Annotated in this window: 54 protein-coding genes and 6 tRNA genes (2 of these 60 cut by a window edge); 31 read left to right on the forward strand and 29 right to left on the reverse strand. The window is 71.4% G+C overall.

Annotated features, from left to right (window positions below; genetic code table 11):
• Positions 1-949: the 5' portion of an aldo/keto reductase gene (locus tag JKJ07_RS00270; protein WP_202989098.1), read on the reverse strand. Its footprint begins 137 nt before the window's first position; 949 of the gene's 1086 nt are visible here — the first part of the coding sequence; it begins with the start codon at positions 947-949; the stop codon falls past the left edge of the window.
• Between the two features lie 130 nt (positions 950-1079).
• Positions 1080-2573, reverse strand: a complete 1494-nt coding sequence (locus JKJ07_RS00275; RefSeq protein ID WP_202989919.1) for a sensor histidine kinase — start codon at positions 2571-2573, stop codon at positions 1080-1082.
• A 219-nt stretch (positions 2574-2792) separates the two neighbouring features.
• On the opposite strand from JKJ07_RS00275, the gene JKJ07_RS00280 reads away from it, so the two are divergent.
• Positions 2793-3365 carry a TetR/AcrR family transcriptional regulator gene (locus JKJ07_RS00280; protein ID WP_202989099.1) on the forward strand — a complete coding sequence of 191 codons (573 nt, stop codon included), beginning with the start codon at positions 2793-2795 and terminating at the stop codon, positions 3363-3365.
• Between the two features lie 5 nt (positions 3366-3370).
• Complete coding sequence (locus JKJ07_RS00285; RefSeq protein ID WP_236028138.1) at positions 3371-4507, forward strand: GDSL-type esterase/lipase family protein; 1137 nt, start codon at positions 3371-3373, stop codon at positions 4505-4507.
• Here JKJ07_RS00285 and JKJ07_RS00290 read toward each other — a convergent pair.
• Genes JKJ07_RS00290 through JKJ07_RS00300 form a run of 3 tightly spaced genes read right to left on the reverse strand, consistent with a single transcriptional unit; the run spans position 4504 to position 7026 of the window.
• A complete protein-coding gene (locus tag JKJ07_RS00290; protein WP_202989101.1) occupies positions 4504-5028 on the reverse strand; it encodes a PepSY domain-containing protein in 525 nt (174 codons plus the stop codon). The two genes, JKJ07_RS00285 and JKJ07_RS00290, sit on opposite strands and share 4 nt — an antisense overlap.
• Positions 5029-5057: 29 nt before the next feature.
• Complete coding sequence (locus JKJ07_RS00295) at positions 5058-6374, reverse strand: sensor histidine kinase (RefSeq protein WP_202989102.1); 1317 nt, start codon at positions 6372-6374, stop codon at positions 5058-5060.
• Positions 6361-7026, reverse strand: a complete 666-nt coding sequence (locus JKJ07_RS00300; protein WP_202989103.1) for a response regulator transcription factor — start codon at positions 7024-7026, stop codon at positions 6361-6363. Before JKJ07_RS00300 ends, JKJ07_RS00295 begins: the two co-directional genes overlap by 14 nt.
• An 83-nt stretch (positions 7027-7109) precedes the next feature.
• Between JKJ07_RS00300 and JKJ07_RS00305 the strand changes: the two genes are divergently transcribed.
• Complete coding sequence (locus JKJ07_RS00305) at positions 7110-7862, forward strand: arginase family protein (RefSeq protein ID WP_202989104.1); 753 nt, start codon at positions 7110-7112, stop codon at positions 7860-7862.
• A 33-nt stretch (positions 7863-7895) separates the two neighbouring features.
• Here the strand turns inward: JKJ07_RS00305 and JKJ07_RS00310 are convergent, their stop codons facing one another.
• Positions 7896-8603 carry a TetR/AcrR family transcriptional regulator gene (locus JKJ07_RS00310; protein ID WP_202989105.1) on the reverse strand — a complete coding sequence of 236 codons (708 nt, stop codon included), beginning with the start codon at positions 8601-8603 and terminating at the stop codon, positions 7896-7898.
• A 198-nt stretch (positions 8604-8801) separates the two neighbouring features.
• Here JKJ07_RS00310 and JKJ07_RS00315 point away from each other — a divergent pair, with 198 nt between their 5' ends.
• On the forward strand, positions 8802-10238 hold the full coding sequence (locus JKJ07_RS00315) for an MFS transporter (protein ID WP_202989106.1): 1437 nt from the start codon (positions 8802-8804) through the stop codon (positions 10236-10238).
• Between the two features lie 148 nt (positions 10239-10386).
• Here JKJ07_RS00315 and JKJ07_RS00320 read toward each other — a convergent pair whose 3' ends face one another.
• From JKJ07_RS00320 to JKJ07_RS00330, 3 genes are read right to left on the reverse strand one after another with little or no spacing between them, the layout of a single operon-like run.
• Positions 10387-11223, reverse strand: coding sequence for an ankyrin repeat domain-containing protein (locus tag JKJ07_RS00320; RefSeq protein ID WP_202989107.1), 837 nt, complete (start codon positions 11221-11223; stop codon positions 10387-10389).
• 1 nt (position 11224) lies between these two features.
• Entirely contained in the window at positions 11225-12061 is an 837-nt protein-coding gene (locus JKJ07_RS00325) for a GNAT family N-acetyltransferase (protein ID WP_202989108.1), read from the reverse strand.
• Positions 12058-12513 (reverse strand): GNAT family N-acetyltransferase, encoded by a 456-nt coding sequence (locus tag JKJ07_RS00330; protein ID WP_202989109.1) that lies wholly within the window; start codon positions 12511-12513, stop codon positions 12058-12060. The genes JKJ07_RS00325 and JKJ07_RS00330 overlap by 4 nt, the downstream gene beginning before the upstream one ends.
• Before the next feature lie 66 nt (positions 12514-12579).
• On the opposite strand from JKJ07_RS00330, the gene JKJ07_RS00335 reads away from it, so the two are divergent.
• The 4 genes from JKJ07_RS00335 (at position 12580) to JKJ07_RS51515 (ending at position 22005) form a co-directional block, all read left to right on the forward strand.
• Positions 12580-14106: an FAD-dependent oxidoreductase gene (locus tag JKJ07_RS00335; RefSeq protein ID WP_202989110.1), complete on the forward strand. Its 1527-nt coding sequence runs from the start codon at positions 12580-12582 to the stop codon at positions 14104-14106.
• A 79-nt stretch (positions 14107-14185) separates the two neighbouring features.
• Positions 14186-17272, forward strand: a complete 3087-nt coding sequence (locus JKJ07_RS00340; protein WP_307834071.1) for an ATP-binding protein — start codon at positions 14186-14188, stop codon at positions 17270-17272.
• Positions 17273-17351: 79 nt separating this feature from the next.
• Positions 17352-19874 carry a 2Fe-2S iron-sulfur cluster-binding protein gene (locus JKJ07_RS00345; protein WP_202989112.1) on the forward strand — a complete coding sequence of 841 codons (2523 nt, stop codon included), beginning with the start codon at positions 17352-17354 and terminating at the stop codon, positions 19872-19874.
• Between the two features lie 43 nt (positions 19875-19917).
• Positions 19918-22005 carry a glycoside hydrolase family 76 protein gene (locus JKJ07_RS51515; protein ID WP_202989113.1) on the forward strand — a complete coding sequence of 696 codons (2088 nt, stop codon included), beginning with the start codon at positions 19918-19920 and terminating at the stop codon, positions 22003-22005.
• On the opposite strand, the gene JKJ07_RS00355 is transcribed toward JKJ07_RS51515, so the two are convergent.
• Positions 21995-22921, reverse strand: coding sequence for an eIF2B alpha/beta/delta subunit family protein (locus JKJ07_RS00355; protein WP_202989114.1), 927 nt, complete (start codon positions 22919-22921; stop codon positions 21995-21997). The genes JKJ07_RS51515 and JKJ07_RS00355 overlap by 11 nt on opposite strands.
• A gap of 161 nt (positions 22922-23082) precedes the next feature.
• On the opposite strand from JKJ07_RS00355, the gene JKJ07_RS00360 reads away from it, so the two are divergent.
• The 4 genes from JKJ07_RS00360 to JKJ07_RS00375 are packed head-to-tail and all read left to right on the forward strand — an operon-like array spanning position 23083 to position 25277.
• Positions 23083-23379 carry a putative quinol monooxygenase gene (locus JKJ07_RS00360; protein ID WP_202989115.1) on the forward strand — a complete coding sequence of 99 codons (297 nt, stop codon included), beginning with the start codon at positions 23083-23085 and terminating at the stop codon, positions 23377-23379.
• Entirely contained in the window at positions 23379-24323 is a 945-nt protein-coding gene (locus JKJ07_RS00365; protein WP_202989116.1) for an alpha/beta hydrolase fold domain-containing protein, read from the forward strand. Before JKJ07_RS00360 ends, JKJ07_RS00365 begins: the two co-directional genes overlap by 1 nt.
• 34 nt (positions 24324-24357) lie before the next feature.
• Entirely contained in the window at positions 24358-24843 is a 486-nt protein-coding gene (locus tag JKJ07_RS00370; RefSeq protein WP_202989117.1) for a BON domain-containing protein, read from the forward strand.
• Complete coding sequence (locus JKJ07_RS00375; protein WP_202989118.1) at positions 24840-25277, forward strand: hypothetical protein; 438 nt, start codon at positions 24840-24842, stop codon at positions 25275-25277. The genes JKJ07_RS00370 and JKJ07_RS00375 overlap by 4 nt, the downstream gene beginning before the upstream one ends.
• A gap of 54 nt (positions 25278-25331) precedes the next feature.
• Here the strand turns inward: JKJ07_RS00375 and JKJ07_RS00380 are convergent, their stop codons facing one another.
• A complete protein-coding gene (locus JKJ07_RS00380) occupies positions 25332-25646 on the reverse strand; it encodes a hypothetical protein (RefSeq protein WP_202989119.1) in 315 nt (104 codons plus the stop codon).
• Positions 25647-26000: 354 nt separating this feature from the next.
• On the opposite strand from JKJ07_RS00380, the gene JKJ07_RS00385 reads away from it, so the two are divergent.
• Both JKJ07_RS00385 and JKJ07_RS00390 read left to right on the forward strand, forming a co-directional pair.
• Positions 26001-26477, forward strand: a complete 477-nt coding sequence (locus JKJ07_RS00385) for a hypothetical protein (RefSeq protein WP_202989120.1) — start codon at positions 26001-26003, stop codon at positions 26475-26477.
• A 101-nt stretch (positions 26478-26578) separates the two neighbouring features.
• On the forward strand, positions 26579-27427 hold the full coding sequence (locus JKJ07_RS00390) for a carbon-nitrogen hydrolase family protein (RefSeq protein WP_202989121.1): 849 nt from the start codon (positions 26579-26581) through the stop codon (positions 27425-27427).
• 6 nt (positions 27428-27433) lie between these two features.
• Here JKJ07_RS00390 and JKJ07_RS00395 read toward each other — a convergent pair whose 3' ends face one another.
• The 3 genes from JKJ07_RS00395 to JKJ07_RS00405 are packed head-to-tail and all read right to left on the reverse strand — an operon-like array spanning position 27434 to position 31942.
• Entirely contained in the window at positions 27434-29704 is a 2271-nt protein-coding gene (locus JKJ07_RS00395; RefSeq protein WP_236028142.1) for a putative bifunctional diguanylate cyclase/phosphodiesterase, read from the reverse strand.
• Positions 29704-31230 (reverse strand): hypothetical protein, encoded by a 1527-nt coding sequence (locus JKJ07_RS00400; protein ID WP_202989123.1) that lies wholly within the window; start codon positions 31228-31230, stop codon positions 29704-29706. Before JKJ07_RS00400 ends, JKJ07_RS00395 begins: the two co-directional genes overlap by 1 nt.
• Positions 31231-31282: 52 nt before the next feature.
• Positions 31283-31942 (reverse strand): hypothetical protein, encoded by a 660-nt coding sequence (locus JKJ07_RS00405; protein ID WP_202989124.1) that lies wholly within the window; start codon positions 31940-31942, stop codon positions 31283-31285.
• 78 nt (positions 31943-32020) lie between these two features.
• Between JKJ07_RS00405 and JKJ07_RS00410 the strand changes: the two genes are divergently transcribed.
• Genes JKJ07_RS00410 through JKJ07_RS00430 form a run of 5 tightly spaced genes read left to right on the forward strand, consistent with a single transcriptional unit; the run spans position 32021 to position 36823 of the window.
• Positions 32021-32974 carry a hypothetical protein gene (locus JKJ07_RS00410; protein WP_202989125.1) on the forward strand — a complete coding sequence of 318 codons (954 nt, stop codon included), beginning with the start codon at positions 32021-32023 and terminating at the stop codon, positions 32972-32974.
• Between the two features lie 3 nt (positions 32975-32977).
• The gene (locus JKJ07_RS00415) at positions 32978-33982 is read left to right on the forward strand and encodes a proline racemase family protein (protein WP_202989126.1); all 1005 of its coding nucleotides are present in this window, start codon (positions 32978-32980) and stop codon (positions 33980-33982) included.
• Positions 33983-34027: 45 nt separating this feature from the next.
• Positions 34028-35167 (forward strand): aromatic ring-hydroxylating oxygenase subunit alpha, encoded by a 1140-nt coding sequence (locus JKJ07_RS00420; protein WP_202989127.1) that lies wholly within the window; start codon positions 34028-34030, stop codon positions 35165-35167.
• A 43-nt stretch (positions 35168-35210) separates the two neighbouring features.
• Positions 35211-36143: an RNA polymerase subunit sigma-70 gene (locus tag JKJ07_RS00425; protein ID WP_236028144.1), complete on the forward strand. Its 933-nt coding sequence runs from the start codon at positions 35211-35213 to the stop codon at positions 36141-36143.
• A gap of 26 nt (positions 36144-36169) precedes the next feature.
• The gene (locus JKJ07_RS00430; protein ID WP_202989128.1) at positions 36170-36823 is read left to right on the forward strand and encodes an SDR family NAD(P)-dependent oxidoreductase; all 654 of its coding nucleotides are present in this window, start codon (positions 36170-36172) and stop codon (positions 36821-36823) included.
• On the opposite strand, the gene JKJ07_RS00435 is transcribed toward JKJ07_RS00430, so the two are convergent.
• A complete protein-coding gene (locus tag JKJ07_RS00435) occupies positions 36803-37330 on the reverse strand; it encodes a dihydrofolate reductase family protein (RefSeq protein ID WP_202989129.1) in 528 nt (175 codons plus the stop codon). The two genes, JKJ07_RS00430 and JKJ07_RS00435, sit on opposite strands and share 21 nt — an antisense overlap.
• Before the next feature lie 77 nt (positions 37331-37407).
• On the opposite strand from JKJ07_RS00435, the gene JKJ07_RS00440 reads away from it, so the two are divergent.
• The 5 genes from JKJ07_RS00440 to JKJ07_RS00460 all read left to right on the forward strand — a co-directional run bounded on the left by JKJ07_RS00440 (position 37408) and on the right by JKJ07_RS00460 (position 40555).
• Entirely contained in the window at positions 37408-38322 is a 915-nt protein-coding gene (locus JKJ07_RS00440; RefSeq protein WP_202989130.1) for an RNA polymerase subunit sigma-70, read from the forward strand.
• A 269-nt stretch (positions 38323-38591) separates the two neighbouring features.
• On the forward strand, positions 38592-39005 hold the full coding sequence (locus JKJ07_RS50910; protein WP_307834072.1) for a DUF6334 family protein: 414 nt from the start codon (positions 38592-38594) through the stop codon (positions 39003-39005).
• Positions 39006-39016: 11 nt separating this feature from the next.
• A complete protein-coding gene (locus JKJ07_RS00450; RefSeq protein ID WP_202989132.1) occupies positions 39017-39487 on the forward strand; it encodes an HAD domain-containing protein in 471 nt (156 codons plus the stop codon).
• Between the two features lie 4 nt (positions 39488-39491).
• Positions 39492-40142 (forward strand): hypothetical protein, encoded by a 651-nt coding sequence (locus tag JKJ07_RS00455; protein WP_202989133.1) that lies wholly within the window; start codon positions 39492-39494, stop codon positions 40140-40142.
• 29 nt (positions 40143-40171) lie between these two features.
• Complete coding sequence (locus JKJ07_RS00460) at positions 40172-40555, forward strand: DUF1801 domain-containing protein (protein WP_202989134.1); 384 nt, start codon at positions 40172-40174, stop codon at positions 40553-40555.
• A gap of 8 nt (positions 40556-40563) precedes the next feature.
• Here JKJ07_RS00460 and JKJ07_RS00465 read toward each other — a convergent pair whose 3' ends face one another.
• From JKJ07_RS00465 to JKJ07_RS00475, 3 genes are read right to left on the reverse strand one after another with little or no spacing between them, the layout of a single operon-like run.
• On the reverse strand, positions 40564-40929 hold the full coding sequence (locus JKJ07_RS00465) for a hypothetical protein (RefSeq protein ID WP_202989135.1): 366 nt from the start codon (positions 40927-40929) through the stop codon (positions 40564-40566).
• A gap of 24 nt (positions 40930-40953) precedes the next feature.
• Positions 40954-41526, reverse strand: a complete 573-nt coding sequence (locus JKJ07_RS00470; RefSeq protein WP_202989136.1) for a hypothetical protein — start codon at positions 41524-41526, stop codon at positions 40954-40956.
• A gap of 10 nt (positions 41527-41536) precedes the next feature.
• Complete coding sequence (locus JKJ07_RS00475; protein ID WP_202989137.1) at positions 41537-41914, reverse strand: hypothetical protein; 378 nt, start codon at positions 41912-41914, stop codon at positions 41537-41539.
• A 158-nt stretch (positions 41915-42072) separates the two neighbouring features.
• Here JKJ07_RS00475 and JKJ07_RS00480 point away from each other — a divergent pair, with 158 nt between their 5' ends.
• Positions 42073-42657, forward strand: a complete 585-nt coding sequence (locus JKJ07_RS00480; RefSeq protein WP_202989138.1) for a dihydrofolate reductase family protein — start codon at positions 42073-42075, stop codon at positions 42655-42657.
• 11 nt (positions 42658-42668) lie between these two features.
• Here JKJ07_RS00480 and JKJ07_RS00485 read toward each other — a convergent pair.
• The 6 genes from JKJ07_RS00485 to JKJ07_RS00510 all read right to left on the reverse strand — a co-directional run bounded on the left by JKJ07_RS00485 (position 42669) and on the right by JKJ07_RS00510 (position 43269).
• Positions 42669-42742, reverse strand: a tRNA-Ile gene (locus JKJ07_RS00485).
• A gap of 1 nt (position 42743) precedes the next feature.
• A tRNA-Ser gene (locus tag JKJ07_RS00490) sits at positions 42744-42835 on the reverse strand.
• 5 nt (positions 42836-42840) lie between these two features.
• Positions 42841-42912 (reverse strand) — tRNA-Asp (locus tag JKJ07_RS00495).
• 4 nt (positions 42913-42916) lie between these two features.
• Positions 42917-42990: transfer RNA gene (locus JKJ07_RS00500), tRNA-Gln, on the reverse strand.
• 123 nt (positions 42991-43113) lie between these two features.
• Positions 43114-43186: transfer RNA gene (locus JKJ07_RS00505), tRNA-Leu, on the reverse strand.
• A gap of 10 nt (positions 43187-43196) precedes the next feature.
• Positions 43197-43269: transfer RNA gene (locus JKJ07_RS00510), tRNA-Arg, on the reverse strand.
• A 277-nt stretch (positions 43270-43546) separates the two neighbouring features.
• Here JKJ07_RS00510 and JKJ07_RS00515 point away from each other — a divergent pair.
• Both JKJ07_RS00515 and JKJ07_RS00520 read left to right on the forward strand, forming a co-directional pair.
• The gene (locus JKJ07_RS00515; protein ID WP_202989139.1) at positions 43547-43873 is read left to right on the forward strand and encodes an ArsR/SmtB family transcription factor; all 327 of its coding nucleotides are present in this window, start codon (positions 43547-43549) and stop codon (positions 43871-43873) included.
• Complete coding sequence (locus JKJ07_RS00520) at positions 43870-44355, forward strand: SRPBCC domain-containing protein (protein ID WP_202989140.1); 486 nt, start codon at positions 43870-43872, stop codon at positions 44353-44355. The genes JKJ07_RS00515 and JKJ07_RS00520 overlap by 4 nt, the downstream gene beginning before the upstream one ends.
• Here JKJ07_RS00520 and JKJ07_RS00525 read toward each other — a convergent pair.
• On the reverse strand, positions 44300-45619 hold the full coding sequence (locus tag JKJ07_RS00525) for a M1 family metallopeptidase (RefSeq protein WP_202989141.1): 1320 nt from the start codon (positions 45617-45619) through the stop codon (positions 44300-44302). The genes JKJ07_RS00520 and JKJ07_RS00525 overlap by 56 nt on opposite strands.
• On the reverse strand, positions 45616-49479 hold the full coding sequence (locus JKJ07_RS00530; protein WP_202989142.1) for a Pls/PosA family non-ribosomal peptide synthetase: 3864 nt from the start codon (positions 49477-49479) through the stop codon (positions 45616-45618). The genes JKJ07_RS00525 and JKJ07_RS00530 overlap by 4 nt, the downstream gene beginning before the upstream one ends.
• 180 nt (positions 49480-49659) lie before the next feature.
• Here JKJ07_RS00530 and JKJ07_RS00535 point away from each other — a divergent pair, with 180 nt between their 5' ends.
• Both JKJ07_RS00535 and JKJ07_RS00540 read left to right on the forward strand, forming a co-directional pair.
• Positions 49660-50106, forward strand: coding sequence for a hypothetical protein (locus JKJ07_RS00535; protein WP_202989143.1), 447 nt, complete (start codon positions 49660-49662; stop codon positions 50104-50106).
• Between the two features lie 3 nt (positions 50107-50109).
• Positions 50110-50685 (forward strand): hypothetical protein, encoded by a 576-nt coding sequence (locus JKJ07_RS00540; RefSeq protein WP_202989144.1) that lies wholly within the window; start codon positions 50110-50112, stop codon positions 50683-50685.
• Between the two features lie 3 nt (positions 50686-50688).
• Here JKJ07_RS00540 and JKJ07_RS00545 read toward each other — a convergent pair whose 3' ends face one another.
• From JKJ07_RS00545 to JKJ07_RS00555, 3 genes are read right to left on the reverse strand one after another with little or no spacing between them, the layout of a single operon-like run.
• The gene (locus JKJ07_RS00545) at positions 50689-51204 is read right to left on the reverse strand and encodes a flavin reductase family protein (protein ID WP_202989145.1); all 516 of its coding nucleotides are present in this window, start codon (positions 51202-51204) and stop codon (positions 50689-50691) included.
• Positions 51201-52469, reverse strand: a complete 1269-nt coding sequence (locus JKJ07_RS00550; RefSeq protein WP_202989146.1) for an LLM class flavin-dependent oxidoreductase — start codon at positions 52467-52469, stop codon at positions 51201-51203. Before JKJ07_RS00550 ends, JKJ07_RS00545 begins: the two co-directional genes overlap by 4 nt.
• Entirely contained in the window at positions 52466-53434 is a 969-nt protein-coding gene (locus tag JKJ07_RS00555) for an LLM class flavin-dependent oxidoreductase (protein ID WP_202989147.1), read from the reverse strand. Before JKJ07_RS00555 ends, JKJ07_RS00550 begins: the two co-directional genes overlap by 4 nt.
• 211 nt (positions 53435-53645) lie before the next feature.
• Here JKJ07_RS00555 and JKJ07_RS00560 point away from each other — a divergent pair, with 211 nt between their 5' ends.
• Both JKJ07_RS00560 and JKJ07_RS00565 read left to right on the forward strand, forming a co-directional pair.
• Positions 53646-54818: an LLM class flavin-dependent oxidoreductase gene (locus tag JKJ07_RS00560; protein WP_202989148.1), complete on the forward strand. Its 1173-nt coding sequence runs from the start codon at positions 53646-53648 to the stop codon at positions 54816-54818.
• On the forward strand, positions 54815-55065 hold the 5' portion of the coding sequence (locus JKJ07_RS00565; protein WP_202989149.1) for an LLM class flavin-dependent oxidoreductase. It continues 841 nt past the right edge of the window; 251 of the gene's 1092 nt are visible here — the first part of the coding sequence; it begins with the start codon at positions 54815-54817; its stop codon lies beyond the right edge, outside the window. The genes JKJ07_RS00560 and JKJ07_RS00565 overlap by 4 nt, the downstream gene beginning before the upstream one ends.

Here is a 55065-nt window from a genome sequence, read left to right on the forward strand (position 1 = left end):
CCTCGTCGAGCCGGCGCCGGGCGTCGGCCGGGATCTCGAAGTCGAGCGCGCCGAGGTTGCTGGTCAGCTGATCCGGGCGGCCGCCGCCCAGCACCACCGAGGCCACGCCGGGCCGGGTGGCGACCCAGTTGATCGCGACCTGCGCCATCGGCCGGCCGAGTGCGGCGGCCACGTCCTCGAGGGTCTCGATGACCCGCCAGTCGTGCTCGCTGACGGTCGTGCCCTGACCGGCGAGCCGCCCGGTGCCGTCGACGCCGCCCGCCGACCTGCGGTACTTGCCGGTCAGCAACCCGCCGGCGATCGGGCTCCAGACCGTGATGCCCATGCCCAGGGCCTGCGCCATCGGCACGAACTCGGGCTCGATCGCACGGTTCACCAGCGAGTACGGCAGCTGCAGGGTGACCAGGGGAGCCATCCCGGTCGCCTCGGCGTAGCTCTGCGCGCGGGCCGCGTACCAGGCCGGGACGTCCGACAGGCCGCCGTGCCGGATCTTGCCCGACCGCACGAGGTCGTCGAGCGTGCGCACCACCTCCTCGACGGGGGTGATCCGGTCCCAGGTGTGCAGCAGGTAGAGGTCGAGGTAGTCGGTGCGGAGCCGCCGCAGCGAAGCCTCCACGGCCCGGATGATGTGCTTGCGTCCGTTGCCGCTGGCATTCGGGTCGCTCGGATCGACGCTGTTGGTGAACTTGCTGGTCAGCACCAGCCGCTCCCGGTTGCCGGCCCGCTGGATCAGCCTGCCGAGGATCCGCTCGCTCTCACCGGCGGTGTAGAAGTCGGCCGTGTCGACGAAGTTGCCGCCGGCTTCCACGTAAGCCCGGAAAATCGGCTCCGAGTCCTCCTCAGTCACTCCGTACGTCTTGTGGAAGCCGTCAACGCCGAAGTTCATGGTGCCCAGGGCGAGCCGGCTCACCCGCAGTCCCGAACGTCCGAGCAGGTAGTACTGGTTCATGGCCGATCCTCCGTCTCCGCGCGGCCAGATTTAGGACCGCTAGGTCCATACTTTTCCTCGTGAAAAGTGAACCGCCAAGTCCAAACTTCAGTTCGGAGAGGTGACGTGCGCTACTGACGAGCGCTTCCGGTCAGGCCGGGGCGGGCATCGTGAACCAGATCGACGTGCCCTCCTCGACGTCGAGGTCGAGCCAGATGCGGCCGCCGTGGTATTCGACGATCTTTTTGCCGATCGAGAGGCCGATGCCCGTGCCGTCGTAGGCCTCGCGCGGGTGCAGCCGCTGGAAGATGACGAAAACCTTGTCGGCGAACTCCTTCTCGATGCCGATACCGTTGTCCCGCACGTTGATCCGCCACTCGTCGCCGTCGCGCTCGGCGCTGACCCGGACCACGGGCGGCACGTCGGGCCGGCGGAACTTGAGCGAGTTGCCGATCAGGTTGACGAACAGGGTCGTCAGCAGCGGCTCCTCGCCCTCGACCGTCGGCAGCCCGGACCAGCTGATCTCGGCATCCTCGCCGGCCCGCGGCTCGAGCTGCGACTTCACCTCGGTCAGCACCCGGTCCAGAGGCACCGGCGTGAACTCCGACGTGAGCCGCCCGACGCGGGAGAACGCGAGCAGGTCGTTGATCAGCCGCTGCATCCGCTGGGCGCCGTCGACCGCGAACGCGATGTACTGATCCGCGCGCTCGTCGAGCTGTCCCGCGTACCGGCGCTGTAGTAACTGGCAGAAGCTGGCCACCTTGCGCAGCGGCTCCTGCAGGTCGTGCGAGGCGACGTAGGCGAACTGCTCGAGGTCGCGGTTCGACCGGCTCAGCTCCTCGGCTTTGAGCTCGAGCTGCTGATTGGCCGACTCCACCTGCGTACGGGCCTCGCGCACCTCGGTCAGCTCGGAGGCGATGCGCCGCCGCATGCCGTCGACGTCGCCGGCCAGGCTGGTCAGCTCGGGCGAGCCGGCCGAGACGATCCGGCGCTCGTAGTCGCCCCCGGCCACCCGCCGCACCTGCCCGGCCAGCTCGGCGATCGGACGGCTGACCAGCCGGTCCAGCAGCCACAGCATGAGCCCGCCGACCACGACCAGGATCACGGCGGCCGCGATCTCCAGCCCGACCAGCACCGACGACGTACGCCGGGCCGCGCTCGCCGCCTCGTCGCGCAGGGCCAGGATGTCGGCCTGCAGCGTGTCCACGCCCGCGCGCAGGGCGTTGAACCGCGTGTCGTTGGCGGCCTCGTCGATCGTGCCGGCCGCGATCACCGGCTCGGCCACGTCGGCGCGCCACTGCTCGGCCAGCTGCCGCACCCGCTCCAGGTCGGCGCTGATGTCGGCCCGCCCGCCGGTGGCGTTGAGCTCGTCGATGCGGGCGAGCAACTGCTTCTCGGCGGCCACCCCCTGCTCGTACGGCTGGAGGTTCTTCTGCGCCCGGCTCAGCGCGTAACCCCGTACGCCGGTCTCCTGGTCGAGATAGGCCGAGTAGAGCTCCTGGCCGGCGACGCGCATGGGGCCGGTCTTCTCCAGCAGCACGTCGAGATTCTTGTTGCTGTCGACGGCGGTGATCGCGGCGAACACGCCGATGCCGGCCAGCAGCAGCCCCGCCACCGTGAACAGCATGAGCACGCGGCGGCGCATCGTCCAGGACTTGACGCGCAGAGTGTCCACTGTGAGGCCGTCCTGTCGGTGGGCTTTCCCGGGGTCGTGAGACGGGAAGTATGCAGCATGCCATTTGCCGCAGAGCAATTAACCCGTCCGTGTTGCCCCCGCCCCACCCCCGGCCCGCTTCCGTCCCCCTCGGCGCTTGTTTCCTAATGCCTTTAGGTTGTAGCCTGAATACCTTAGGGAGGGGTTGCGATGGCACGGATGGGCCTGACGGCCGAGCGGGTGACCCTGGCCGGGGCCGAGCTGGCCGACGAGGCGGGGTTCGCCCAGGTCACGCCGTCGGCGGTCGCGCGCCGGGTCGGCGTGCAAGTGGCCAGCCTGTACGCGCATGTCCGCAACGCCGAAGACCTGCGCACCCGCATCACCCTGCTGGCGCTGGCCGAGATGGCCGACCGGGCCGCCGCCGCGCTGGCCGGCCGCGCGGGCAAAGACGCGCTGGTCGCGCTGGGCACGACGTATCGCGACTACGCCCGGCAGCATCCCGGTCGCTACGCGGCGGCCCAGCAGCGGCTCGACCACGCGACCGCCATGGCGAGTGCCGGTCCGCGCCACGCCGAGATGATCCGCGCGATCCTGCGCGGTTACGCCCTTCCCGAGACCGAGCAGACCCACGCCGTACGGCTGATCGGCAGCACTTTCCACGGCTACATCACCCAGGAATCGGGTGGTGGGTTCGACCACAGCACGCCCGGCCCGCAGCAGTCGTGGGAGCGCATCCTCGACGCGCTCGACACCCTGCTGCGCCACTGGCCCCACGAAGGATGAGTCCGATGACCGACCTGACCACCACTCCCCTGACCGCCGAGCTGATCCGAGGCGCCGCCGAGCTCGAGCCCACGGCCCACGGGCTGCTGCCGCACCGGCTTCCGGCGTGGGCGCGGGCCCAGTCCGCCGACCCCCAGCTCGCGACGGTCGAGGCACAACCTTCCGGCGTACGGGTGGTGTTCCGCACCTCGGCCACCCACGTCGAGCTGGTCGCCCTGCCCACCCGCCAGATCCTGCGTGGCGTGCCGGAGCGGCCGCTCGGTGTGTGCGACCTGCTCGTCGACGGCGTCCTGACCGACCGCCAGACGATCGCCGGCGGCACCACAGTCACCGTCGACATGGCCACCGGAGCCGTCGACACCGTCCCCGGCGAGCCCGGCCGCGCCGTCTTCACCGGCCTGCCCGGCGCCGACAAGACCGTCGAGATCTGGCTGCCGCACTACGAACGCACCGAGCTCGTCGCGCTCCGCACCGACGCCCCGATCACGCCCGCGCCGCCGTCCGGGCTGCGGCAGTGGCTGCACCATGGCAGCTCGATCAGCCAGGGCTCCAACGCCGCCAGCCCGAGCACCACGTGGCCCGCAGTCGCGGCCGCGCTCGGCGGTGTCGAGCTGACCAACCTGGGCTTCGGCGGCAGCGCCCTGATCGACCCGTTCACCGCCCGCACGATGCGGGACACGCCGGCCGACTTCATCAGCGTCAAACTCGGGATCAACGTCGTCAACGCCGACCTGATGCGCCAGCGCGCGTTCGGCCCGGCCGTGCACGGCTTCCTCGACACGATCCGCGACGGCCACCCCGACACGCCGCTGCTGGTCGTCTCGCCGATCTACTGCCCGATCCACGAGAACACGCCCGGCCCCGGCGCTTTCGACGTGGCCGCGCTGCGCGAGGGCCGGATGCGCTTCGTGGCCACGGGCGAACCGGGCCCGGGCAAGCTCACGCTCACCGTCATCCGGGCCGAGCTCGCCCGCATCGTCGCCGAACGCGCCCAGACCGACCCGCACCTGACCTACCTGGACGGCCTCTCCCTGTACGGCGAGCCCGACCACGAGAAGCTGCCCCTGCCCGACCAGCTACACCCCGACGCGGAGACCCACCAGCTGATCGGGCGCCGCTTCGCCGAGCAGGTGTTCGGTTAGTCGTCCTGGTTCTTGGTCAGCACCTTGAAGGCCGTGTCAAGCTCGACGTCCCACTCCTTGTTCGCGGAGTCGCGGACCTCGGCCTCGTAGGCGACACCCTGGTCATCGCTCGCCTCGACATCGAGGATCGTCCCGCCCGGGAAGGCGTCCAGCACGGCCTTCTCGGCCGAGGTCCGCTGGGCGTCGGTCAGGGCAGGGCCGGCGGTGTCGGTGTCGGGGGTGTCGGCCTGCTGGCTGAGCACCTTCAGGTCCTTGTCGAGCACGACGTCGACCTCGCTGCCGTCGGGCTTGCGGACCTCGGCCTCGTACGCCTCACCCTGGTCGTCGCTGCTCTCCACGTCGACGACGGTGCCGCCACCCACGGCCTGGACCGCGGCGTTGCCCACCCGGTCGCGGTCGGCGCCGCTCACGTCGGCGTCGGCGTTCGCGGCGGTGGCCCACACCCCGCCACCGACGGCGAGAGCGGCGACGGCCGCGGTGGTGACGATGACGCGCTTGCTGCGAAGCTTGGCGGTGTTCATGAGCTTGTCGGCCTTCCTGGTCGCGTTGATTACTCGACCACCATGCGCGCCGGTGCCTGAAGCCAACCTGAACGCGGAAACCGAACGACAAAACAGGCGCCACCCAGGGCCGACGGTGACACGGCAACGGTCCCGCCGTGCGCGGTCACGATCTCGCGGACGATCGCCAGGCCCAGCCCGCTCCCCCCGTCGTCGCGGGCGCGGGACTCGTCCAGGCGCACGAAGCGGTCGAAGACGCGTTCGCGCTGGTCGGGCGGGATGCCGGGGCCGTCGTCGTCGACTGTGAGCTCGACGGCTTCGGGACCCGAGCGAACGGCGATCGCCATCGTGGCGACGGCGTGGCGGGCGGCGTTGTCGGTCAGGTTGCGGATCACCTGGGCCAGCGCGACCTCGTCGCCCCGGATCCGGCCCGCGCCGACGCCGGCCGTGTCGACCCTCAAGCCCGTACGGGAGACGCGTTTTGCCTCTGAAAGGGCCAGGTCGTCGAGGTCGACGTCGTGGAAGGCGCGACGGGCACCGCCGTCGTCGGCTCGGGTGAGCAGGAGCAGCTGGTCGACCAGGCGTTGCAGGCGGGCCGACTCCTCGAGCACGGTGGCGGCCAGTTCGCCGTCGGGCAGGGCGGTCGGGTGGGTCTGCGCGACCTCGGCCACCTGGCGGATGCTCGCGACCGGGGAGCGCAGCTCGTGGGAGGCGTCGGCCACGAATTCGCGCTGACGGTCACGGGATTCCTGCAACCGGCCCAGCATGCGGTTCATGGTGCGGGCCAGCCGGCCGATCTCGTCGCGCGACTCCGGTTCCGGCACGCGGCGGTCGAGCCGGTCGCCGGTGATCGCCTCGACCTCGCGGCGGATCCGTTCGACGGGAGCCAGCGCCCGCGACGCCACCACCCAGGTCGTGGCCCCCACCAACAGCACGAGCAGGGGCACGCCGATCAGCAGCGGGGTCAGCAGCGCCTCGGTGGATTCGTCGACGTCCTCCAGCGAGACCGCGACCGAGACCCGATAACCGTCGCCGTCGTCCGTGACCACGAGATAGGGGTGCTCGCCGCCGGGCAGGTCCGCCTCGCCCTCGGTGCCGGGCAGGGGTCCCGCGGAGGCGACGACCGTGCCGTCCGGGGCGGTCACCTGCCAGCGGACGTCGTCGTCGACGTCGTCGCCCTCGGGTGCCCGTACGGATTCCGCCTGCTGCAGAAGCTCGGCCGCGCGCTGCTCCGCGGTTGCCTCCACGCCGTCGCGCAACGACCCGCGCATCAGCACGACGAGGGCGACCGCGCCGAGAATCAACGCCACCGCCACGACGAGTACGGCGGCCGCGGTCGTACGCAGCCGGACGTCAGCCACCGTCACGCGCCAGCCGATAGCCCGCGCCGCGCACCGTTTCGATCGCCGTACGTCCGATCTTGTTGCGCAGGTGCCCGATGTAGACCTCGACGATGTTGGGGTCGCCCTCGAAGTCGCCGTCCCACACCCCGTCCAGGATCCGCCGCTTGGAGAGCACGTCCCCCGGATGCCGGGCCAGGAAGAACAGCATCGAGAACTCGCGCGTGGTCAGCTCCACCTCGGCCCCGCCGCGCCACACTCGCCGGGCCGCCGGGTCGAGCCGCAGGTCGCCCACGAGCAGCTCGGTCGGCCGTTCCCGGGCACCACGCCGGCTCACCGCCCGCAGCCGCGCCACCAGCACCGGGAACGAGCACGGCTTGGTCAGGTAGTCGTCGGCTCCGGTGTCGAGGCCCTCCACCTGATCCCATTCGCCGTCCTTGGCCGTGAGCATGAGGATCGGCGTCCAGTCCTCCTCCTGCCGCAGCGTCGCGCAGACCTGATAGCCGTTGAGCCCCGGCAGCATGAGGTCGAGCACGATCGCGTCGTACTTGTTCTCGCGCGCCAGCCACAGCCCGTCCACCCCGTTGTGGGCCACGTCGACGGCGAACCCCTCGGCCTCGAGCCCGAGCCGCAACGACCGGGCCAGCCGCTGCTCGTCGTCCACGACCAGAACCCGCATCAGCCCACCTCCGTAAGACCCCGGTCCGCCATCCTCCCCCGCCCACGCTGAATCCCACCTGAAAACCGCCTACGGTGTGGGGCATGTCAGTGATCGGCGTTCCCTATCATCTCGACGAACACCTGCCCGACCTGGACTTCGCGCTGCGGCCCGACAAGACGGTGACCGCGGAGCCGGCCGCCGGTGACCTGTGGGCACGGCTCGCGCCGCTGTATTCGGCGGTCGCCGACGCGGTGGCCGCGGCAGGCGACGGCAACTCCCCGGTGGTGGTCGTGACGGGGGACTGCCTCACCGCGCTGGGCACCGTGGCGGGCCTGCAGCGCGCGGGCGCGGATCCGAGCGTCGTGTGGTTCGACGCCCACGGCGACGTGCAGACGCCGGAGACGACCACCTCGGGCTACCTGGCGGGCATGTCGCTGCGCATGCTGACCGGCCACCGCCCGGAGCTGATCGCCGACCGGCTGGGCCTGCGCCCAATCCCGGAACGACGGATGGTGCTGACCGGCGCGCGCGACCTCGACCCGGCCGAGGCCGACTACTTGAGCGGCGCCCAAATCCGCCGGTGCGAGGTCGCCGACCTCACCGCCGCCGGGCTGCCGGACGGGCCGCTCTACGTCCACGTCGACATGGACGTCATCGAGCCGGCCGACGTGCCGGGCCTGCGCTTCCCGACCCCGGGCGGCCCGTCCGCCCCGGAGGTCGCCGACGCGCTCCGGCTGCTGGTCGGCACGGGACGGGTGGCGTCCGTGGGGATTGCCTGCAGCTGGATGCCCGGGCAGGGCGCGGCGGCCGCGATCGGCCCGCAACTGGCGGCCGCACTGGGGGTGGAGCAGTAGCCCACTGCCAGGTGAGTATTCAATGTCGGCGATCTACGGGTGTGAGTCGGGCGCCGTCGTTTCAGCGTTCGCAGTTTCCCGAAAGAGGCTGCGAACGAGGGCCTGGCCGACCTCGAGGTCTTGGAGGACGTTCTCGCGGATGTCGTGCGTTGTCCGGATGCCGTCGCCCAACCTCAGGAGCCCGCTCAAATGAAGCCGCCAGAGGCTGATCAGTGCCCCGGCGAGGATGTGGACCTGGGGCGCGTCGACGGGTAGGCGAGCCTGGTGCGCGACCGCCCTCATCGCTGAGTTCGTGAGGAATTCCTGGCGCTCGGCAGTAGCGGCACGGAGGCCGGGGTTCGCACCTACGAGCAGCGCGAACGCGCGGACCGACCCGATGACCTCGCTGTCGCGGCCGGCTGCGACCGGTTCCTCGTCAAGCAATGCGAGCTCACTCTTGATGCACGACACGACGACGTCGAGGACGTGCATTCCTCCCGTCGGCTCCGGCGGGCCATCCGCTGCCCTGGCAAGGTCGGTGGCAAGCCGCTCGCCCCTGTCGAGGATGAGCGATTCCTTCGTCGGGAAGTGGTTCCAGACGGTCTTGGTCGACACTCCGCATGCTTCGGCGATGTCCGACACTCGAACCGCATCGAACCCGTCGGCCAGGAACATCGCCGTAGCCGTATCGGAAAGCCTGCGTCGTAGCGCCTGGCGCTTGCGCTCGCGAACCCCGGCAGGGCGTTGCTCGTCACCGGTCATTGTTCAGTCGTCACCCTCGTCGATCGCTTTCTGTGATGCATGCGTCATCTTACATTCAGTGTAGGAAAATTCTTACACTGAGTGTAATGATTCGGAGGACAGCAATCCGAGCCCGGAGTGTGTGAGATGAGTGGCGAAGCCGCGACCGACCCCGACCTGAGCCCACCAGGCAGCCGTACGGCAGATAAGAACCGCTGGGTGGCTCTGCTGGTGCTGAGTCTCGTTCAGCTGATGGACGTTCTCGACGGGACGATCATCAACATCGCGCTTCCGAGCGCCCAGAACGACCTGGGGTTCAACCTGGACAACCGCGAGTGGCTCGTCACCGGGTATGCCCTCACCTACGGCAGCCTCCTGCTGTTCGGCGGCCGCTTGGCCGATCGCTTCGGCCGGCTGCGACTTCTTTACATCGGCCTGGTCGGCTTCGCCGTGTCCTCTGCCATCGGTGGCGCGGCCGGCAGCTTCGAGGTGCTTCTAGCTGCTCGAATCAGTCAGGGCCTGTTCGCAGCCGCGTTGGCACCCGCGGCGTTGTCCTTGGTCTCGGTGACGTTCGCCGGCAACCCGTCGGAGCGTGGCAAGGCGTTCGCGGTCTTCGGCGCCGTCTCCGGGATGGGCGGAGCGATCGGGCTGACCGCGGGCGGCGTGCTCACCGACCATCTTTCCTGGCGTTGGTGCCTGTACATCAACGTCGCCATCGCGGCCGTGGCCATCCTGGGCACGCTCGTGTTCGTCCGGGATCGCGAGGGAGTGTCGAGAGACGCATCGTCCAGGTCGATCGACCTCCCCGGCGCCGCGCTCATCGCCGGAGGACTCGGGGGCATCGTCTTCGGCCTGAGCAACTCCGCCAAGGACGGATGGGGGGCACCGGTGACCTGGCTGCCGGTACTCGGAGGAGTCCTGCTCATCGTGGCGTTCTTGGCACGGGAGATGCGTACCGAGCACCCCCTCATGCCGCTTGCGGTGATCCTGGATCGCAACCGCGGCGCGGCCTACTTGAGCATCGCCATCTCGGGTGTCGGCTCGTTCGCGATCTTCCTCTACTTGTCGTACTTCCTTCAGCAAGCCCTTGGCTTCTCGGCCACAGCTGCCGGCTTCGCTTTCCTGCCCTTCGCCGGAGCGTTGATCATCGGGGCCGGAGTCTCCGGATCAGCGCTGCTGCCCCGCTTCGGCCCGCGCCCGATCATCCCCGCGGGCTGCCTGTCCAGTGCTGCGGCCTTGCTGTTGCTCACCCGCATCGACCTCGACACCGGGTACGTGACCGGAGTGCTTCCCGCCGTCCTCCTCGCCGGGTTCGGCACGGGACTCATCTTCGGATCTGCTCAGAACGTCGCTACGGCGGGCGTCGCCCGCTCCAACTCAGGTGTCGCATCCGCCTTGGTCAACACGATGCAGCAGGTGGGAGGCGCGATCGGCCTGGCGCTGTTCACCTACGTCAGCGCAACGGCGACCGACCGATACCTCTCCGACCGCGGCGACCAGCCCGGCCAAAAGGCGCAGGCGCTCGCTGCACTCTCGAGTTACCACACTGTGTTCTGGGTTGCCATCGGCGTCTTCGTCGTCGGAGCAGTCGTCACCGCCGCCACCTTCCGATCCGGCACCATCGAACTGAACGAGAACGCCGCGCCGGCGCATTGACACGGCCGAGGGGCGACGCGAGGACGGCCCGCGTGTAAAGATCACCGACCGGCTCGGCCTGGGCGCGATCCGGCCTAGCCCGCAGCTGGTTCCCCGGACAAGGCGCGGCGGCAGCGATCGGGCCGCGACTGGCAGCCGCGCTGGGGGTCTAGAGAGGCCAGAGCTCGATGTCGGCGATCCGCACCATCGCGTCGGGCGGGCCGGTGAAAGCGCGCGCGTCCGACGGTTCCACCCCGGCCGCGTCGCAGCAGTAGGCGAGCGCCTGATGGGCGTACAGGTAGATCCGCAGCACCTCGTCCGCCGGGTCGTCGGGTGCGGCCTGGCCGCCGCCCGGGTGCAGGTCTGAGCCCAGCATGACGCCGTCGCGGAAGCTGTCGCCCTGGTTGCCGCTCTTCGGGTTGGCATACATGCCGTAGCCCCTGGTGCCCGCGGTGAGCAGCGCCAGCACCCCGGGCGCGGCGGCGGTGTAGCCGGCCCGCTGCGCGACCACGCAGCCCCCGGCCACGTCGGTGACGCCGACGGTGCGGTCGAAGTCGTCGTCCTCGAAGGGCCGGCCGCCCAGCCGCCGGATCGCCTCCGCGGCGTCGATCTCCGCGACGCACGCGATACTCATGCCGTCGAACTCGAGGTCGGCCAGGGTTCCGATCAGGCGCCCGCTGCGCCGCACGGCTTCCCGTTCCTGCTCGGTCAGCCCGACGCCCGCCGGCACGGGGCCGAACAGGCCGGGTTCCGGACCGGCCAGGTTGAGCCGCCCGGGCGACCAGCCGTTCATCTGCGGCCGCCACGGGTCGGCACCGGCGGCGACCAGCCTCAGCGCGGCCGGATGGTCACGGGTCATCACCGCTTCGAACAACGCCGTACGCCCCCACCACAGCGCGTCGATGTCGGCGGCGGCTCGGATCAGGTTGTCGAACGCGTCCAGTGGCAGCCCGAAACTCACCGCCTGGTGCAGCTCCGGGGGCTCGGGCACCTGTGCTTCGTCCACGTCAGGAGTCTGGCAGAGGCTTGACCAGGATGGCCCGGGCGTAGAGCAGGTCGAAGCCGTTTCGTTGGGCGTTCTGGTGGGACTTCGAGCCGGGTTGGGTCGTGACTACGGCGATGTCGCAGCCCTCGGCGGCCGCGGCCGTCAGGCGGGTGGCGAGCAGCGCCGACTGGACGCCGTGGCGACGGTGGGCGGGGACGGTGGCCGCGCCGGTCAGCTGGGCCACGCCGTCGACCACGTGCATGCTGGCGCCACCGGCCGGGACGCCGTTGCGCAGGGCGAGGTAGTGGCGCAGGCCGGCCGCGGCCATGTCGCGCATGGCGTTGACCACTGCTTCGCGGGGGAACTCCTCGTGCGAGGCCACGCCCTGGGTGTCGGCCACGGCGAACGCGTCGACGACGAGGTCGAACCACATGCCCAGTTCGTCCGCGGTGACGGGCCGGACCTCGACGTCGGACGCCGCCGGGGGCACCGGAGCCGGCCGGCAGCCGAGCACGTTCTCGAACGACACGAGCCGATAGCCGCGCCCGGTCAGCAGGTCGCCGATGGCCGGGTCGGCGAGGGTGGCGACCTCCGCCTGGACCGGGCTGCCGCAGGCCGCGAAGGCGCCCTCGATCGCGTCGAGCTCGGCGGCGGCCGGAACGCCGGCGAAGCCGAGACCGGCCACTTTGTTCAGGGGCGAGTCCACGTCGGCGAAGCCGGCCACCCCGCCGGCCAGGGGCCGGGTGAACCCGTGCGGGCCGGCGCCGCGGCGGCGGGCGGCCTCGCCGGCCCGGGCGATGAGGCCGGCCTCGAGGCGTTCGAGGCGGGCAGCCAGCTCGACGTCGCAGAACACGCTCATGAGGTGTAGGAGAACACGATCATGTCGAGCATGGGGATGCCGTTCTCGGTCAGCGGCGGGTCGATGTAGTCGAAGTAGTCACGCTTCACCGAGTGCATCCGGAAGCCGCAGCGCTGGTAGAAGGCGATGTTGTCGAGGGCGCAGTTGGCCGTGCCGACCAGCATCGTGGTGCCGTGCCGGGGCAGTTCCGCCTGCAGCGCGGCCACGATCCGGCGGCCGTGGCCCTGGCGGCGGGCGGTCGCGGCGACGGCGAGATAGAGCAGCTCGGGCGGGTCCGTCCAGCGCATCACGGCCGCGCCGACCGGTTCGTCGCCCTCCCGCGCGAGGTAGCCCTGGCAGGCGGGGTCCCGCAGCGCGGCCCGGATCCGCTCGTCGTCCTCCTCGGCATCGTGCAGCAGCGCGACGAGAGAGTCGTCCGCCGCGACCGGGAGGCATTGCCAGTCGGTGTCCACACCAAGAGTCTCGCAGCGGGCACAAGTGTTCAGTCGGTGTTCAGTGGCGTCCGGCAGCCTCGGGGCATGAGTCAGGAGGCGGGGCCGGGGCTGGGCGACGAGCAGTTCGGGCGGCTGGCCGCGTACGGGGAGAGCGAGCACGTCGAAGCCGGCCGGCACCTTTACGAGGCCGGCGACAACGCGTACGACTTCTTCCTGCTCGGCACGGCCGCGGTCGACATCGTGCGGGACGCCACCGTGGCCGAGCCCGAGCGGCTGGTCTATCGGGCCGGGCCGGGCGATTTCCTGGGCGAGCTCAGCCTGCTCACCGGCCAGCACGTCTACCTGACGGCCCGCGTGATCAAAAGTGGCACGATCGTCCGGATCGGAGCCGCGGCGCTGCGCCGGGTCATCGCCGAGCACGCCGACCTCGGCGATGTGCTGATCGAGGCGTTCCGCGTGCGGCGCGACTTCATCCGTACGGTGGCGGGCGGCGCCCTGGAGCTGGCCGGCCGCCCGGACGCCGTGGAGTCGCTGACCCTCCGCACGTACGTCAACCAGCTGCTGCTGCCGCACACCTGGCGCGACGCGACCGGCGACGACCTGCCCGTGGCGATCGTCAACGGCCGGACGATCCGCCGCGCCACGCCGGGCAGCGTGGCCGAGGCGCTGGGCCTGACCTATCGCCCCGGCGGCGACCCGCCCGACCTGGTCGTGGTGGGTGCGGGCCCGGCCGGGCTGGCCGCCGCCGTCTACGCCGCGTCCGAGGGCCTGTCGACCGTGCTGCTCGACCGTAGCGGGCTGGGCGGGCAGGCCGCGAAGAGCGCGCGGATCGAGAACTACCTGGGCTTCCCGCAGGGGATCAGCGGCGAGCACCTGACCCGGCTGGCCATGGCCCAGGCGCTCAAGTTCGGCGTCCGCATCCACGCGCCATGCCCGGTCGAGGGCCTACATAAAAGAGCCGTGCTGCTGGCGGACGGCACGAGGATCGAGGCACGGGCCGTCCTCGCGGCCACCGGCGCGCACTACCGGCGGCTCGACCTCGCGCGCTGGGCCGAGTTCGAGCGGTCCGGCGGCATCCGGTACGCGGCGACCGAGCTCGACGTGCGGGCCTGCGCGGCCCAGCCGGTGGCCGTGGTCGGCGGGGCGAACTCGGCCGGACAGGCCGCGCTGTCGCTGGCCGGGCACGACGCCACCGTGGATCTGATCATCCGGGGCCCCCGGCTCGAGGCCGGGATGTCGTCCTATCTGACCGAGCGGATCCACCACCACCCGCGGATCCGGCTGCACACCGAGACCACGGTTCGCGAGCTGGGCGGGGAGCATGCGCTGGACAGCATCGTGGTCGAGCGGGCCGCGTACGGGAAACAGCGGCTCGACTGCCGGGCACTGTTCTGCTTCATCGGCGCCGACCCCGCCTCGGGCTGGCTGACCGGTGTCGACAAGGACGCGGCCGGGTTCGTCCGCACCGACGGCGCCCTGCCCTATCTGACCAGCGTGCCGGGGGTGTTCGCGGTCGGCGACCTGCGCTCGGGCTCGACGAAGCGCGTCGCCACCGCGGTGGGCGAGGGTGCCGCAGCCGTATCGTCCATCCACAGCGTGCTGAACCGTTAAAGACAGGGGCGGTGCTGGTGCTCTAATGTCAGCCACGCGGTGCCTGATCGGACGGCACGGGGTGGTTGGGAGCAGCACGGTGACGACGTCATCGCCCGGCGACGAGGGCCTGCGCCTGCAGGTGCTCGGGCCGCTGCGGCTGTGGCGCGACGGCGCCGAGCTCGACGCGGGCCCCCGCCAGCAGGCGTTCCTGCTGGCCCTGCTGCTGGTGCGGGCCGGGCGCCCGGTCAGCACGAGCGAGCTGATCGACGTCATCTGGGGCGAGGACGCCCCGGCCTCGGCGCTCAACATCCTGCAGAAGTACGTCGGTGCCCTGCGCCGCATCCTCGAGCCCGACCTGCCGGCCCGCGGCCCCGGCTCCTATCTGCAGCGCCGCGGCAACGGCTACCTGTTCGTGCCCGGCCCCGGCATGCTCGACGTGGTCACCTTCCGGACGCTGGTCGCGGAGAAGAAGCTCGACAGTTACGTCCGGGCGCTCGACCTCTGGTACGGGCCGGCCGGCGACGGGCTGGCCCACACCCCGGCCGCCACGGCGATCTTCGAGACGCTCGACGGCGAGTTCTTCGAGGCCTGCGTGGCGGCGGCCCGGCTGGCCGTCGAGCAGGGCCGTCCCCGCCCGGTGCTGCCGGCCCTGCAACGGGCGGCCGCGATGGCCCCGCTCGACGAGAACGTGCAGGCGGCCCTGGTCACCGTGCTGGGGGCGACCGGTCAGCAGGCCCGGGCCCTGTCGGTGTTCCAGGCCGTCCGCGAGCGGCTGGCCGACGAGCTGGGCATCGACCCCGGTCCGGCCCTGCGGGCCGCGCACGAGGGCGTTTTGCGGCAACCACCGCCGCCCGCCGCCGAGCCGCCCGCCGAGGTGCTGGTCGGCCGGTCCGACGAGCTGGCGGTGCTGCGGCAGGCCCTGACCGGCCCGACCAGCCTGGTGATCGTGGAGGGCGAGCCCGGCGTCGGCAAGACCCGGCTGCTGGAGGAGTTCGGGGCCGAGGCCCGCGGCCGGGGCGCCACAGTGGTCTGGGGCAGCTGCCTGGAGGGCGACGGCACCCCCTCGATGTGGCCGTGGGTGCAGGTGATCGGCGCCCTGATCGACACGCTGCCGGTCGAGGCCCGCGCGCCGTGGCAGACCGGCGAGCTGCACCGGCTGGTCGGCTCGCCGGCCGGGGTGCCCGGCACCCCGGTGCTGCCCGACAGCGGCGCCCGGTTCCGGCTCTTCGAGCAGGCGGTCGCGCTGGTCACGCAGGCCGCTGCGGCCCGGCCGGTGGTGCTGGTGGTCGACGACGTGCAGTGGGCCGACGTCGCCTCGCTCGACCTGTTCAGCCATCTGGCGGCCCGGCTGCCCGACGGCACCACGATGGTCGGGGCGCTGCGCGACCGGGCGCCGGTGCCGCGGCCCGAGGTGGCCCGCACCCTGGCCGCGGCCAGCCGGCAGCCCCGCCACCGCCGGATCCGGCTCGGCGCGTTCGGCCCGGCCGAGGTGGCCGAGCTCGTGCGCCGCGAGACCGGCCGCTCCCCCACCCCGGCCGCGGCGCGCAGCATCCACGCCCGTACGGGTGGGAACGCCTTTTTCGTCAGGGAGTTGTCGCGCTACCTCGCCGACGGGGGCGAGCTGACCGAGGACGCGGCCGTGCGGGCCGGGGTGCCGTCGACCGTGCGGGACGTCGTACGGGATCGGGTGGCCGGGCTGGACGACGACGCGCGGGGGCTGCTGCAGATGGCCGCGCTGATCGGCCGCGACGTCGACCTGGGCCTGCTCGCGCGGGCGGCCGGGCTGGAGGTGCAGAGCTGCCTCGACCGGCTGGAGCCGCTGGAGGCGCTGGGCCTGGTCGAGCCGCGGCGCGACGACCCGTTCTCGTTCCGGTTCGCCCACGACCTCGTCCGGGAATCGGTTGCCTTCACCACCTCGACGCCGCGCGTGCCGGGGCTGCACCTGCGGGTGGCCGAGGCCCTCGAGCGTACGGTGGCCGACGACGACCCCGTGGTGGAGCGGCTGGCCCATCACCTGTGGGCGGCCGGTCCCCTGGCCGATCAGGCGCGAACGGCCGAGGCCCTGGTCCGGGCGGGTCGCTGCGCCGGGGCGAAGTCGGCGCTGGAGGCCGCGGCCCGGCATCTGCGGCTGGCCGCGCGGGTGGCCCGGGCGGCGGGGCTGGCCGACCTCGAGCTGTCGGCGCTGTCGCTGTTCATCGCCGTCGACGGGATGCGCGCGGGCTATGTCGGCTCGGCGCTCGACCTGCTCGAACGGGCCGAGCAGCTGGCCCGTGAGCTGGGCCGGGAACGCGAGGCGGCCGATTTCCTGTTCTCCCGCTGGGCCGCGCACTCGCAGGGCATCCAGCTCGATCGGGCCGGGCGGCTGGCGCTGCGGCTGCTCGAACAGGGCGAGAGGTCCGACGATCCGATCGTGCGGGCGTACGGGCGGCACGCCTGGGGCATCCATCAGTGGGACGTGGGCAACATCGGGGAGGCGTACCGGGCGCTGCGATTGTCGCATCCGGCGGTGACGGCGGCCCGCGAGCAGGCGCCGCTGCGGCACGACCTGCAGATGTTGTCGCCGGTGATGCTGGGGCTGATGACCGCGCTGCACGGCGACCTCGACGAGGCCCGCGAGCAGCTCGACGCGCTGGAGGCCGCGGCGGGCGACGACCCGTACGCGATCACGGTCTGGTCGGCCTTCTCGGTGACGGTCGGGGCGCTGGCCGGCGACCCGGCGTGGGCGCTGCGGGCGGCCGCCCGGGGCATCGCGCAGGACCACGAGTTCTCCTTCGTCTTCCTGGGCAGCTATCAGCGGCTGGCCCGCTGCTGGGGCCGCGCGCTGACCACTGGCGACCCGGGGGCGGCGGCCGAGGCGGAAAAGATCATCACCGCGGCCCTGCTCGACCCGCCGCGCTCGGGCCTGGCCACGTGGTGCGGGCTGCTGGCCGAGATGTGGCTGGCGGCCGGGCGGCTCGACGAGGCCGCCGGCGCGCTCGACCGGGCCGGCAAGTTCCTCGACCGGCACGGGCAGCGCTACGCCGAGGGGCTGCTGCTGCTCCTGCGGGCCCGGCTGCTGCGGGCCCAGGGTGAGCCCGTCGCCGCCGTGCGGGCCATGGCCGAGCGGGCCCGCGCCTTGTCCGTCGAGCGTGAAGCCCACCTGTTCGCCCACCGCGCCGAGCAGCTGCTGTCCGAGTTGGACTGAACGTAGGCACGCGCACTGGACGAACAATGGACGCGCTCGTGCACAGTTCGTTCAGTGCGCGCATCTAGCGTCCCGGTCCATGGTCGATCAGGAAGAGGCCGACGTCGTCGTCATCGGCTCGGGCATGGGCGGCCTGGCCGCGGCGCGCGCGATCACGCAGTTCGGCGGGCGGCGGGTGCTCGTTCTCGAGCAGCATTACACGCTCGGCGGCATGACCCACGAGTTCAGCCGGGGCGGGCGGTTCGAGTTCGGCACCGGGCTGCATTACATGAGCGCCGACGCCGGCCCGTTCCTCGGGTTCATGACCGACGGGCGGGTGCAGCTCAACCCGCTGCCCGACGACTACGACGCCCTGCACTTCCCCGGTTTCGACTTCACCGTGCCCGCGACCAAGGAAAAACTCCGGCAGCGGCTGGCCGAGCAGTTCCCGGACGAGACGAGTGCCGTCGACGGCTTCCTCAAGACTGTGCGCCGGGCCATGACCGGGTTGGCCGCGCGCAACGTGCTCGCGACGGTGAGCCCCGGCGGGCGCGGCACGGGTCTGCTGCCGCGCCTGTTCCCGGCGACCTACCGGTCGGTGCGGGAGCAGGTCGAGCTCAGCTTCCGCGACCCGCGCCTGCGAGCGATCATGGCCGCGCGCTGGGGCCTCTACGGCACGCCGCCGGAGTCGAGCGCGTTCGGCGCCCACGCGTCGGTGCCGCTCACGTTCTTCATGGCGGGCACGGCCCATCCGGTCGGCGGTCCCAAGGAGCTCGGCCGGATCGTGTTGGAGATCCTTTCCTCGTACGGGGTGGAACTGCGCCCCCGCCAGCGGGTCAACGACATCGTGGTCGAGCGCGGCCGGGTCACCGGGCTCGACGTCGAGGACACCGCCACCGGGCGCCGCTACCACGTGCGTACGGGAACCGTGGTCTCGGCGGCGGGCGTGCGCAACACGTACGGGCTGATCGGCCGCGACGAAGACCTGGCCGGCCTGCCCGCCGAACCGTCGGCGCTCATGCTGTTCCTCGGCATGCACAAGTCGCCGGCCGAGTTCGGGCTGCGGGGCGAGAACCACTGGCTCATGCCCGACCTCGAGGGCCGGCACCAGCCACCCGGCGAGGGCACCCTGTACGTGTCGTTCGCCTCGATGAACAACCCGGCCGCCCGCTTCCACACGGTCGAGGTCGTCGAGCTGGTCGACCCGCGGGTGGTCGACGAGTGGCGCGGCACCCACGACGAGGAGCGGCCGGAGAGCTACCGCAAGCTCAAGGCCGAGCTGACCGAGCGGCTGATCACCCGGCTCGACCAGCGGTGGCCCGGGTTCCGATCGGCCATCGCGTTCGCCGAGCTGGCCACGCCGCTGTCGTTCGAGACGTTCCAGCACAGCGTCAAGGGCTCGTTCTACGGGCTGGCGGCGACCCCGCAACGGCTGCGGTCGCCCCACGCCTCGGCCCGTACGCCGGTCAAGGGCCTGTTCGTGGCGGGGCAGGACGTGTGGGGGCCGGGCGTGGTCGGCGCGCTGGCGGGCGGCCTGCTGGCGGCCGGGGCGGTGCTCAAGGGACGGCAGGTCGGCCGGATGTGGCGGACGGTCCTGTCGTCGTCCTACCCGGCCCCCACGCCCTGGCAGGGCTACCTGCGGGTGACCTCGGTCGAAGACCTTTCCCCCACCGTACGGCGAATCCGGCTCGCACCGATGCAGGGCTCGACGATGCCGTTCACGTTCGAGGCGGGGCAATACCTGAAGGTCTTCGTGCCGGTGGCCGTCGAGCCGATCGAGCGGTCGTACTCGATCTGCAGCTTCGGCGGCGACGGTTTCGTCGAGATCGCCGTCAAGCGCGAGCCGGACGGGCTGGGCTCCGGCTTCCTGCACGACGAGCTTTCAGCTGGTCTGGCCTTGCGAGTCAGCGGCCCGCACGGCGAATTCACGTGGTCCGGTCAGCTCGGCGACCTGCTGCTCATCGGGGGTGGCATCGGGATCACTCCGCTGATGAGCGTCCTCACCGCGGCCGCCGAAGCCGGGCACACCGGCCGGATCGTGCTCCTGGTCAGCTTCCGCACCGACGACGAGGTGGTGTTCGGGCCCGAGGTCGAGGCGCTGCGATCCCGGCTGCCCGGCCTGGAGGTGTCGGTCGTGGTCACCTCACGACAGGGGCGGATCAACGTCAACACCCTTCGCCCGTACGCGGGACCGGCGACCCGGGTGCACCTGTGCGGCCCGGCGGCGATGATGCAGGACCTGATCGGCGCCCTGACCGAACTGGGCGTGCCGCGCACGGCCGTGCACACCGAGGCGTTCGTGTCGGAGCGCAGCAACGAGACCCGCCGCGAGAAGGCCCACGCGATCGCCCTCGCCGCCCAGGTCAGCTCGTTCACGATCGGCCTCGGCGGGGGTTCGTTTCCCTGCCGGCCCGGCGAGTCGGTGCTGGTGGCGGCCAACGAGGCGGAGGTCGACCTGCCGCAGTCGTGCGGGGAGGGCGCGTGCGGGACCTGCCGCGTACGGGTGCTGGACGGCTCGTACGAGACCGACACCCGGGGCATGTTCTCGGACGGGGAGCTGGCCGAGGGGTGGCGGCTGGCCTGTCAGACGTTGCCGACCTCGGATCTCACGATTGCCCGTTAACAAACCTTGCCAATTCACATCCACGTTCATCAATATGTAGGTCGTGAAGCGCGTACTCGTCGTCGTTGTCACGTTTCTCGCCGTCCTCCTCAGCGGCACGCCCGCTCTGGCCCGGCCCGTCGATCCCGCCCCCGTCGCCGCCGCGGCCGTCTGCTCGGTCAACTGCGACCAGCTCGACCCGTCGAAGGCCGAGCAGGACACGTTCCCGGTGCCCGGCAAGACCCAGAACGGCCGCCGGATCGCGCTGCACCTCTCCGAGGCCGACGCCATGGCCTGGGGCAGCATCGACAACGGCGGGGCCGGCGACTCGGTGTGGGTCGATCGCAGCTTCGACGGCGGCGCCACCTGGGAGGGCCTGCTCGGCAAGGCGACGGTGCCGGGCACGTGGACCGGCACGCGCACGCTCATGTACAACCTGGCCGACCCGGTATTCCACCGGCGCGGCCTGATCCGGGCCTGCGGCGACGCGTCCGGGGTGCAGTGTACTGACTGGGTGCGTACGGCGGCCTGTGACGTGGTGTGCGACGGCGCCACCACGCCGGTCGGCGACTACCAGCCGGTTGCGCCGACGACGTTGAGCGGCCGCACGATCGCGCTGCACATGGATACGCGCGGCATGGCCTGGGCCACCATCACGGGCGGGGCGACGGGCGACGAGGTGTGGCTCGACCGCTCATGGGACGCCGGCGCATCCTGGCCCGGCGGCTCCTCCCTGGGCCGCGTCACCGGCACCCGCACCGCGCTGTTCGCCACCCGAGACCCCAAGAGCCTCCTGTACGGCGGAGCCCTGCGCGCCTGCGGCCGGGCGGTCACGGGCAACAACGGCAGCTGTACGGCGTGGGCCCGCCCCTCCGACAACCGGGCCGCGGCGGCCGTCGACGCGCTCATGTATTCGTACCGGCCCGACACCGCGTGGTGGCCGTCGAGCTGGTGGAACTCGGCCGACTCGATCGCCACCGTGATGGCGTGGATGAAGCGGACCGGCCGCACCGACTACCTGTGGGCCGTCGACCGCACCTTCACCGTCAACCGGGTCGCCTTCCCGGCCGGGGTGAAGAGCAGCGACCCGATCGAGGGCCACTTCATCAGCCGGGCCGTCGACGACGCGGGCTGGTGGGGACTGGCCTGGCTGCAGGCGTACGACCTGACCGGCGAGCGCAGATACCTGGACGAGGCGGTGACGATCGCCAACTACGTCGCCTCGTTCTGGGACACGTCGACCTGCGGCGGCGGCGTGTGGTGGGACCGGGAGCGTACATACAAGAACGCGGTGACGATCGGCCTCTACATCCGGCTGTCGGCCGCCCTGCACAATCGCCTGCCCGGCGACACGACCTGGCTCAACCGGGCCACCACGGGCTGGAACTGGTTCCTGGGCAGCGGCATGGTCAACGCGTCCAACCTGGTCAACGACGGCCTGCTCAGCTCGTGCGCCAGCAACCGGGACACGGTCTGGACCTACAACCAGGGCCTGGCCATCGGCGGCGCGGTCGAGCTCTATCGCGCCACCGGCAACACCACGGTGCTGGCTCGCGCCCGCACCCTGGCCGACGCGGCGCTGAACGGCCCCCTCACCGTCAACGGCATCCTGACCGAGGCCTGCGAGCCCCCCTGCGACGACAACGGCAAACAGTTCAAGGGCATCTTCATGCGCTACCTGATGGAGCTGGCCGACGTCACGGGCCAGGCCTCCTATCGCGCGTACGCCCGCACCCAGGCCGACCGCATCTGGACCGCCGACCGCGACTCCTTGAACCGGCTGGGCCACCGCTGGACCGGCGCCACCCCGAACCCCCAGGACTGGCGCACCCAGACCTCGGCCCTGGGCGCCCTGCTCGCCGCCACCGACCCGCCGGCCTCCACCCCACCGGCCACGCCGCCGCCGTCCCCCACACCATCGCCTACGCCGTCCCCGACCCCTTCTCCCACGCCGTCCCCCACGCCTTCTCCCACGCCGACAACGTCCCCGTCGCCGTCGCCCACTATCAATGCGTGGGCGGCGGGTGTCTCCTACCAGGCGGGTGAGGTAGTGACGCACCTCGGCCTGACCTACTCCTGCCGGCAGGCCCACACGTCGCAGACAGGATGGGAGCCGCCGGCCACCCCGGCCCTGTGGACAATCAGGGCGTGAGGCTGCTCCGGTAGGCGGCCAGCATGCCCGCCGGGGCGACCAGGCCGGCCTCGGTCAGGTACGAGGTGATCAGCTCGGCCGGGGTGGGCTCGAAGAACTGGTTCGACACGTCGACCCGGCCGCTGTCGGCCAGCTCCCACCCGGCGCTGAGCTCGGAGCCGGGCCGCAGCTCCATCCGCACCTCGGCCGGGTCGCCGTCGACGACCTTGGCCAGCTCGGTCACGCCGTAGAACGGGACGCCGTGGTAGCGGCAGGCCAGAGCGAGCGGCATCGTGCCGGTCTTGTTGACCAGGGTGCCGTCGGCGAAGACCGCGTCGGCGCCCACGAGCGCGACGTCCGACCGGCTCGCGGCGACCGCCATCGCGGCGTCGGAGAACAGCGTCACCGGTACGCCGGACTCCGCGATGCCCTCGACCAGCCGGCGCGACTCGCGGTACGGCCGGGACTCGGTCACGTTGATCGACACGTCGGGGATGACGCCGACGACGCGCCGTAGGACGCTGCGCAGCGAGCCCGAGTTGGAGTGGCAGAGCACCCGGGCGCCCGGCTTGACGACGTCGGTGATGCCGTCGGCCAGGGCCTCGACCGCCTTCTCGGAGCGGGCCACGAAGCCCCGCATGGCCGACGCCACCGCGCGGGCCGAGCCGTCGGTGGCGTCGGCAGTGGCGAGCGCGAGGATCACGGCATTGCGTACGGTGGCCATCGTCGGCTTGGTGCGGTTGGCCCAGGCGCACACGGCGGCCAGCTCGGCCCGGACGACCTGCGGCCCGGCGTCGCGCAGCGGTTCGACGGTGAGCTCGATGATGCGCGCGACCGTGCGGCCGAACAGGCTCCCGCCGGCCACCGTGTTGTCGGCCACCGCCCGGGTCAGTTCCTCGAGCTCGGTCATGGTCTGCCCTTCGTGGACACCGGTCATGGACGAAACATTATGAGTCCGCGCCCGGCGGCCGTCGGCAACCCACCCGCGCTGTTCCACCACGCCAGGATTGTGCAAGTCAGGGCGACGATTGCCAAAGCATCTGCCCAGCTCAGCGCGAAATACTAGCCGTACCGCGAAAGAGTGAATGGGAGAATCAGATGCACGGCTTTCACGCCACGATGACTGCTCGAACCGGCCTCGGCGACGAGGTGGTCGCGCTGCTGCTCGACGCGCCGTCGCTCGCCAACCCCGACTGCGTCGTCTTCCTGGTCGCCCGCTCGGCCGCGAACCCCGACGTCGTCTCGGTCACGGAGGGCTGGACCAGCGCCGGCACCCACGCCGCGTTCTTCGGCTCCGCCCCCGCGCAGGCCCTGGTGGCCAAGCTGCAGTCACTCCTGGACGGCGACTCCACCTACACCGACGAGGTCCCCGTCGGCGGCAAGGCGGCGTTCTGATGCCCCTCGACCCCGAGCTCCGCACGCTGCTCGCCACCATGCCCCCGGCCCCGCCGCTCACCGCGGAAACCCTCGACCAGATCCGCCCGTACGCGGCCCCGCCGTTCACCCCCGGCGACGCGATCACGCAGCGCGAGGTCACCATCCCCGGCACCGGGATCCCGCTGACGGTCCTGAGCCCCGCGAGCGTCCTCCCCGCCGACGCGCCGTGCGTCTACTGGATCCACGGCGGCGGCATGGTGATGGGCAACCGCTACTCGCAGATCGACATCCCCCTCGAATGGCTGGCCGAGCTCGGCGTCGTTGTCGTGTCGGTCGACTACCGCCTGGCCCCCGAGGCGCAGGGCAGCACCCCGGTCGAGGACTGCTACGCCGGCCTGGTCTGGATTCTCGAAGAGCTGGGCGCCGACCCGTCCCGCGTGGTCGTGGCCGGCGCCAGCGCGGGTGGTGGGCTGGCCGCCGGGGTGACCCTGCTGGCGCGCGACCGTGGCCTGCCGTCGCTCGCCGGTCAGATCCTCATCGGCCCGATGCTCGACCACCGCAACCGCGCCACCACGAGCGAACCCGGCACGTGGACCCGCGAGGCCAACGAGTTCGCCTGGCGCAGCCTGCTCGGCGATCGGAACGACATTTCCCCGTACGTCTCCCCCGCGCTCGCCGACGACCTGTCCGGGCTGCCCCCGGCGTACATCGACGCGGGTTCGGCCGAGCTCTTCCGGGACGAGGACGTGGCGTACGGAAACCGGATCTGGGCCTGCGGCGGCCAGGCCGAGGTGCACGTCTGGTCGGGCGGCTTCCACGGCTTCGACGCGCTCTTCCCCGGCGCGGCCCTGTCGGCGGCGGCGCGAATCACCCGTACGGGCTGGCTGTCCCGGCTTTTGAGTCGGAACCGTCATATGTCCGGAGCATCGTCGCCACGTCGCGGGACGAAGCTTCCACGCTGACAAAAGAACCTGCGTGCGGCGAGGAGCGGCACAGATGACCATGTGGCCGATGCCCGACTTCGGCAGCCTCGGCGGGCCGGACGACGCCGACGCGCGCCTCAGGACCGAGGTTTCGCAGCGGCTGCGGGCCGACGAACGTACGAGGGAAACGGTTTTCGACGTCGAGGTCCAGGCCGGGGTGGTGATGCTCGCCGGCTGGACGGACCGGGCCGGCGTGCGTCAGGCGGCCGCCGAGGTCGCGCACGGCGTCCCGGGAGCGCGGGACGTCGCGAACGGCATCGTGGCCACCGGCGACGACCCCGACCCGTTTCTCGAGCTCGTCCGCTTCCTCGAGCTCGTCCGCGATGTGCCGCAGGGCAGACCCTCCCGTACGCCGGGCTTGGCAGTGGCTCTCGCCACCGGCGCACTGCTGATCCCGTTCGTTGTCACGTCGCGCTGGGTCGGCGCGGCGGTGCTGGGAGCGGCCGGCGTCCTCCTGACCGACCAGGTCTGGCGACGCCGGCCGCGGCCCGCCCGATGACCCGCCTGGTGCTCACCATGGTGAGCCGCGCGCTCCGGGTCGAGGGCCGCACCCGCGAAGAACGCCTGGCCGAACTGCGGGCCGAGATGACCGCGGACCCCGGCGACATCGACACGCTCGTCATCCGCCACCTCGACTGGGCCATCCTGTGGGGCGTCATACTCATCCTCGTCTCGGCCGTCACGCTGCCCCCGCTGCCCGTCATCAACCTGCTGGCCGACCGCTCGTTCACCATCGCGGCCGACGTGGCTTTCCTGCTCATCTTCACGGCGCTGTATCTGAGCTGCGTGCAATTCGCGAAGGCCCTCTTCGCCGCATACGTCATCCGCGACCGCTGGAACCCCCGCAACCGCCTCGCCCGCGCCGCGATGCTCGCCTGGCCCCCGGACCTCATCGTGGCCGTCGGCCTGGCCGCGGTGTCGGTCTGGCACTGAGGCGCCCGCCGGGCCCGCCACCAGACGTCATGGGTGCCGCGGGTCCGCCCCGGATCACCGAGACCCTATTCCGAGCGCCTGGTCCACGTTCCACGAGACGAGCGGTTCCTTGGTGCCGTCAGTGTGCACAATCACCAGCTGGCATCGCCTCGGCCCACTGAGGTTAGAGACCGCGAAGGAAATCTGAGTACCCCAGTCTCTCTTTTCCAGAGCTACGCCGGCCTGCACGCCGGTGCGCGGATCGCTGGCGTCGAAGCGTTCTGCGGTCAGGTCAGGGCCGCCGAGACCTGGCCCGTCCTGCGAGTTCGGCAGCGGATCGACCTCGGGGATCTCCTCGACGACGGTGTCCGCCCGGCGACCTTTGCCCATGATCTCTTCGCGGCGACGATCCAGTTCGCAATCGCTACGCCGCCTTCTCTCGATCCTTCGCGCCTCTGCGGCACGTTCGTAAGAGGTGGACCAACCCGGGCGGGATTTGTGAAGAGTCGCTGATCAGGACGGCCTGGGCGAAGGTATGAGCAGAGTTGGACAGGCATCCCGAAGCGGAGGAAGAGCAACGGGCCGGCGGAGGCCAGGCGCGGCTCGACGTCGGTCGTTTCGGCGACCCCGTTCGGGATCCGTCAACGCGGCAGTAATGTCCGGCATTTGCGTCAATGGAGTTCGTTGTCATCGCGAAACTACCTTGTGGTCGTCGAAGAATCCGCGACCTCAGGGAGTTTCCGAATGCGTACCAAATTGGCTGTGGCCGCGGCCGCGGCGGTCGTGACAGCAGGGGCCGTGGCCACGCCGGCTCAGGCGTCGACCGCCCGCTACTACAACAGCGACGAGACGGTCCAGATCGTCCAGAACCTCCTCAACGGGGCCACCGTCGGGTCGGTCACCTGCGGCATCACGGCAGTGGTGAACAAGATGAGGAAGTTCAAGGGCAAAGCCGGCCTGGCGTCGATCGCCGCCTACTCGGGTGAGATCAGCGCGAAGACGGCGGGCACCGCCGCCACCTGCAAGCTGGCGAAGCAGTTGGCCCTGGCCGCCGCGTGGACGGCCGCGCTGGGCCAGGACGGGGCACCGGTCTACATCGAGGACAACACCCACACGGCCGACTGCGGCATCGTCAGCAAGAAGATCACCTTCAGCTACCGCATCGGCCCGTCGCAGGAGAGCACCCAGCCCTTCTCGGGAAGCGTCAAGGTGCCCTGCTGACCGAGGGAGGCGTCAAGGTGCCCTGCTGACCGAGGGCTGACCGGCCGGAGTGGACCACCCTGCGCGGCGCTGGCGACCAGCCGAGTCGATACGCTGCCGGGGTGGCCGCGACGAGAAGTCTTCGGATCGGTGTCGCGCAGACCGAGATCACCACGGATCCCGCGGCGAACGGCGAGGCGATCCGGGCCGCGATGCGCCAGGCCGCCCAGCAGGGGGCACGCCTCGTTCATTTCAGCGAGGGGGCGCTCTCCGGCTATGTCGGGCCGGCGAAGGCGTACTACGCCGGGTGGAACATCGATTGGGCGCCGGTCACCGAGGAGCTGCGGGCCACCATGGCCTTGGCCGCGGAGCTCGGTGTCTGGGTGGTCGTGGGTGGCAATCATCGGCTGTCGGGGGAGCATCGGCCGCACAACTCGCTGTGGGTGATCAACGATCGGGGTGAGGTGGCCGACCGGTACGACAAGCGGTGGGTGTCGTACAGCGAGATCACCGGCTTCTACACGCCCGGCGACCACGCCTGCACCTTCGAGGTGGACGGTTTCCGGTTCGGCTGCCTGATCTGCATCGAGGTCAACTTCCCCGAATTGTGGATGGAACAGCGGGCCCTCGGCGTGGACTGCGTGCTGTTCTCGACGTACTCCGAGGACCCGATCTTTGAGGTCCTCGCCCGCGGGCACGCCGCCGCGAACGGGTTCTGGGTCAGCATCGCGGTGCCCACCTCATGCGCGCCGGCCGGCTCGTCGGCAGTGATCGGCCCGCACGGGTACGTCCTGCGCCAAGCCCGCACGGACGGCTCCGAGGTGATCTGCGTCGACCTCGACCGCGCCGAACCCGCGCTCGACGTCGCGTTGAACAAGGCCCGCCCGTGGCGAGAAACCGCCCGCGCCGGTCACATCTATGCCGCCAAGCGGGTCACCGACCCGCGAAGCGCCGACCGCACCCGCATCTGAGCCCCGCTAGGTCAGGGCCGCGAATTGCTGCTTGACCAGGGCTCGCGCCTCGTCCGGGGGAAGGGGGCGGTGGAAGAAGAAGCCTTGACCGATCACGCAGCCCATGTCGATCAGGGCCGTAGCCTGGTCGGCAGTCTCGATGCCCTCGGCCACGACGTTCATCTTGAAGGCCTCGCCCAGGTGCACCACGGCCTCGCAGACCGAGCGCGCCTCCGGGTCGTCGGCGATGCCGGTGACGAACGAGCGGTCGATCTTCAGCATGGTCACCGGGAGGCGGCGCAGGTAGCTCAGGGCCGAATAGCCGGTGCCGAAGTCGTCGACCGCCAGCTGGATGCCCAGGTCGCGCAGCGCCTGCAGGCGGCTGATGGTGAGCGGGTCGGGCTGCAGGATGACGCTCTCGGTGATCTCCAGCGTGAGCCGGTCGGGCGGGAAACCGGTCTCGGTCAGGATGGCCTCGACGGTGGTCACCAGGTCGGCCTGCGCGACCTGTTTCGGCGACAGGTTCACCGCCAGCCGCAGCGGGCCGGCCCCCGGGATTCCCGTACGCCACCCGGCCGCCTCCCGGCACGCCGCGCGCAGCACCCAGGCCCCCAGCGGCACGACCGCCCCGGTCTCCTCGGCGAGCTCGATGAACTCGCCGGGGCCGAGCAGACCCCGTACGGGATGGTTCCAGCGCACCAGGGCCTCGACCGCACGCAGCTCGCCGGTGGCCAACGCGACCGCGGGCTGGAAGTAGACGACCAGCTCGTCCTGGGCCACCGCACGGCGCAGCTCGGACTCGCGCGCCTTGGTGTCCATCACGTCGGAGTAGTACTCGAACCGGCCCCGCCCGGCGCGCTTGGCGGCGTACAGGGCCGTGTCCGCCTGCTGCAACAGGGTCTCGCCGGACGCGTCCGGGTCGTCGCGGATCGCCACGCCGATGCTGGCCTCGACCATCAGCACGTGCTCGCCGAAGATCACCGGTTGGCGTAGCTCCTCGAGGAGCCGGGCGGCGATCGAACCCGCGGCCTCCCGGTCCGGCAGGCTCTGCAGCAGGACGGCGAACTCGTCGCCGCCGAGCCGCCCGGCCAGGTCGCCGTCGCGGATCACGCGGCGCATGGCGTCGGCCGCGGCGACCAGCACGGCGTCGCCCGCCTCGTGCCCGAAGGTGTCGTTGATGGGCTTGAACCGGTCGAGGTCGATGAGCAGGACCGCGCTGTGCCGCCCGGGCCGCACGGGCTGACCGGCCAGCATGTCCAGGCGCTCGGTGACCAGGATGCGGTTGGCCAGGCCGGTGAGCCCGTCGGTGACCGCCATCTCGCGGTTGTCCCGCAGGGCGTGCGACTGGCGGGCCATCACCAGCAGGGTGAGCACGGCCGAGCCGAGGATCATGCCGCCGTACGGGTTGATCGGCAGGTGGGACGACTGCACGGCGAGCAGGACGTACGCGGCGACGCTGGCGGCGTACGGGAGCAGGAAGACCGCGTTGCGATCGCGCCGCCTCGGCCGGGGATGACGCGGGCGGCGGTATTGCTGATCGGCCGCCAGCACCAGCAGGAAGCAGCCGGCCAGCCACAGCAGGTCCGGCCAGGAGCCGCCGGTGAACCCGCCGTTCAACTGGATCCAGCTGTACGACACGTCGGCGGTCACGGTCAGGGCGATGGCCCCGGCCAGCAGCCGGATCGGGGCCGGCACCTCGGGCTGGTGCCGGCGCAGCATGGCGGTCGACACGGCCAGCACGAGCAGGAGGTCACCGATCGGCAGGGCCGCCGTGAAGGTGCGCTGCAGCGGGGTCAGTCCGGGCGCGTTGAGGATCGGGCCGAGCAGCAGATACCAGATCGCGATGAACCCGCCCGCGCCGACAATCAGCGCGTCCAGGGCCAGCTTCTGCCGGTCGCGGCGGCGCCGATGCTGGCCGGGCAGCATGAGCAGACCGGCGAACATGAACGGGGAGAACAGCAGGAAGCAGTAGTCGGCGGTGGAGGGGTAGGCCGTGGTGAGCAGGATGTGGGACTGCACGGCCCAGGCGCAGTGCGCGGCCAGCTGGCAGACGAACGCGATGGTGATCACTCGCCAGGCCCGCCGGGTCCGCGGTTCCTGCCGCTTCGAGACCGCGACCCGTACGGCCAGCACGGTGAACGCGAGCGCCAGGGGCACGTAGGTGACGTCCGTGACCAGCGTACGGAATTCCGGGCTGCCCCATTCCGCGAAGTAGCCGACCTGCTGGAAGAGCAGCAGGGCGGCGCAGACGAGCACACACGCGGCGCTCGCCCGGCCGGTCCGGAACCAGGTCACCATCAACGTAGTCCGCGCCGCCGCATCACTGTGACGACGGCCGTCCCGATGAGAATGAGGACGATTCCGCTGACGGTGATGGTCGCGGCGATGGTGCCGGTGATGGGGAGCGCGGGCGGCCGTCCGGTCCCGGCCAGCTTGATCGGGGCTTGGTTGTTGGCGAGGTCCCGGTCGACGTTGACCCCGTCGTCGTACAGGTAGAACTGCACGGAGCCTTCCTCGTCGCGCGCGGCCGGTGCGCTGCGTACGGTGAAAGTGAAGAGCAGGCGCTGCCCGGGGCGGAGCGCGGCCGGCCGCAGGGCGCAGGAATACTCGGGCGGACCTTCATCGGGAGCGGCGGAGGCCGGCGGGCCATAGTCCTCGGCCAGCGACTTGCAGCGCTCATCCGCGGTGACGACGGACATCGGTGCGGGCAGAGTCACGTACGCGTTGCCCAGGTTGTTCGGGAACGGCGGGTAGCGCAGGGTGCCCGGGCCCTGGTTGACGACGCCGACGGAGATCGTGTGCTCGCCGGCCGTGCCGGGGACGGTGGCGCCGATCGCCACCACGTCGGTGCGGCGACCGGAGACGGTCACCGTCGTGGTGGAGCCGTTGTCGTCGTGGTCGAGGTCGGCCTGGGGCACGCCGGCCGCCGACAGGGCCACCTCCTCGAGCGTGAGGTCGGGTCCGGTGCCGGCCCGGTCGCCGGGCAGCGGGCCCTCGTCACCCAGCCAGTCCTCCCACTCGGCGGCAGTCATCCACTGCACGCTCACGGAGACTCGGCTGGCCGCCGCCGCATCGCCGGGCAGTCGCAACGTCAAAGGCGAAGAGAGCCCGTACGTGGCCCCCGCCGTCAGCGTCGTGGTGAAAGTGCACGCGATGGCGAAGCCGTACGTGCAGTTGCCGAAGTTCGTGTCGGTCAGGGCCCCCTCGGCGGCGCTGATCACGGCGGTCAGGCCGTTGACCGCGGCCGGGCCGGTGTTGCGCACCTGGGGTCGCAGTGCCGCCGAGCCGCCGGGCGCCACCGTCAACGGCTCGTCGTCGACCGCGGTCAGGTTGACGGCTTCGCCGATGCGGACTGTGGAGGTCTCGGTGGTCGCGGGCTGGTCGTCGACCTTCGTCGCGATCGACAACGTGCCCGTGTCGCCGGCCGCGGCGCCCGGCTTCGAGGTGAAGCTCAGCGAGACCGCGCCGAAGGTGACGAAGCCGTACGTGCCGTCGTCCGGCGGGCGCTCGAAGACGCGATGCGGACCCGGCAGCACACACCGCAGGACGGGACCGGTCGAGCACTCCGCGGCCGTCACCGCGGCCACATTCAGGCCGGACGTGTCGATCGTAAGCGTGACGCTGTCGGCCCAGCCCGCCTCGTCGGCGAACAACAGCGGGGCGAGGCTCTCCTCGACGACCTTGCCACCGGCCGGCAGCGTGAGGTTCCGCAGGTGGACGCCGCCTTCGACGCCGGCCGGGGCCGCCTGCACCGGCGCCGGGAGCAGGCAGGACGCCGCCATGAAGAGCATCGCCAGGGCGGCGAGGCGGCGTGACCGGGTCATGCCCCATGCCTACCAAAAGCTGCAAAGGCCTACATACCGTACGGGGTTATCTCTACGCCGGTTCGGGCGCCGGGGGCTGGGTCTTGTAGGCCATCACGAGCCCGGCGACGAACAGTCCGACATTCAGCTGCCACAGCTGGGCGGGGTTTTCGCGACCGTCGGCGGTCAGCACCGTGCCGAGGACGAACGCCGCCCCGAGCAGACCCGCCGCCCACGTCGCGTAGAACCGCCGGCTGCGCGGACGGGGAGCCGGGGCTTCCGACGTGCTCACCCCGGGATTGGCGGCCACCCATTCCAGCGCGACCGTCACGGGCACGCGGGGGATGCGCACCTCGCCGGTGTGCGAGCGATCCGGAGTCTGGTCGGGCAGGCCGCGGCCACGCATCAGCGACAGGACCGCGAGGGCGGCCAGGGAGACCAGCAGCGGGTGGTATCCGCCCCCGGGCAGGTCGACGAAGCCGGCCACCGCCCAGTCGACCAGGACGACGACGATCGGCAGCGGCGTCCACGGCGCGTACCGCAGCCACCGGCGGACGTCCTTGGCGCGGGCCGGATCCATCGGGAGGCGGAGCGAGGGCCGGCGCCGGAAGCCCCAGCGGCCCACCGGCGCATCGACCCATTCCGGGTCGGCGGCCCCGGTGGTGACGGCCAGCGGCGGGATGACCAGGCCGGGCGCCAGCGCGGCCGGGATGACCAGATCAGTGCGTTCCATGACCACCCCATGGTAGTAGCAGGCGGCACTTCAGTTTCTGCTTATATAAGCTCGCGCCGAACCTGGCATGATGGCCCCGTGATCGACTGGGCGGAGTTGCGGCACGCGTACGGCTCGGCGGAGGACGTCCCCGAGCACCTGGCCGCCCTGCGGTCGCAGGACGAGGACGAACGGCGCGAGGCGTTCGGCGAGCTCTACGCGAGCATCACCCACCAGGGCAACCGCTACTCGGCGACCGCGGCAGCCGTCCCGCCCCTGCTCGAACTGATCGCCGACCCCAAGACCCAGGACCGCGATCTCCTGCTGCACTTGCTCGGCCTGATCGCGGTCGGCGACGACGCGGCCTGGCTGCCCGGCCCCGTCGACCGGGCCCGGCTCGACCCCGACGAGGCGAAGGCCTACGACGCGGTCGGCGCGGGCCTGCCGGTGCTGTACGCGCTGACCACCGACCCGGAGCTGGCCGACTCGGCGGCGTACGTGATCGGCTGGTATCCGGGCCGCCCCGAGTCGGTGCCCGTGCTGGCCGCGGTGGACAGCCCGACCGCGGTCGTCGCGCTGGGGCTGCTCGGCGAGCGGCCGCCGACTGACGAACGGCCCCTGATGCGCTGGGCCGGGGCGGTCGCCCGGCGCGACCCTGGCGAGCTGCTGCCCTGGGCGTCGAGCGACCACGACATCGAGCCCACCATTCCCTATCTGCGAGGCGACATCGCGGGCCTGGCGCTGCTGTCCCTGACCGGCGAGCCCGCCCTGGACGCCGCCCTGGCCCGCCTGCGGCACGTCAGCGCCGAGCCCGCCCTGACGACGATCGGGGTCGCCCTGCGGGAGGTCTTCCCGCACGGCTCGATCCCCACCGGCACCCCGTACGGCGACCTCACCGAACCGCAGCAACGAGTCGTACGGGCCCTGGCCGAGACGCCGGAGGCCTGGCTCTACGACGGCGCCGAATACGTGAACGTCAGCCTGCTCGTCTCGGACTACGGGCTTCCGCACGGCCGCGCCCGCCTGACCGCCTACGCCGCCCGAAGGAGCTAGGTTGTGACACACCCCGAGGTCCGTACGGTCGATTACCACACCGGTGGGGAGCCGTTTCGTCTTGTGGTGCGGCCGCCGTTCCCGATCGAGGGCGCGACCGTGGCCGAGCGCCGGATGTTCGCGATCGGCGACCCGCGGGTCGACGGGCTGCGCCGGATGCTCTGCCTCGAGCCGCGCGGGCACGCCGACATGTACGGCGGGTTCCTGACCCCGCCCGACGACGACGGCGCGCTGCTCGGGGTGCTGTTCTGGCACAAGGACGGCTTCTCGACCGCCTGCGGCCACGGCACCATCGCGCTCGGCGCCTGGGCCGTCGAGTCCGGGCTGGTGCCGCCCGACCCGTCCGGCGTGACCCAGGTCGTCATCGACGTGCCGTCCGGTCGCGTACGGGCTCGGGTCCACCAGGATGGCGTCGACTTCGTCAGCGTGCCCAGCTATCCGATCGCCCGCGGCGTCGCCGTGCCGACCTCCCGTGGCGAGGTCACGGCCGACATCGCGTACGGGGGTGCGATCTATGCCCACGTGCCGGCGGCGGCGGTCGGGCTGACCGTGGAGCCGGCCGCGATCGACCAGCTGATCGCGATCGGCCGCGAGATCAAGTGGGCGCTCGACGACAGCGCGCTGGCCCGCCACCCCGACGACGACCGGCTGAGCGGCATCTATGGCACGATCCTGTACGACGACCTGGGGCAGGACGCCGACGGCAACCCGCACCAGCGCAACGTCACGATCTTCGCCGACGGGGAGGTCGACCGCTCGCCGTGCGGGTCGGGCACGGCGTCGCGGGTGGCCTTGCTCAGCGCCACCGGGCAGCTGCGCGACAACCAGCAACTCGTCCACGACTCGATCGTCGGCTCCCGCTTCCACGCCCGCGTCGAGCAGCACGTGACCGTGGCCGGCCGCGACGCGGTGATTCCGGTGGTCACGGGCACGGCCCACAAGACGGGCGAGCACCTGTTCGTGGTCGACCCGGCCGACCCTCTTTTCCCAGGATTCGTGCTCCGCTGACCATTGTCTTGCTGCCCCCGTACGTCGCATTTAGCGTCCGGGGGCATGACGGTGAGCGAGCGGGACGTGAAGGAGATCGGGTCCGGGTACGACCCCGACCCGGCGCTGTCGATGTCGTTGCGCGCGGCGGCCTACACCGAGCCGAAATGGCACGACCTGGATGTGCGGGCGGTTCTCGGGCGTACGTGGCAATGGGTTTGTCACGTCGAGAAGCTGCGCGCGCCCGGCAGTTATGTGGCCGCGACGGTGGCGGGAATGCCGGTCGCGGTGGTGCGGGACCGGGCGGGCGAACTGCGCGCGTTCTACAACGTCTGCAAGCATCGGGCGCACGAATTGCTCTCCGGCGCGGGCGTGACCGGCACGATCGTCTGCCCCTATCACGCCTGGGTCTACGACCTGGACGGCTCGCTGCGCAACGCCAGGCACACCGCGAGCATGCCGGGTTTCGACCGGGCGGCGATCTGCCTCGACCGGATCGGCGTCGAGGAGTTCGGCGGATTCGTCTACGTCAATCTCGATCCCGTGGCCGAGCCTTTACGTGAGCAGGCACCTGATCTGGCCGAGGACATCGCGCGTTGGGCTCCCGACGTGGCCGGGCTGACGTTCGCGAAACGGCTCACGTACGACATCGGGTCGAACTGGAAGAACGTCGTCGACAATTTCCTGGAGTGCTACCACTGCCACATCGCGCACCGTGAGTTCGTGGCCCTGGTCGACATGGACACCTACGAGGTGCGCACCCACGGCATCTGGTCGAGTCATTTCGCCGAGGCCGGAAAGAGCGACACCTCCCCGTACGACGTGTCGGGCGCATCGGTGACTCAGCACGCGGTGTGGTGGCTGTGGCCGAACACGTGCCTGCTGCGCTACCCGGGGCGCGGCAATTTCATGGTGCTGCAGATCCTGCCCGACGGCCCCGGCCGTACGAAGGAGACCTGGGATTTCTTCTTCGAGACGGACGAGCTGGAACCGGCCGAGATCGAGGCCGTGCGCTACATCGACGACGTGCTGCAACAGCAGGACATCGCCATTGTGGAGAGCGTGCAACGGGGCATGACCACGCCCGCCTTCGAGCAGGGGCGGATCGTGTACGACCAGGGTTCCGGCCTGTCCGAGCACGGCGTGCACCACTTCCACGGGCTGGTGCTGCGGGCGTACGAGGAATTTGTGCTCAGCACCCGGTGAGTCCGGGGCGCGGCGGGGATCCGTACGGGAAGGAGGTGTGGTTTTGACTCTGGAAGTGACGGGGCCGCTGCGGCGGGAATTGCTGGCGCACTGCTATCGGATGCTCGGCTCGGCGGCCGACGCGGAGGATGCGGCGCAGGAGACTTTGCTGCGGGCGTGGCGGGGATTCGACCGGTTCGAGGGGCGCTCGTCGGTGCGGACCTGGCTGCATCAGATCGCCACGAATGTGTGCCTGCGAGCGCTGGAGAAGCGGGTGCTGCCGGCCGCTCTGGGTGCGCCCGAGACGCATTGGGAACGGCCGGCGCGGGCGGCCGATCCGGAGACCCGCTGGCTCGGCCCGCTGCCGATCGACCCGGCCGAGGCGGCCGCGAACCGGCAGCAGGTGCGGCTGGCTTTCGTCGCCGCGCTGCAGCATTTACCGGCCCGGCAACGCGCGGTTCTGCTGCTGCGCGACGTGGCCGACCTGCCCGCCGACGACGTCGGAAAAGCGCTGGGAATGACGACGATCGCGGTCAACGGCGCTTTGCTGCGGGCCCGCAAACGCATCGCCCGGGAGGCGCCCGATCCGGCCGGGATGAGCGAGCCGGACAGCGCCGTGATGCGCGCACAATTGCAGCGCTACGTCGAGGCGTTCGAGCACGCCGACGTCGGCGCGCTGCAGAATGTGCTGCGCGAGGACGTCACCCTGGAAATGCCGCCGCACGCCACGTGGTTCGCCGGCCGCGACCCGGTGCTGGGTTTCCTGGGCACTCACGTTCTGCGGTCACCGGGTCTGTTCACTGTCCGGCCCGTGTTTCCGCCGGCCAATGGCCAACCCACCCTGGCCCTGTACGCCCATGGCCGGGCCCACGCCTTGCAGGTGCTCGACTTCGCCGCCGGCAGGGTGCGGCACATTCATATTTTCCTGCAGCCCTCGCTGTTCCCGCTTTTCAGGCAGCCGGTGATTCTCCACGCGGTGCCGGATCTCCCTAGCTGAACGCACACGCTATGGAGGTTGCAGAAATGTCCATTCAGTCTGTGGTGGTGGTCGGTGGCACCCGAGGCCTCGGGCTCGCTGTCGCGCAGGCCTTCCGCTCGTCCGGGGCCCGCGTGGTGACCGTGGCCCGCGGCGCGTCCGACGTCACCGGTGACGCGACCGACGAGACCCTGGCCGACAAGGTCCTCACCGAGCACCGCCCCGACCTGCTCGTGATCACGGCCGGGGCGGTGCCGCCGATGCATCCGCTCACCGAGCACACGTGGGAGTCGTTCTCGGCGAACTGGCATTCCGACGTACGGATCGCCTACACCTGGCTGCGTTCGGCGCTGCGCGTGCCCCTGCGGCCCGGCTCGCGCGTCGTCGTGTTCGGCAGCGCGGCCGAGCTGCACGGTTCCCCGCTGAGCGGCGGCTACGCCGGGGCCAAGGCCACCGTCCGCCTGATCACCCGCTACGCGGCGGCCGAGGGCGCGAACCTGGGCCTCACGATGACAACCGTCCTCCCCGTGATCACCCCCGGCACCACGATCGGCGACACCGCGATTTCCTCGTACGGCCCGCGACCCGGCCCGACCCCGTCGGCGCTCGCCGCATCGGTCGTCTCGCTTGTCGCCGGAGACTTCATTACCGACGCCTACGTGGCCGACCCCGAGGGCCGGCTACAGCCGCTGGTCCGCTGATTCGCGGCGCAACACAGTCAGCACCGCCGCACCGACCAGCTCGGTTGCGGTGAACCGGTAGTCGCCGATCGGCAGCCGGTCACCGCCGCCGGCCACGGCGGGAAAGGTCAGCAGGCGATACTCGTCGACCAGCCCCGCCGTGGCCAGCGCCCGCACGAGGCTCGTGCTGCCGATCACGACCACGTCCCGCTCCTCCTCGGCGGCCCAGACGAGCGGGTCGCCCTCGATGGCGGCCGAGTTCTCCCAGGCCGTCGCGTCGATGCCCGTACGGGTGGCCACGCGCTTCGGCACGGAGTTCATCACTTTCGCGTAGTCGCTGTCGCGGCCCGGCCACAGCCGCGAGAACTGCTCCCACGTACGCCGCCCGTACAGCTGAACGCCTTTGGTCATCCGCTCGCCGAGCCGGAACTTGTCGTCGGTGACCGGCCCGTACTTGAACGCCCAGTCCTGCGGGCCGGAGACGACGCCGTCGAGCGTGACGAACTGGATGACGATGATGTCGCCCATGGTGGGCTCCCCTCTGATCGTTGACACCCCCACATACCGGCGCCCGGCCCGGAACTCATCGGCATAGGCTCGCGACCATGGACGCGTGGGACGAGCTCTACCGGGCCGACGTGCTCGCCCTCTGCTACCGCATGCTCGGGTCCTTCGAGGAGGCCGAGGATTTGACGCAGGAGACGTTCCTGCGGGCCTGGCGGGCGCACGACCGCTACGACCCGGCCCGCGCTTCGGTGCGCACGTGGCTGCACCGCATCGCGACCAACGCCTGCCTGACTTTCCTCGAGGGCCGCAGCCGGCGCGCCCTGCCCAGCGGCCTCGGCGCCGCCGGCGACGACCCTTACGCGCCGCTGACACCTCGCCCGGACATCCCGTGGTTGCAGCCGTTCCCTGACGATCCGGCGGCCACCGTCGAGCAGCGCGCCGGTCTCCGCCTGGCCTTCGTCGCCGCCCTGCAACTGCTGCCCGCCCGCCAGCGGGCCGCCCTGGTGCTGCGCGAGGTTCTGCAGCTGCCCGCGGCCGAGGTGGCTTCCGTGCTCGACACCAGCGTTGCCTCGGTCAACAGCAGCCTGCAACGGGCCCGAGCCACCCTGCACTCCTCGGGCCTCGCCCTCGACGACCTGCGCGAGCCCGAGTCGCCCGATGATCGAGCCGTCATCGAGCGTTACGTGAAAGCCTTCGAGGCGGCCGACGTTCCCGCCCTGACCCGCCTGCTGGCCGAGGACGTCGTGCTGGAGATGCCGCCGGTCGCGCTGTGGCTGTCCGGCCGAGACCACTACCGTACGTTCCTCTCGCGGGTCTTCGCCCTGCGTGGCACCGGCTGGCGGATGCGCCCGGTGGCTGCCAACGGCACTACGGCGTTGGCGGCCTACGTTCCCCAGGCGCATTCACTACAGGTATTCACGGTGTCGGACGGCCTGATCCGCCGCTGCGCGACCTTCGCCGACCCGTCACTCTTCCCCCGGTTCGGCCTGCCCGACTCTCAGAAGAACAACTGATTCTCGGTCTGGCCGCAGCTCCACACCTGAAGCCTCGTCCCGTTCCGGATGCCCCAGTCCGGTACCGCCCGGGCGCCAATTCTGGCCCGGTCCGCCGTTGCAGGTCCACTACGTATTTCTTCCCCCGTGATCGATTGCTGCAGCGCAGAATTGGCGTGGACCGCAAGCTGACAAGCCCTGCCAACTCGCCACCGGTCGAATCAACGACGGTGGGAGTACCTTTTCTAGTGGCACAGAAAAGGGCTCATCAGGGGTGCCACAATGCCCGAGTGGTCCATGATCCAACTCCCGCGGCGCTGACCGCTCTGGCCGAAGTCGTATACGTGACTCTGCCCGACGACCCGGCCTGGCTCCTGGCAGTCCAATTCGGGTTCGCCGAGGGATGCCTCCAGATCGAAGTCGACCCGGGCACCGACACGATCGAGGTCTCCTTCGATCCGTCACGCCCGCCGCCGCTTCGCCACTGGGGTTCGGCCGTCATGCCACGGCAGATGAACCAGCACTATGGCGGCCTGGTGGGTCAGGACGCTTCCTGGTGGTGGATACTCCGCAACCAGCAGCAGTACGAGGACGCCTTCCAGATCGAACTCAGCACCTCGGCGTCGATGACGACAACACTGCAATACCTCGCCATGGCCTCACGCCTCTACCTCCGCCACGTCAAAGAAGCACCGATGCCGTAGTTTCGACCGTGATGGCCGCCCCACTTATTTTCGTGGATGTCGATGGCACGCTGATCCCCTTCAAGGCCAGACACCTGCAAGGCGTACCGGCCGAGTTGGGCAATCCGTTGCTCGAGCGACTCGACCCGCAGGACGGGCCGAGGCTGCTGGCGCTGGGCGGTCACCTCGTCTGGGCCACCACGTGGATGGCGGACGCCAACGAAACCCTCGCGCCCCGCCTGGGCCTGCCTCCCCTGCCGGTCGTCGAATGGCCGGACGAGGACGGCGACGGCCGCCTGCACTGGAAGACGGTGTTCCTGACCAGGTACGCGGCCGGCCGCCCGTTCGTCTGGCTCGACGACGAGATCACGGCCGCCGACCGGCGCTGGGTCGCCGACCATTACCCAAGCCCGGCGCTGCTGCACAGGGTGGAACCGTCGGCCGGGCTGACCGAGGCCGACTGCACCGCCGTGAGCCGCTGGATCGGGGCACTGCCAGACTGACACCGTGGACATTCAGGTAGTTGAAGGCGACCTCGTCGAGGTGCCGACGGCCGACGTCACGGGCATGGACCGGCGAGCGTTCGGCGAGTTCGTGGGGCCGCAAGGCGAACTGGCCTCGTACGCGTTCGGCTGGACCACCGGTGCGGACTCGCACGTGGCCCGGTTGTCGGTCGGGATCGGCGCCGGCAATCCTGGCGGGGGCACGTTCCACGCCGTCATCTTCGTCAACGACGACGGTCACGCGTTCTCGCTGGTCGACGAGCCGTTCGAGCGGGTGCCGGAGGGCGGGCCCGACCTCACCGCCGACCAGGCTCGTGCCCACGAGGACCTGCCGTTCGTCTGGTGGGTCACCGACCACGTCATGGAGCACGACCGGCGGGCCTGGTGGATGCGGCACTGGCTGCTGGGCACCACTTGCATCCAGACCCACCAGGTCTTCGAGCATGACGAGCCCGTGCTCCTGGTCAGCCACGACGCCGACGACGGGGTCTGGCAGCTGGTCGGCCCCTCGGACGCGGACGCCGCCACCGGCAAGCTCGGCCACCTGCACCACGCCGTCGACGAGGACCCCACGCTCATCGACGTCCTCGACCTGCCCCCGGGCCGGAGCGCCACCCGAACCGCCCTCGGAAAGCCCTGGACCGGCCGCCTCTGAGCGCCTTCGCTGTCGTAGTCTTGCACCTCATGGGGACCCCCGCGCAGGACGTCGAGCAGTATCTGGCCGACCTCGAGCACCCGCTCAAGGAGGGCGTGCTGCTGCTCAGGGCCGCGATCCTGGCGTCCGATCTGCCCATCACCGAACACATCAAGTGGAACGCTCCGAGCTTTCGTTACGAGGGCGAGGACAGGGTCACGTTCCGGCTCCAGCCTCGCGGAAAGCTCCAGCTGATATTCCACCGCGGCGCCAAGGTGCGTACGGACACGGCCGTCTTCGCCTTCGGGGACCCTTCCGGGCTGATGACGTGGCCGGCGCCCGATCGCGCCGTCATCGACTTCCCGGATCTCGCCGCCGTCACCACCCACAGGGAGCAGGTCAGCGCGCTGGTCGACCGCTGGGTGCAGACCTGACGCGGCTCCTACTCCCCGAGCCAGGACAGACCGGCAGCCGGCACCCGCGTCACGGCAGCCTCGCGGACCTGCCACGTCTCGGCGCCCTCACGTCCCTCCGCGGTCACCATGAACAGACCTCTCGGCCAGTCCAGGTCCTCGTCGACCGGCGTCATCCGGGCCAGTTCCTCGACGATGCCGTAGAGCCACGAGACCTCGCCCTGCCTGATGTCACCGCCGTAGAAGAGGTACAGCGTCCAGTTGAAGGGGGCCCGCGGGAACGCCCACCCACCCGCGTACAGGTCGTGCGGATGGCTCGTGATGATGCGCTCGGCCTCGTCGCGCTGCTCCCAGTCGATCTCGAGCCAGCCCCGCACCGACGCGTACATCCCCATGACCGGGCATCGTATTGGCTGCCGTCATCGCCGCGGCTGGAACCACAGGTAGTTAGGCAGATCGACCCGGCTCAGGCCGAGACCGTCGAGGGCGTCGCGGGTGGATTGCTCGGCGGGCAGGCATCGGAACAGGTAGGTCTTCAGCGGCCACGCGGTCAGCAGCCACGTGTTGACCGCCGCGACGACGGTGTCGGGCAGGCCGGTGTGCTGCCGATCCTGCCGGAGCCAGAACGTGACCATCGCGGCCGGGGCCGGGAACCGGGCCACGGTCGGCGCGTCGGCGCCCGTACGGCGGAGGTAGTCGTGCAGCGGGTTCAGGTAGAGGCAGCCCCACGACTCGTCGCGAGCCGGACTCAGCAGGACGAACGCGAACGACCGGCGGGCCTCGTGATCGGCTTGATGGGCGGCCACCTGCTGCCGGTCGTCGTCCAGAGTGAACCCGTCGACCGGCCATCGCCCGTTGCTGTGCACCCTGATCACGTCGGGACTGGCCATGTAGGCCGCGTAGTCCAGCTCGGCGGTCTCCGCGGTCAGCGGCGTGGCGACGAACGCCTCATGGATCAGTTCGGCGGGAATCGTCGCGTCAGCATCGAACATGGCCGACACACTATTCGCCGGCCACCAACCCCAGGCCCTCGCCGGCCACGGAATCCACGGCGCCGTTCCACCACCAGGCGTTGCCGTTGACGTAGAGGCACGGCGCCCGCGCGGTGATGTCGTCCCGGATCAGCGTCAGCTCCACGCCGGGCATGAGCAGCCGCACGGCCCGGTCGTCGGACATCGGCAGATCCCACCCGAACCGCCCGTCCCGGTCGGCGCCCGGGTCGCGAACCGGGTCCCCGGCAATCCCGGCCACCCGCCGCCGGATGGAGACGCCGTCCAGTTCCCCCGTACGCCGCCGGACCGCCCCCAGAAACACGTCCAGATTAGCCCGAGCGAGCTCCTCACTGGCCCCCTCAACCGGCTCAGTCCCCGGATTGATCATGCCCGGACGCTACGGACCCCCGGCACCGCCCGATGCCGCTCGATCCGCGATCACCCGTCCGAGTCCCCCATCGGTGCGGGCCTGGCGTGCTAACGTCCGTGCGACTGCTTGCAGAACGCAATCACTCGGAGGGCACAGTGCCGGATACGACCTGTCATATGTCGATCTCGTTGGACGGTTTTGTTGCCGGGCCGGAGCAGAGCCGGGACAACCCCCTGGGCGTACGGGGGCGGGAGCTGCACGGCTGGCACATCGGCGATCCGCGGGCGACCGAGGCCGACAAGCGGGCGGCCGAGTGGCTGATGCGGCCGCGGGGTGCGTACGTGATGGGGCGGAACATGTTCGGGCCGGTTCGGGGGGCCTGGGACGAGGAGTGGAGCGGCTGGTGGGGTGCCGAGCCGCCGTATCACGCGCCGGTGTTCGTGTTGACTCACCATGACCACGAGCCGATCCCGATGGAGGGTGGGACGACCTTCCACTTCGTCACGGGCGGGTTCGACGCGGCCTACGCGGCGGCGCTCGAGGCGGCCGGCGACAAGGGGGTGGACATCGCGGGCGGAGCCTCGACCGTACGGCAGGCTCTGAACGCCGGCGTGATCGACGAGCTCACCCTGGACATCGCGCCGGTGCTGCTGGGGTCGGGGGAGCGCATGTTCGACGGGGTCGAGTCGTTCGGGTTCGAGCCGGTCGAGGTGCTGCACTCGCCGCTGACCACGCACATCCGCTATCGCAAGGTGGGCTGAGGGCCGGACAGTGTCGCCGGGTGGGCTCGAACCACCGGCCTCCGCCTTATCAGGGCGGCGCTCCAACCTGCTGAGCTACGGCGACGTGGCGGAGAGCGAGGGATTCGAACCCCCGGCGAGGTCTCCCCCGCTACGGCTCAGCAAGCCGCCGCCTTCAACCGGACTCGGCCAGCTCTCCACGCGCGCCCCGTGCCGGGATCGAACCGGCGGCCTCCCGCTCGACAGGCGGGCGCTCTCCCATTGAGCTGACAGGGCCGAGCTGCGGGCGGAGGATTCGAACCTCTAACCTTCCGGTTCAGAGCCGGACGTGCTGCCAGATTGCACCAGCCCGCATCGCAAACAAACTAGAAAGAGACTCGAACCTCCGCTCTTGAAGTGGGGTCTGGGGTGTCCCCAGGCAGATTCAGTAGAGCCGGACGTGCTGCCAGATTGCACCAGCCCGCATGGGTAATGCCGTGCCGCGAGCGGGATTCGAACCCGCACTGAGCCGCGTTTGAGACGGCTGCCTCTGCCTTTGGGCTACCGCGGCATCGAAACCGCGTCCTCGGAGAGATTCGAACTCCCGGCCCTCGGATCCGTAATCCGATGCTCTATCCGCTGAGCTACGAGGACAAAAAGGGGACAAAAAGCCGCCGTCCCAAGCGGGCGGCGGCGTGAGCTGCTGGTGAGAGCTAGCTACGCCACCGGCGCCGGCCGGAGCGACTGATGCGGCGCCGGGCAGCCTGACCGCGCGACACCTGTCGCTGCTGATCAATCGTGGCTTGGCGCAACATCTCGAGCTCCTCCGTAGTGGTGTCCTCAACGATAGGGAGCCCCGCCGGCCGCGGCAACGCATTAAACCAACACTTAGCCCTTGCGCTAACTATCGCGGCCGCCAATACTTAGCCGCGTGGCACAGTATGCGGAGGAGCTCGACACCGTCTTCGTCGCCCTGGCCGACCCGACCCGGCGGGGCGTCGTGCGGCGCCTCGGCGAGGGTCCGGCCAGCGTGGGAGACCTGGCCGGGGCCTTCCCGATGACCCTGCCCTCGTTCATGAAGCACGTCCACACCCTCGAGTCGGCCGGCCTGATCAGCACCGTCAAAACGGGCCGCATCCGCACCTGTGTGCTCAACCGTGAGCGCCTGGCGGTGGTCGACGACTGGCTGGCCGAACAGCGCAGCGTGTGGGAGCGGCGCACCGACCGACTCGAACGATTCGTCACGGAGGAAGAATGAACCCCGACCTCGACCTGAGCCTGCAGCGCATCATCCGCGCCCCGCGGGCCAAGATCTGGCAGGCCTGGACCGATCCGGCCAAGTTCGCGCGGTGGTTCATGCCCGCGCCCAGCGTGCTCCGCGTCGACCGGCTGGAGGTGCGGCCCGGCGGCGGCCTGGTGACCCGGATGAGCGACGACGGCGTCGATTTCGTCCCGCACCTGGACGCGGTGTTCCTGCTCGCCGAGGAGCTGGAACGGATCGTCTTCACCAACGCGCTCGACAGCTCGTGGCGGCCCGCCGACGCGCACCCGGTGCCGCTGACCGCGGAGATGACGTTCGCCGACCACCCGGACGGCACCGACTATCGCGTGCTCGTCCGGCACGGCGATCCGGCGGCCCGCAAGCGCCACGAGGAGCTGGGTTTCGCCGAGGGGTGGGGCACGGTCACCGAGCAACTCGCGGCAGCGGTGGAAGCGCCGGGCGGTCAAGCCACTCGGTGAACAGCTCGCTCAGCGACTCGGTCGCGAACCGCTCGGCGTGCTGCCGGAACTTCTCGGTCGTGACCAGCGAGTGCCGGTTCTCCCCCACCCACGAGCGCAGCATGGGGAAGAACGCGCCGTCGCCGAGCCGGGCCCGCAGGGCGTGCAGGGCCACCGCGCCGCGCTTGTAGACCAGCGGGTCGAACATGCGGGCCACGCCCGGGTTGGCCACGGCGATGTCGCGGGGCTGGGCCGACAGCCAGATGTGCCAGCGGGTGGCATGGCTGTCGGCCGACGCGCCCCCGGAGGCGGCCGACCAGAGCCATTCCGCGTACGTGGCGAAGCCCTCGTTGAGCCAGATGTGCCGCCAGTCGGCGACGGTCAGGCTGTTGCCGAACCACTGGTGGGCCAGCTCGTGCGCGACCAGGCGCTCGTGGGTGCGCCGCCCGTCGAGGTGGTTGCGGCCGAAGACGGCCATGCCCTGCGCCTCGACCGGGTCGTCGAGGTCGTCGTCGGCCACCACCACGCAGTATTCGCGGAACGGGTACGGCCCGAACAGCCGCTCGAAGGTGCTCATGATCTCGCCGTGCCGGCCGAAGTCGTGCCGGAACAGGGTGCGCAGCCGGGGCGGGATGGCGGCCCGCTGGGTCACCCCGCCCGGCGCGAGCTCGATCTGCTCGTACCGGCCGATCTGAACGCTCATGAGGTAGGGCGCGGTCGGCTCGGTGCGCTCGAACACCCACGTGGTGGTGCCCGCCCCGCGCCGCCGCGAGACGAGGTCACCGGTGACGACGACCGTGTACGGCGTGGCCACCGTGAGCCGGACCAGGAAGGTGGCCTTCTCGAGCCGGTCGTTGCACGGGAACCACGACGGCGACCCGTTGGGCTGACTGGCCACGAGCACGCCGTCGGTCAGCTCGTCCCAGCCGAGGTCGCCCCACCGGCCCGACAGCGGCACGGGCTTGCCGGCGTACCGGACCTCGATCGTGAAGATGACGCCGTACCCGATGGCCCGTTCCGGCTTGATGCGCAGCTTGCCCGCGCGGTGGGTGAAGGTGACCCGGCGCCCGTCGACGCGCACGTCCTCGACCCGGAACTGGCCGAGGTCGAGGCTGAACCGGCTCAGCGACTGGACGGCCTGGGCCGTGACGATCGCCTTGCCGGCCAGCCGGTTGGAGACGATCCGGCAGTCCAGGTCGAGGTCGTAGTGCAGGACGCGATAGCCGCCGTTGCCGTGCCTGGGGAGGTACGAGTCGGTCGAGTGATCGGCGCCCGGTGGGGTCATGCCCAGTTCGCGATCGGGTTGCCGAGCCACCGGCTGTCGGCGGGCACGGCGTCGCCGCGGGTGACCAGCGAGCCCGGTCCGACGGTGGTGCGCGCGCCGATGCTGGCGCCGGGCAGCACGATGCCGTGCGGGCCGAGCGTGGCCCCGGCGGCCAGGGTGACCTCATCCATGCTCATGATCCGATCATGGAACAGGTGGGTCTGCACCACGCACCCCCGGTTGACGGTGGCGCCGGGCCCGAGCCGCACCAGGTCGTACTCGGGCAGCCAGAAGGTCTCCAGCCAGACGCCGCGGCCGATCTTCGCTCCGAGCGTACGCAGCCACAGGTTGAGCAGCGGGGTGCCGGTGGCGAAGCGGAACAGCCACGGCGCGGCCAGCACCTCGACGAACGTGTCGGCCAGCTCGTTGCGCCAGACGAACGACGTCCACAGGGCGTGGTCGGTGACCTTGAACCGGCCCACGAGCAGCCACTTGGCCAGGCTGGCGATGAGCGCGGCGACGATCGTGGCGGCGAACATGACGGGGCCGGCGGCGAGCGCGGCCGCCCAGGCGCCGAACTGCTCCCAGACCACGGCCAGCGCGGCCAGCACGAGCACGGCCAGGGCGCCGAACAGCATGACGGGGACGATCCGGCACAGCTCGATCGCGGCGCGGGCCAGCTTGAGCCGTACGGGCGGGTCGTAGGTGCGGCTGGTGTCGGCCGACTCGACCGTGCGGCGCAACGGCATCGGCGGGGCGCCCAGCCAGGACGAGCCCTTCTTGGCCTTGCGCGGCGCCGACGACAGCACGCCGACCAGGCCCCGCTTGGGCACCGAGCGACCGGGGGCGGCCATGCCCGAGTTGCCGAGGAAGGCCTGCTTGCCGATGCGGGCCGGGGCCACGCGCATCCAGCCGTGGCTCAGCTCGTACGTGGCGACCATCGTGTCGTCGGCCAGGAACGCGCCGTCCTCGACGGTCGTCATCTTGGGCAGCGCGAGCACGGTTGACACCTCGGCGTTGCGGCCGATCTTCGCGCCCAGCAGCCGCAGCCAGACCGGCGTGAACAGGCTGGCATACATCGGGAACAGCGCGGTGCGGGCCATCCCCATCAGCCGCTCGGTCGTCCAGACCGACCAGGCAACCCTTCCCCGTACGGGGTGGAAGCCCTCGCGCAGGCCGATGCCGAGCAGGCGCACGCCCGCCAGCACCAGCAGCGCGTACGTGAGGAAGTAGGCGACGGCGGCCAGCGGCACGACGAGCAGCGCGCCCCCGAGCGTCGACCGGCTCAGCACCAGGGCCAGCGCGGGCAGGATCGCCGCCACGGGCAGCAGGCCGAGCAGCTGGGCGGTCAGGCTGTAACCGGCCACCCAGAGGCGGGCCCGGCGCTCGGGACGCTGCGCGGGCCAGGCCGCCTTGTCCTTGTCGACGGTCGGGGCGGCGGGCGAGCCGGCCCAGCGCTTGCCGGCCGGGACGGCGCCGGTGACGGTCGAGCCGGCGTCGATGTGCGCGCCCTTGCCGACCCGGGCGCCGGGCATCAGCGTGCTGCGCGAGCCGACCCGGCCACCCGCGCCGACGCGGACCTTGCCGACGCGCACGATGTCGCCGTCGATCCAGTAGCCGGACAGGTCGACCTCGGGCTCGATGGCGGCGCCGCGGCCCAGCTTGAGCAGGCCGGTGACGGGCGGGGCGGAGTGCAGGTCGACGTCGGGGCCGATCTGCGCGCCCAGCGCCTTGGCGTACGTGATCATCCAGCCCGCGCCGGCCACGCCGGTGGCGCCGGTCAGCTCGGCCAGCCGCTCGGCCGCCCACAGCCGCACGTGCACGCCGCCGCCGCGCGGGTATTTGCCGGGGCGGACGCCGCGCAGCAGCAGGCGGGCGCCGGCCGCGGCCACGGCGATCCGGCCGGGCGGGCTGAACAGCACCAGCCAGGCCGCGCCGACCCACCACCACGACACGTTCGGGGCCCAGGCGGCCGGGATCAGGTTGCCCACGGCGGCCAGGATCGTCAGCCAGCGCAGCCCGACCAGGGCGAACATCGGCGCGACGAGCAGGGACTGGAGCACACCCGTACGGCGGGGGGTGGGTTTGACCTCGCGGCGGACCCGGGCCGTGGTGTCGAGGGCGTCGAGCACCGCGGCCATCTGGGACAGCTTGGGCTGCTGGTAGACGTCGGCCACCGACACCTGCGGGTGCGTCCGCCGGATCCAGGCCACCAGCTGCGCCGCGTTGAGGCTGCCGCCACCGTTGAGGAAGAAGTCGGCGCCGGGCTCGGACGGGCGGACCCCGAGGATCTCCTCCCAGCCCTCGGCCAGCCACGACTCGGTCGCGCTGAGCTCGGCCGAGCCGTCGCCCGCGGTGGCCAGCGGCCAGGGCAGCGCGGCCCGGTCGACCTTGCCGGAAGTACGGGTGGGCAGGTCGTCGACGACAGCCAGCAGCGGCACGAGCGCGGCGGGCAGCTGCTCGCGGATGCGCTCGGAGGCGGCGGCGGTGTCGAAACCGGGCTCACGCGGCACGAGATAGCCGACCAGCAGCTGGTTTCCGGCGGCGGTGCGCTTGATCGCGGCGGCCGCGCCGGCCACCCCGGGCAGCGCCTGCAGGGCGGCGTCGACCTCGCCCAGCTCGATCCGGCGGCCACCCAGCTTGACCTGCTCGTCGCCGCGGCCCAGGAAGAGCAGGCCCTCGGGCTCGGCGCGCACGATGTCGCCGCTGCGGTACGCCCGCTCCCAGCCCAGGGCCGGCAGCGGGGCGAACTTCTCGGCGTCCTTGGCCGCGTCGAGATAGCGGGCCAGGCCGACCCCGCCGATGACCAGCTCGCCGGTCTCGCCCATGGCCACCGGCATGCCCGACGCGTCGACGACCGCGAGCTCCCAGCCGGCCAGGGGCAGGCCGATCCGTACGGGTCCCTCGCCGGTCATCCGGGCCGCGCAGGCGACGACGGTGGCCTCGGTCGGCCCGTACGTGTTCCAGACCTCGCGGCCCTCGACGGCCAGCCGCTCGGCCAGCTCGGGCGGGCACGCCTCGCCGCCGAAGATCAGCAGGCGGACGTCGTCGAGCGCCTCGGCCGGCCACAGCGCGGCCAGGGTCGGCACGGTGGAGACGACGGTGATGCGCTGCTCGGCCAGCCACGGGCCCAGGTCGACGCCGCTGCGCACCAGCGAGCGGGCCGCCGGGACCAGGCAGGCGCCGTACCGCCAGGCCAGCCACATCTCCTCGCAGGAGGCGTCGAAGGCGACCGAGAGGCCGGCCAGGACGCGGTCGTGCGGGCCGATCGGCTCGGCGTCGTCGTCGGCCAGGAAGAGCTGCGCTTCGGCGTCGACGAACGCGGCCGCGGAGCCGTGCGAGACGGCCACGCCCTTGGGGGTGCCGGTGGAGCCGGAGGTGAAGATGATCCAGGCGTCGTCGGAGGGGGCGGGGCGGCCGGGGCGGCCCTCGGGCGTACGGCGCAGGGTGATCTTCAGGTTGTCGCCGATGATCGCGCTCACGTCGGCCTCGGCGAAGACCAGCTCGGCCCGCTCCTGAGGGTCGTCGGCGTCGACCGGCACGTAGGCGGCGCCCGCGGCCAGCGTGCCGAGGATGGCGAGGTAGAGCTCCGAGGTGCCCGAGGAGACGCGGATGCCGACCCGGTCGCCGACGCCGACACCCAGGCCGGCCAGGTCGACCCGGACCAGCTCGATGCGGTCGGCCAGCTCACGGTAGGTCAGCGCGGTGCCGCCGGCGTCGAGCGCGCGGGCGTTCGGGTGGGCCTGCACGGTGGCGTCGAGCACATCGACGAGGGTGCGCCGGACGGGGGCCGATGCGGAGTGGAAGAGGGCCGGGGATTCCGGCTCGACGTCGATCGCGGGAAGGTCAATAAGACGCAGATCAGTCGTCGTTACGGTCACCGGGCGTGCACCATCCCTAGCGCTAGGTTCCTGTCGGCCGTTCGCACGGCACAAAGCCGCCCGGGGCAGCAACCAACATTACGGGCAGGAAACAGAAAATGACGTCCAGATGACGGAGACGTGGCCACTGACACACACGTACGGCGGCGCGGGTTGACCGAATGGCGGATGATGAACGACATGACTGCGCGGCGGTTCGTCACTGTCCTGGCCACCCTGCTCGCCGCGCCCGCCCTCGGCGCCTGCGGCAGCCCCGCGCCCAGCTCACCGGCCCAGCGCAGCGAGCCCGCGGCCGCCGTCCGGGCCGACACCCGCGAGGCCCGCCCCGTCTCCCGGCGCGACGCCACCACCGTACGGAACGTGCCGTCGGCCTTCCCCCTGCCACCGGGAAGCCACGTGACCGATTTGTCCGACCGGCGCTCGGGCGCGTCGTTCACGCTGACCGCTCCGGACCCCGAGGCCGTGCTGTCGTTCTACCGCAGCCAGTTGCCGCGGGCCTTCACGATCGTCGCCGACCGGTCCTCCCCCGACGGCGCGACGAGCCTGGCCTTCCACGACCCTGACGGCTGGGCCGGCACCATCTTCGCCACCGAACGCCGCGTCACGGTCGCCGTCAAACGCGCCTGACAAATGGACCTTCTCGACCCGCTGCACCAAGCGGCCGCCCTGGTTCCGGACGGGGTGGCCAGTGCGACCGGGGTCACCCTGGCCGATGCCGTCGAATACCTCGAGCACCGTGAGCTGGAGGTCGCGCACGGCATCCTCACCGAGCTGGGTGAGGCCTTCCCGGCCGGGACGGCGTACTGGGAGCTTCTCGCCGCCTCCGCGGCCGAGATGAACCTGCCGCGGGCCTGGTGTCTTTGGCGCGCGGCCGAGACTCGGCACGGCATCATCCGCGCCGACCTCCAGCTGTTCGGCCCGGACCGGCCGGGCGCGCGCCGGGTCGCGATTCCGGCCGACGGGGTGGCGCGGCCGCTCTGGGACATCGGGCTCGTCATGCCGGAGGGTCACCCCGACCTGCGCATAGCCCGCATCTGGGTCGAGGGTGGACCGGAGCTGGCAGCCGGCGGCCGCGGGCCGGTGCGACTCGCCCCGCTCGGCCCGGAGGGGTGGCGCCACCTCCGGCCGGGCGACCGGATCACCATGCACGAGCAGAGCCCACCGGCCGGCATCGCCACCGTCACTCAGGTCTCGTTTCCGGCCTGATAATCACCCGTCCGCCTGGTGCGGGTGCAGGCCGAAGGCGCTGCGGTGGAAGACCAGCGGCAGCGAGTGGTCGGCCTGCTGCACGGCGTGCAGGCGGAGCAGGACGATCGTGTGGTCGCCCGCCTCGACCTCGCGATAGATCGTCGTGTCGAACTGGGCCAGGCCGTCGGGCAGGGTGACCGCGCCGTCCGGGCTGAACAGGCAGTCCACGTTGTCGAAGCGGGACGCCACCGGGCCGGCCAGCTGACGGGCCAGGCCGCCGTGCCGGTCGGCCAGGATCGTGACGCCCAGGTGGGCCGCGCGGCGCAGGTCGGGCCAGGTCTTCGACGTGTTGGCGATCGAGAACGAGACCAGCGGCGGGTCGAGGCTGACCGACGTGAACGAGCTCGCCGCCAGCCCGAGGCACACGCCGTCGACCTCGGCCGCCACCGCGACCACGCCGCTGGGGAAGATCCCGAAGGCCTGCCGCAGCCGGATCGGGTCGAGGTCCTGGTTGGTGGTCAGTGCGTGCTCGGTCATGAGAGTCCCAGATTCTCGCGCAAGGTCTCCCCCTCGTACGCGGTCCGATAGATGCCCCGTTCCTGCAGCTCGGGGACGAGCCGGTCGACGACGTCCTCGATCGTGCCGGGCAGCAGCTGGGGCAGCAGGTTGAAGCCGTCGACGGCCCCGGCCGCCAGGTAGCGGGCCCACTCGTCGGCCACCTGCCCCGGCGTGCCGACGAAGCCGTTGTGCCGCGGCGTGACCTCGATGACCAGGTCGCGAATGGACAGCCCGCGCTCGTCGGCCAGCCTGCGCCAGCCCGCGATGCGTTCGGCCTTGCCCGTACGGTGCTCGATCGAGATCGTGCCGCGCGAGGGGTCGAGCTCCCCGTCGGCGGGCTCGATGTCGGGCAGCGGCCCGTCCGGGTCGTAGCCGGAGAGGTCCTTGCCCCAGTACTGCTCGAGGAACGCGATCGCCCGGGGCCCGTTGGTCTGCTCACGCTCGATCCACCGGTTGCGCTCGGCCGCGTCCTCCGGCGTGTCCCCGAGCACGACAAAGGCCCCCGGCAAGATCCGCACGGAGTCCGCCGAGCGCCCGTACGCCACCAGCCGCGAACGCAGATCGGCGGCGTACGCGAGGGCCTTGTCGAAGTCGGTGTTGGCCGAGAACACGACGTCGGCGTGCCGGGCGGCCAGGTCGCGGCCGCCGGCCGAGTCGCCGGCCTGGAACAGCACGGGCCGTCCCTGCGGGCTGGGCGGCACGGTCGGGCTCGCGACCAGGTCGATCAGGTCGGAGTGGCGTTCCACGGCCTGCCCGGCCCACAGTTCCTTCGCCGCCGAGACGAACTCGCCGGCCCGCTCGTAGCGGCGTTCGTGCGGCAGCCATCCGCCGTACCGGAAGTTCTCGCCGGTCCAGGCGTTGTCGGTGGTCACGATGTTCCAGCCGGCCCGGCCGCCCGAGACCAGGTCGAGGCCGGCCAGCCGCCGGGCCAGGTCGGCCGGGAAGTTGTAGGTCGTGTTCTGGGTGGCGACCAGGCCGATCCGCTCGGTGACCGCGGCCAGCGCCGCGAGCTGGGTGATGGCATCGGGCCGGCCGGCGACGTCCAGGTCGTGCACGCGTCCGCGATTTTCCCGTACGCGCAACCCCTCGCCGAGGAAGAAGGCGTCGAACAACCCGCGCTCCAGCGTCCGCACCGTGGCGGCGAACGTGTCGATGTGGGTGTGCGCGGCGAAGTTGTCGGCGCTCCAGATCAGCTGGGGTCCGACGCCGGTGAAGAACAGGCCCAGGTGCAGCTGCCGGCTCATCGGGCCACCGCCGCGAATCGGTTGGCCGGGCGGGCCAGGCCCAGCGCGGCCCGCAGGGTGGGGCCGGACGGCGGGCGGATCGGCACGGCGGCGGCGATCCGGGGCAGGTCGGTGGCGAGGTCGGCCGGGTGCAGCCGGACGCCGTCGACGATCCCGGCCAGCCGGTCGAGCACCTCGCGCAGCTCGTCGTCGCCGGTCACCCGCAGCCGGCCCGACGGCTCCCCCTCGTCCGGCCGCACCTCGACCTCGGCGAAGACCAGCGGCGCCCCGGCCGTATGGGCGACATGGGCCCGATCAGCCAGCTCACCCAGGTCGGCCGCGGCGATCAGCGCGATGTCGAGGTTCTCGGTGACGCCCAGCGTGTCGGAGCCGAGCACGACCACCTGGCCCTGCGGCGGCCGCGGGGTGATCAGCGGGCCGACGACCGAGAACCGCTCGCCGGTGAAGTTGATGTGGTGCACGCGGTCGCTGTCGAGGAACCGGCTGGTGGCGACGTCGCGGATGACGGCGTCGTCCTCCCACGAATCCCACAGCTGCCGCGCGACCTCGATCACGTCGGCCAGTTCGCGGCGCAGGCCGTCCGGCTCGGCGAGGGGCGTGCCGCCGATCGTGGCGTGCGCGGCCGCGCTGTTGGCGGCGCCGACGACCCAGCCGGCCCGGCCCAGCGACGCGTGGTCGAGCGAGGCCAGCTGGGTGGCCAGGTGGAACGGCTCGGTCACGGTGGCGTGCAGGGTCGGCGCGAGCCCGATCCGGCTGGTGCGGCGGGCGGCGAACGCGGCCCGCACCCCCGCCTCGATCCGCCCGCCGGCGACCGGCAGCGGCGTATCGTCGAACGTGGCCAGGACGAACCCGGCCGCCTCGGCCGCGCTCAGGTGGCCGATCAGCGCCGCGACGTCCGTCCCCGCGCCCGGTGGGCCCGAGCCGTCCACCTCCAGCGCGAAGAGTAGATCCTGGCGTCCCGACATAGAGCCCTCCCCAAGCTCGAGCTGCCCACAAATCCTATAGCCTTTATAGGTAAAGGGAACAGTCACGAGTGTGACGAAAATCGAGAACCGGGTCAGCCGGCACCCGGCGGCCACCACGATGTGGCCGCGCCGATCGGTGCAGAGCTCGAGTAGACGCGCATCTCCCATGGGCTTTATAGACTTTGGGGGCCGGAGAACCTAGGGTCGGGCCATGAGCACACCGCTGGCCGTTCTCGATCTCATCCCGCGCAGCAGTGGCGCCACCACCGCCGACGCGCTGCGCAACCTGGTCGATCTCGCGCAGCAGACGGAACGCTTCGGCTACCGCCGCTACTGGTTCGCCGAGCACCACCTCAACCCCGGGGTGCTGGGCGCCTCCCCCGCCGTCTCGATCGCGCTGGTCGCCGGGGCCACCAGCAGCATCCGGCTCGGGTCGGCGGGGGTGCAGCTCGGGCACCGGCAGCCGCTGGCCACGGTCGAGGAGTTCGGGCTGCTCGACGCGGCCTATCCCGGCCGGCTCGACTTGGGGCTGGGCCGATCGATCGGGCGGCCGAAACCGGCCCCGGCCGACGATCGGGCCGCGGTTCCGGCCGCCGTGCAGGCGTACAGCGCACAACGCGGCGGCGGCGACCACAGCACCGAGCAGCGCGCCGAGAACGGGCTGCTGCTGCCCAAGCGGTACGACTTCAACAAGCTGCTCAAGAGCTCGGGGGCCAAGGTGGCGGCCCTGCTCGACCTGCTGCAACAGCCCGGCGCCTACACGCCCGGCTACGAGTCGCAGGTCGAGGACATCCTGGCGTTCCTGGCCGGCACGTATGTGAGCCCGGAAGGGGTGGCGGTGCACGCCTTCCCCGGCGAGGGCGCGCAGATCCAGGTGTGGATCCTCGGCGCCTCCGGCGGGTCGAGCGCGACGGTGGCCGGGGCCAAGGGCCTGCGCTTCGTGGCCGGCTACCACCACACGCCGAGCACGGTGCTCGACGCCGTGGAGGCGTACCGGGCCGCCTTCAAGCCTTCGGCCGAGCTCGACGAGCCGTACGTCTCGGTCTCGGCCGACGTCGTGGTGGGCGAGACCGACGAGCAGGCGGCCGTGCTGGCCTCAGGTTACGGCCTGTGGGTGCGCAGCATCCGCAGCGGGCTGGGTGCGATCGCCTTCCCCACGCCCGAGGAGGCGGCCCGCCACGAGTGGACCGCCGAGGACCGCGAGCTCGTGCAGGACCGGCTCGACACCCAGCTGGTCGGCTCCCCCACCACGGTCGCCGACAAACTCGAGCAACTACGCGACGCGACCGGCGCCCAGGAACTGGCCATCACCACGATCACCCACGACCACGCCGACCGGGTGCGCTCCTACCAACTGCTCGCCGAGGAATGGCAGCGCCGATGAGATTCCAGGTCCTCGACATCCTGCCCAACCTCAAGAACCCGGTCACCGGGCGCGAGATCCGGCCCGACGAACGCTTCGCCCAGGCGCTGACGTCGGCCCGGTACGCGGAGCAGTTCGGCTACGACGCGGTGGCGCTGGGCGAGCGGCACGCCGGGTCGTTCCTCTCCAGCGGGGTCGGCGTGCTGCTGGGCGCGATCGCCGCCACCACCAGCCGGGTCCGCCTGCAGACCGGCGTCTCGGTGCTGTC

It is taken from the genome of Paractinoplanes lichenicola, from assembly GCF_016785085.1.
GTDB classification, from domain to species: domain Bacteria; phylum Actinomycetota; class Actinomycetes; order Mycobacteriales; family Micromonosporaceae; genus Actinoplanes; species Actinoplanes lichenicola.

What these genes read in the sequence shown, in the direction of transcription:
- JKJ07_RS00275 (WP_202989919.1), bottom strand. Translation starts at nt 2,573, where the DNA reads ATGCGCCGCCGCGTGCTCATGCTGTTCACGGTGGCGGGGCTGCTGCTG.
- JKJ07_RS00280 (WP_202989099.1), top strand. Translation starts at nt 2,793, where the DNA reads ATGGCACGGATGGGCCTGACGGCCGAGCGGGTGACCCTGGCCGGGGCC.
- JKJ07_RS00285 (WP_236028138.1), top strand. Translation starts at nt 3,371, where the DNA reads ATGACCGACCTGACCACCACTCCCCTGACCGCCGAGCTGATCCGAGGC.
- JKJ07_RS00290 (WP_202989101.1), bottom strand. Translation starts at nt 5,028, where the DNA reads ATGAACACCGCCAAGCTTCGCAGCAAGCGCGTCATCGTCACCACCGCG.
- JKJ07_RS00300 (WP_202989103.1), bottom strand. Translation starts at nt 7,026, where the DNA reads ATGCGGGTTCTGGTCGTGGACGACGAGCAGCGGCTGGCCCGGTCGTTG.
- JKJ07_RS00305 (WP_202989104.1), top strand. Translation starts at nt 7,110, where the DNA reads ATGTCAGTGATCGGCGTTCCCTATCATCTCGACGAACACCTGCCCGAC.
- JKJ07_RS00310 (WP_202989105.1), bottom strand. Translation starts at nt 8,603, where the DNA reads ATGACCGGTGACGAGCAACGCCCTGCCGGGGTTCGCGAGCGCAAGCGC.
- JKJ07_RS00325 (WP_202989108.1), bottom strand. Translation starts at nt 12,061, where the DNA reads ATGAGCGTGTTCTGCGACGTCGAGCTGGCTGCCCGCCTCGAACGCCTC.
- JKJ07_RS00335 (WP_202989110.1), top strand. Translation starts at nt 12,580, where the DNA reads ATGAGTCAGGAGGCGGGGCCGGGGCTGGGCGACGAGCAGTTCGGGCGG.
- JKJ07_RS00345 (WP_202989112.1), top strand. Translation starts at nt 17,352, where the DNA reads ATGGTCGATCAGGAAGAGGCCGACGTCGTCGTCATCGGCTCGGGCATG.
- JKJ07_RS00355 (WP_202989114.1), bottom strand. Translation starts at nt 22,921, where the DNA reads ATGACCGGTGTCCACGAAGGGCAGACCATGACCGAGCTCGAGGAACTG.
- JKJ07_RS00360 (WP_202989115.1), top strand. Translation starts at nt 23,083, where the DNA reads ATGCACGGCTTTCACGCCACGATGACTGCTCGAACCGGCCTCGGCGAC.
- JKJ07_RS00365 (WP_202989116.1), top strand. Translation starts at nt 23,379, where the DNA reads ATGCCCCTCGACCCCGAGCTCCGCACGCTGCTCGCCACCATGCCCCCG.
- JKJ07_RS00370 (WP_202989117.1), top strand. Translation starts at nt 24,358, where the DNA reads ATGACCATGTGGCCGATGCCCGACTTCGGCAGCCTCGGCGGGCCGGAC.
- JKJ07_RS00375 (WP_202989118.1), top strand. Translation starts at nt 24,840, where the DNA reads ATGACCCGCCTGGTGCTCACCATGGTGAGCCGCGCGCTCCGGGTCGAG.
- JKJ07_RS00380 (WP_202989119.1), bottom strand. Translation starts at nt 25,646, where the DNA reads ATGGGCAAAGGTCGCCGGGCGGACACCGTCGTCGAGGAGATCCCCGAG.
- JKJ07_RS00385 (WP_202989120.1), top strand. Translation starts at nt 26,001, where the DNA reads ATGCGTACCAAATTGGCTGTGGCCGCGGCCGCGGCGGTCGTGACAGCA.
- JKJ07_RS00395 (WP_236028142.1), bottom strand. Translation starts at nt 29,704, where the DNA reads ATGGTGACCTGGTTCCGGACCGGCCGGGCGAGCGCCGCGTGTGTGCTC.
- JKJ07_RS00400 (WP_202989123.1), bottom strand. Translation starts at nt 31,230, where the DNA reads ATGACCCGGTCACGCCGCCTCGCCGCCCTGGCGATGCTCTTCATGGCG.
- JKJ07_RS00405 (WP_202989124.1), bottom strand. Translation starts at nt 31,942, where the DNA reads ATGGAACGCACTGATCTGGTCATCCCGGCCGCGCTGGCGCCCGGCCTG.
- JKJ07_RS00420 (WP_202989127.1), top strand. Translation starts at nt 34,028, where the DNA reads ATGACGGTGAGCGAGCGGGACGTGAAGGAGATCGGGTCCGGGTACGAC.
- JKJ07_RS00430 (WP_202989128.1), top strand. Translation starts at nt 36,170, where the DNA reads ATGTCCATTCAGTCTGTGGTGGTGGTCGGTGGCACCCGAGGCCTCGGG.
- JKJ07_RS00435 (WP_202989129.1), bottom strand. Translation starts at nt 37,330, where the DNA reads ATGGGCGACATCATCGTCATCCAGTTCGTCACGCTCGACGGCGTCGTC.
- JKJ07_RS00440 (WP_202989130.1), top strand. Translation starts at nt 37,408, where the DNA reads ATGGACGCGTGGGACGAGCTCTACCGGGCCGACGTGCTCGCCCTCTGC.
- JKJ07_RS00450 (WP_202989132.1), top strand. Translation starts at nt 39,017, where the DNA reads ATGGCCGCCCCACTTATTTTCGTGGATGTCGATGGCACGCTGATCCCC.
- JKJ07_RS00460 (WP_202989134.1), top strand. Translation starts at nt 40,172, where the DNA reads ATGGGGACCCCCGCGCAGGACGTCGAGCAGTATCTGGCCGACCTCGAG.
- JKJ07_RS00465 (WP_202989135.1), bottom strand. Translation starts at nt 40,929, where the DNA reads ATGGGGATGTACGCGTCGGTGCGGGGCTGGCTCGAGATCGACTGGGAG.
- JKJ07_RS00470 (WP_202989136.1), bottom strand. Translation starts at nt 41,526, where the DNA reads ATGTTCGATGCTGACGCGACGATTCCCGCCGAACTGATCCATGAGGCG.
- JKJ07_RS00475 (WP_202989137.1), bottom strand. Translation starts at nt 41,914, where the DNA reads ATGATCAATCCGGGGACTGAGCCGGTTGAGGGGGCCAGTGAGGAGCTC.
- JKJ07_RS00480 (WP_202989138.1), top strand. Translation starts at nt 42,073, where the DNA reads ATGTCGATCTCGTTGGACGGTTTTGTTGCCGGGCCGGAGCAGAGCCGG.
- JKJ07_RS00520 (WP_202989140.1), top strand. Translation starts at nt 43,870, where the DNA reads ATGAACCCCGACCTCGACCTGAGCCTGCAGCGCATCATCCGCGCCCCG.
- JKJ07_RS00525 (WP_202989141.1), bottom strand. Translation starts at nt 45,619, where the DNA reads ATGACCCCACCGGGCGCCGATCACTCGACCGACTCGTACCTCCCCAGG.
- JKJ07_RS00535 (WP_202989143.1), top strand. Translation starts at nt 49,660, where the DNA reads ATGACTGCGCGGCGGTTCGTCACTGTCCTGGCCACCCTGCTCGCCGCG.
- JKJ07_RS00540 (WP_202989144.1), top strand. Translation starts at nt 50,110, where the DNA reads ATGGACCTTCTCGACCCGCTGCACCAAGCGGCCGCCCTGGTTCCGGAC.
- JKJ07_RS00545 (WP_202989145.1), bottom strand. Translation starts at nt 51,204, where the DNA reads ATGACCGAGCACGCACTGACCACCAACCAGGACCTCGACCCGATCCGG.
- JKJ07_RS00550 (WP_202989146.1), bottom strand. Translation starts at nt 52,469, where the DNA reads ATGAGCCGGCAGCTGCACCTGGGCCTGTTCTTCACCGGCGTCGGACCC.
- JKJ07_RS00555 (WP_202989147.1), bottom strand. Translation starts at nt 53,434, where the DNA reads ATGTCGGGACGCCAGGATCTACTCTTCGCGCTGGAGGTGGACGGCTCG.
- JKJ07_RS00560 (WP_202989148.1), top strand. Translation starts at nt 53,646, where the DNA reads ATGAGCACACCGCTGGCCGTTCTCGATCTCATCCCGCGCAGCAGTGGC.